Annotated in this window: 51 protein-coding genes and 5 tRNA genes (2 of these 56 cut by a window edge); 38 read left to right on the top strand and 18 right to left on the bottom strand. The window is 73.9% G+C overall.

Translation table 11 applies throughout. The features are described 5' to 3' along the window. The 3 genes in view from O2W17_RS00545 to O2W17_RS00535 are tightly spaced (at most 3 nt apart) and all read left to right on the top strand, a layout consistent with a single transcriptional unit that may run on beyond the window. Positions 1–198 carry the 3' portion of a hypothetical protein gene (locus O2W17_RS00545; protein WP_269190440.1) on the top strand. Its footprint begins 192 nt before the window's first position, so 198 of the gene's 390 nt are visible here — the last part of the coding sequence; the start codon falls outside the window, past its left edge; it ends in the stop codon at positions 196–198. Between the two features lie 3 nt (positions 199–201). Further along, the gene (locus O2W17_RS00540) at positions 202–1,785 is read left to right on the top strand and encodes a sensor histidine kinase (RefSeq protein WP_269190439.1); all 1,584 of its coding nucleotides are present in this window, start codon (positions 202–204) and stop codon (positions 1,783–1,785) included. After that, positions 1,782–2,450, top strand: coding sequence for a response regulator transcription factor (locus O2W17_RS00535; RefSeq protein WP_269190438.1), 669 nt, complete (start codon positions 1,782–1,784; stop codon positions 2,448–2,450). Before O2W17_RS00540 ends, O2W17_RS00535 begins: the two co-directional genes overlap by 4 nt. Here the strand turns inward: O2W17_RS00535 and O2W17_RS00530 are convergent. From O2W17_RS00530 to O2W17_RS00520, 3 genes are all read right to left on the bottom strand, one after another. Next, a complete protein-coding gene (locus tag O2W17_RS00530; protein ID WP_269190437.1) occupies positions 2,429–3,703 on the bottom strand; it encodes a phosphotransferase in 1,275 nt (424 codons plus the stop codon). The two genes, O2W17_RS00535 and O2W17_RS00530, sit on opposite strands and share 22 nt — an antisense overlap. Before the next feature lie 68 nt (positions 3,704–3,771). Further along, on the bottom strand, positions 3,772–4,371 hold the full coding sequence (locus tag O2W17_RS00525) for a nitroreductase family protein (protein WP_269190436.1): 600 nt from the start codon (positions 4,369–4,371) through the stop codon (positions 3,772–3,774). A 46-nt stretch (positions 4,372–4,417) separates the two neighbouring features. Next, a complete protein-coding gene (locus tag O2W17_RS00520) occupies positions 4,418–4,966 on the bottom strand; it encodes a TIGR03086 family metal-binding protein (protein ID WP_269190435.1) in 549 nt (182 codons plus the stop codon). 37 nt (positions 4,967–5,003) lie between these two features. On the opposite strand from O2W17_RS00520, the gene O2W17_RS00515 reads away from it, so the two are divergent. The 4 genes from O2W17_RS00515 to hisF all read left to right on the top strand — a co-directional run bounded on the left by O2W17_RS00515 (position 5,004) and on the right by hisF (position 7,888). Continuing rightward, complete coding sequence (locus O2W17_RS00515) at positions 5,004–5,852, top strand: helix-turn-helix domain-containing protein (protein ID WP_269190434.1); 849 nt, start codon at positions 5,004–5,006, stop codon at positions 5,850–5,852. Between the two features lie 38 nt (positions 5,853–5,890). Then, the gene (gene priA / locus O2W17_RS00510; RefSeq protein ID WP_269190433.1) at positions 5,891–6,622 is read left to right on the top strand and encodes a bifunctional 1-(5-phosphoribosyl)-5-((5-phosphoribosylamino)methylideneamino)imidazole-4-carboxamide isomerase/phosphoribosylanthranilate isomerase PriA; all 732 of its coding nucleotides are present in this window, start codon (positions 5,891–5,893) and stop codon (positions 6,620–6,622) included. Continuing rightward, on the top strand, positions 6,619–7,011 hold the full coding sequence (locus tag O2W17_RS00505) for a RidA family protein (protein WP_269190432.1): 393 nt from the start codon (positions 6,619–6,621) through the stop codon (positions 7,009–7,011). The genes priA and O2W17_RS00505 overlap by 4 nt, the downstream gene beginning before the upstream one ends. A gap of 79 nt (positions 7,012–7,090) precedes the next feature. Beyond that, positions 7,091–7,888, top strand: a complete 798-nt coding sequence (gene hisF, locus O2W17_RS00500) for an imidazole glycerol phosphate synthase subunit HisF (RefSeq protein ID WP_269190431.1) — start codon at positions 7,091–7,093, stop codon at positions 7,886–7,888. Here the strand turns inward: hisF and O2W17_RS00495 are convergent. Then, the gene (locus O2W17_RS00495; protein WP_269190430.1) at positions 7,885–8,715 is read right to left on the bottom strand and encodes a helix-turn-helix transcriptional regulator; all 831 of its coding nucleotides are present in this window, start codon (positions 8,713–8,715) and stop codon (positions 7,885–7,887) included. The two genes, hisF and O2W17_RS00495, sit on opposite strands and share 4 nt — an antisense overlap. Before the next feature lie 78 nt (positions 8,716–8,793). Between O2W17_RS00495 and ilvD the strand changes: the two genes are divergently transcribed. Further along, positions 8,794–10,632, top strand: a complete 1,839-nt coding sequence (gene ilvD / locus O2W17_RS00490; RefSeq protein ID WP_269190429.1) for a dihydroxy-acid dehydratase — start codon at positions 8,794–8,796, stop codon at positions 10,630–10,632. 133 nt (positions 10,633–10,765) lie between these two features. Beyond that, positions 10,766–11,488 (top strand): alpha/beta fold hydrolase, encoded by a 723-nt coding sequence (locus O2W17_RS00485; protein ID WP_269190428.1) that lies wholly within the window; start codon positions 10,766–10,768, stop codon positions 11,486–11,488. Between the two features lie 136 nt (positions 11,489–11,624). On the opposite strand, the gene O2W17_RS00480 is transcribed toward O2W17_RS00485, so the two are convergent. Further along, positions 11,625–12,242, bottom strand: coding sequence for a TIGR03085 family metal-binding protein (locus tag O2W17_RS00480; protein ID WP_269190427.1), 618 nt, complete (start codon positions 12,240–12,242; stop codon positions 11,625–11,627). Positions 12,243–12,364: 122 nt separating this feature from the next. On the opposite strand from O2W17_RS00480, the gene O2W17_RS00475 reads away from it, so the two are divergent. The 16 genes from O2W17_RS00475 (at position 12,365) to O2W17_RS00400 (ending at position 34,912) form a co-directional block, all read left to right on the top strand. Next, positions 12,365–14,140: an ABC transporter ATP-binding protein gene (locus tag O2W17_RS00475; RefSeq protein WP_269190426.1), complete on the top strand. Its 1,776-nt coding sequence runs from the start codon at positions 12,365–12,367 to the stop codon at positions 14,138–14,140. Further along, positions 14,137–15,960, top strand: a complete 1,824-nt coding sequence (locus O2W17_RS00470; RefSeq protein ID WP_269190425.1) for an ABC transporter ATP-binding protein — start codon at positions 14,137–14,139, stop codon at positions 15,958–15,960. The genes O2W17_RS00475 and O2W17_RS00470 overlap by 4 nt, the downstream gene beginning before the upstream one ends. Positions 15,961–16,036: 76 nt before the next feature. Next, positions 16,037–16,600 (top strand): dihydrofolate reductase family protein, encoded by a 564-nt coding sequence (locus O2W17_RS00465; protein WP_269190424.1) that lies wholly within the window; start codon positions 16,037–16,039, stop codon positions 16,598–16,600. 118 nt (positions 16,601–16,718) lie between these two features. Next, on the top strand, positions 16,719–18,389 hold the full coding sequence (locus O2W17_RS00460) for an FAD-binding dehydrogenase (protein WP_269190423.1): 1,671 nt from the start codon (positions 16,719–16,721) through the stop codon (positions 18,387–18,389). 34 nt (positions 18,390–18,423) lie between these two features. Continuing rightward, positions 18,424–19,119 carry a hypothetical protein gene (locus tag O2W17_RS00455; RefSeq protein ID WP_269190422.1) on the top strand — a complete coding sequence of 232 codons (696 nt, stop codon included), beginning with the start codon at positions 18,424–18,426 and terminating at the stop codon, positions 19,117–19,119. Positions 19,120–19,145: 26 nt separating this feature from the next. Continuing rightward, positions 19,146–19,523 carry a phosphoribosyl-AMP cyclohydrolase gene (gene hisI / locus O2W17_RS00450; protein ID WP_269190421.1) on the top strand — a complete coding sequence of 126 codons (378 nt, stop codon included), beginning with the start codon at positions 19,146–19,148 and terminating at the stop codon, positions 19,521–19,523. Beyond that, positions 19,520–21,043 carry an anthranilate synthase component I gene (locus O2W17_RS00445; protein ID WP_269190420.1) on the top strand — a complete coding sequence of 508 codons (1,524 nt, stop codon included), beginning with the start codon at positions 19,520–19,522 and terminating at the stop codon, positions 21,041–21,043. The genes hisI and O2W17_RS00445 overlap by 4 nt, the downstream gene beginning before the upstream one ends. Next, positions 21,040–21,687, top strand: coding sequence for a Trp biosynthesis-associated membrane protein (locus tag O2W17_RS00440; RefSeq protein ID WP_269190419.1), 648 nt, complete (start codon positions 21,040–21,042; stop codon positions 21,685–21,687). Before O2W17_RS00445 ends, O2W17_RS00440 begins: the two co-directional genes overlap by 4 nt. A 151-nt stretch (positions 21,688–21,838) precedes the next feature. Beyond that, positions 21,839–22,648, top strand: coding sequence for an indole-3-glycerol phosphate synthase TrpC (gene trpC, locus O2W17_RS00435; protein ID WP_269190418.1), 810 nt, complete (start codon positions 21,839–21,841; stop codon positions 22,646–22,648). A gap of 43 nt (positions 22,649–22,691) precedes the next feature. Next, positions 22,692–24,068, top strand: a complete 1,377-nt coding sequence (gene trpB, locus O2W17_RS00430) for a tryptophan synthase subunit beta (RefSeq protein WP_269190417.1) — start codon at positions 22,692–22,694, stop codon at positions 24,066–24,068. Continuing rightward, positions 24,065–24,850, top strand: coding sequence for a tryptophan synthase subunit alpha (trpA, locus tag O2W17_RS00425; RefSeq protein WP_269190416.1), 786 nt, complete (start codon positions 24,065–24,067; stop codon positions 24,848–24,850). Before trpB ends, trpA begins: the two co-directional genes overlap by 4 nt. Further along, a complete protein-coding gene (gene lgt, locus O2W17_RS00420; protein WP_269190415.1) occupies positions 24,847–25,809 on the top strand; it encodes a prolipoprotein diacylglyceryl transferase in 963 nt (320 codons plus the stop codon). Before trpA ends, lgt begins: the two co-directional genes overlap by 4 nt. Positions 25,810–26,164: 355 nt before the next feature. After that, positions 26,165–30,814: a glutamate synthase large subunit gene (gltB, locus tag O2W17_RS00415; RefSeq protein WP_269190414.1), complete on the top strand. Its 4,650-nt coding sequence runs from the start codon at positions 26,165–26,167 to the stop codon at positions 30,812–30,814. 110 nt (positions 30,815–30,924) lie between these two features. Next, positions 30,925–32,415 carry a glutamate synthase subunit beta gene (locus tag O2W17_RS00410; RefSeq protein WP_269190413.1) on the top strand — a complete coding sequence of 497 codons (1,491 nt, stop codon included), beginning with the start codon at positions 30,925–30,927 and terminating at the stop codon, positions 32,413–32,415. A gap of 191 nt (positions 32,416–32,606) precedes the next feature. Then, positions 32,607–34,022 carry a pyruvate kinase gene (gene pyk, locus O2W17_RS00405; protein WP_269190412.1) on the top strand — a complete coding sequence of 472 codons (1,416 nt, stop codon included), beginning with the start codon at positions 32,607–32,609 and terminating at the stop codon, positions 34,020–34,022. Then, positions 34,019–34,912, top strand: coding sequence for an acyl-CoA thioesterase (locus O2W17_RS00400; protein ID WP_269190411.1), 894 nt, complete (start codon positions 34,019–34,021; stop codon positions 34,910–34,912). Before pyk ends, O2W17_RS00400 begins: the two co-directional genes overlap by 4 nt. Positions 34,913–34,930: 18 nt before the next feature. On the opposite strand, the gene O2W17_RS00395 is transcribed toward O2W17_RS00400, so the two are convergent. Together O2W17_RS00395 and O2W17_RS00390 are read right to left on the bottom strand one after the other, a co-directional pair. Beyond that, complete coding sequence (locus O2W17_RS00395; protein WP_269190410.1) at positions 34,931–36,601, bottom strand: aminotransferase class I/II-fold pyridoxal phosphate-dependent enzyme; 1,671 nt, start codon at positions 36,599–36,601, stop codon at positions 34,931–34,933. 214 nt (positions 36,602–36,815) lie between these two features. Continuing rightward, positions 36,816–36,889: transfer RNA gene (locus O2W17_RS00390), tRNA-Leu, on the bottom strand. Positions 36,890–36,965: 76 nt separating this feature from the next. Here O2W17_RS00390 and O2W17_RS00385 point away from each other — a divergent pair. Both O2W17_RS00385 and O2W17_RS00380 read left to right on the top strand, forming a co-directional pair. Continuing rightward, positions 36,966–37,565: an ANTAR domain-containing response regulator gene (locus O2W17_RS00385; protein WP_269190409.1), complete on the top strand. Its 600-nt coding sequence runs from the start codon at positions 36,966–36,968 to the stop codon at positions 37,563–37,565. A 279-nt stretch (positions 37,566–37,844) separates the two neighbouring features. Continuing rightward, positions 37,845–39,185, top strand: coding sequence for an ABC transporter substrate-binding protein (locus O2W17_RS00380; protein WP_269190408.1), 1,341 nt, complete (start codon positions 37,845–37,847; stop codon positions 39,183–39,185). Positions 39,186–39,644: 459 nt separating this feature from the next. Here O2W17_RS00380 and O2W17_RS00375 read toward each other — a convergent pair whose 3' ends face one another. From O2W17_RS00375 to O2W17_RS00355, 5 genes are all read right to left on the bottom strand, one after another. After that, entirely contained in the window at positions 39,645–40,562 is a 918-nt protein-coding gene (locus tag O2W17_RS00375; RefSeq protein ID WP_269190407.1) for an ABC transporter ATP-binding protein, read from the bottom strand. Further along, positions 40,559–41,569 carry an ABC transporter ATP-binding protein gene (locus O2W17_RS00370; RefSeq protein ID WP_269190406.1) on the bottom strand — a complete coding sequence of 337 codons (1,011 nt, stop codon included), beginning with the start codon at positions 41,567–41,569 and terminating at the stop codon, positions 40,559–40,561. The genes O2W17_RS00375 and O2W17_RS00370 overlap by 4 nt, the downstream gene beginning before the upstream one ends. Beyond that, on the bottom strand, positions 41,559–42,557 hold the full coding sequence (locus O2W17_RS00365) for a branched-chain amino acid ABC transporter permease (protein ID WP_269190405.1): 999 nt from the start codon (positions 42,555–42,557) through the stop codon (positions 41,559–41,561). Before O2W17_RS00365 ends, O2W17_RS00370 begins: the two co-directional genes overlap by 11 nt. Before the next feature lie 3 nt (positions 42,558–42,560). Then, positions 42,561–43,823: a branched-chain amino acid ABC transporter permease gene (locus O2W17_RS00360; RefSeq protein ID WP_269190404.1), complete on the bottom strand. Its 1,263-nt coding sequence runs from the start codon at positions 43,821–43,823 to the stop codon at positions 42,561–42,563. A 300-nt stretch (positions 43,824–44,123) separates the two neighbouring features. After that, positions 44,124–44,540, bottom strand: coding sequence for a PaaI family thioesterase (locus O2W17_RS00355; RefSeq protein WP_269190403.1), 417 nt, complete (start codon positions 44,538–44,540; stop codon positions 44,124–44,126). A gap of 66 nt (positions 44,541–44,606) precedes the next feature. Between O2W17_RS00355 and polA the strand changes: the two genes are divergently transcribed. Next, complete coding sequence (polA, locus tag O2W17_RS00350; RefSeq protein ID WP_269190402.1) at positions 44,607–47,354, top strand: DNA polymerase I; 2,748 nt, start codon at positions 44,607–44,609, stop codon at positions 47,352–47,354. A 76-nt stretch (positions 47,355–47,430) separates the two neighbouring features. Next, positions 47,431–48,495 carry an AI-2E family transporter gene (locus tag O2W17_RS00345; protein WP_269190401.1) on the top strand — a complete coding sequence of 355 codons (1,065 nt, stop codon included), beginning with the start codon at positions 47,431–47,433 and terminating at the stop codon, positions 48,493–48,495. An 11-nt stretch (positions 48,496–48,506) separates the two neighbouring features. Here O2W17_RS00345 and O2W17_RS00340 read toward each other — a convergent pair whose 3' ends face one another. Continuing rightward, positions 48,507–49,352 carry a class I SAM-dependent methyltransferase gene (locus O2W17_RS00340; RefSeq protein WP_269190400.1) on the bottom strand — a complete coding sequence of 282 codons (846 nt, stop codon included), beginning with the start codon at positions 49,350–49,352 and terminating at the stop codon, positions 48,507–48,509. Positions 49,353–49,571: 219 nt separating this feature from the next. Here O2W17_RS00340 and rpsA point away from each other — a divergent pair, with 219 nt between their 5' ends. Beyond that, positions 49,572–51,041: a 30S ribosomal protein S1 gene (gene rpsA, locus O2W17_RS00335; RefSeq protein ID WP_269190399.1), complete on the top strand. Its 1,470-nt coding sequence runs from the start codon at positions 49,572–49,574 to the stop codon at positions 51,039–51,041. Between the two features lie 314 nt (positions 51,042–51,355). Here the strand turns inward: rpsA and O2W17_RS00330 are convergent, their stop codons facing one another. Then, positions 51,356–51,616 (bottom strand): hypothetical protein, encoded by a 261-nt coding sequence (locus tag O2W17_RS00330; protein WP_269190398.1) that lies wholly within the window; start codon positions 51,614–51,616, stop codon positions 51,356–51,358. Positions 51,617–51,762: 146 nt separating this feature from the next. Between O2W17_RS00330 and coaE the strand changes: the two genes are divergently transcribed. Then, positions 51,763–52,359, top strand: coding sequence for a dephospho-CoA kinase (gene coaE, locus O2W17_RS00325; RefSeq protein WP_269190397.1), 597 nt, complete (start codon positions 51,763–51,765; stop codon positions 52,357–52,359). A gap of 112 nt (positions 52,360–52,471) precedes the next feature. Here coaE and O2W17_RS00320 read toward each other — a convergent pair. From O2W17_RS00320 to O2W17_RS00305, 4 genes are all read right to left on the bottom strand, one after another. After that, a tRNA-Val gene (locus tag O2W17_RS00320) sits at positions 52,472–52,546 on the bottom strand. A gap of 54 nt (positions 52,547–52,600) precedes the next feature. Continuing rightward, positions 52,601–52,671: transfer RNA gene (locus O2W17_RS00315), tRNA-Cys, on the bottom strand. A gap of 41 nt (positions 52,672–52,712) precedes the next feature. After that, positions 52,713–52,784, bottom strand: a tRNA-Gly gene (locus O2W17_RS00310). Positions 52,785–52,877: 93 nt separating this feature from the next. Beyond that, on the bottom strand, positions 52,878–53,342 hold the full coding sequence (locus O2W17_RS00305) for an SsgA family sporulation/cell division regulator (RefSeq protein ID WP_269190396.1): 465 nt from the start codon (positions 53,340–53,342) through the stop codon (positions 52,878–52,880). Positions 53,343–53,468: 126 nt separating this feature from the next. On the opposite strand from O2W17_RS00305, the gene O2W17_RS00300 reads away from it, so the two are divergent. The 7 genes from O2W17_RS00300 to thrS all read left to right on the top strand — a co-directional run. Beyond that, the gene (locus O2W17_RS00300) at positions 53,469–54,119 is read left to right on the top strand and encodes a sigma-70 family RNA polymerase sigma factor (RefSeq protein WP_269190395.1); all 651 of its coding nucleotides are present in this window, start codon (positions 53,469–53,471) and stop codon (positions 54,117–54,119) included. Next, the gene (locus O2W17_RS00295) at positions 54,116–54,931 is read left to right on the top strand and encodes an anti-sigma factor domain-containing protein (protein ID WP_269190394.1); all 816 of its coding nucleotides are present in this window, start codon (positions 54,116–54,118) and stop codon (positions 54,929–54,931) included. Before O2W17_RS00300 ends, O2W17_RS00295 begins: the two co-directional genes overlap by 4 nt. A gap of 23 nt (positions 54,932–54,954) precedes the next feature. Further along, a complete protein-coding gene (locus O2W17_RS00290) occupies positions 54,955–55,413 on the top strand; it encodes a PGPGW domain-containing protein (protein ID WP_269190393.1) in 459 nt (152 codons plus the stop codon). 26 nt (positions 55,414–55,439) lie between these two features. Further along, a tRNA-Val gene (locus tag O2W17_RS00285) sits at positions 55,440–55,511 on the top strand. An 87-nt stretch (positions 55,512–55,598) separates the two neighbouring features. Then, complete coding sequence (locus O2W17_RS00280; protein WP_269190392.1) at positions 55,599–55,982, top strand: HNH endonuclease; 384 nt, start codon at positions 55,599–55,601, stop codon at positions 55,980–55,982. Between the two features lie 10 nt (positions 55,983–55,992). Then, positions 55,993–56,550 (top strand): MOSC N-terminal beta barrel domain-containing protein, encoded by a 558-nt coding sequence (locus O2W17_RS00275; protein WP_269190391.1) that lies wholly within the window; start codon positions 55,993–55,995, stop codon positions 56,548–56,550. A gap of 251 nt (positions 56,551–56,801) precedes the next feature. Then, positions 56,802–57,671: the beginning of a threonine--tRNA ligase gene (gene thrS, locus O2W17_RS00270; RefSeq protein WP_269190390.1), read on the top strand. 1,116 nt of this gene lie beyond the right edge of the window; the window shows 870 of its 1,986 coding nt (coding positions 1–870); its start codon is at positions 56,802–56,804; its stop codon lies off the right edge, out of view.

The raw sequence follows: 57,671 nt of genomic DNA, 5'->3' as shown, positions 1-57,671 counted from the left end.
ACCGACGTGCCGGCGCCCGGCGTGCCGGCCCCGGAGGTCCCGGCTGATCCGGGAGCGCCGGCGCCCGGCGGCACGGGCGGTCCGCCGCCGGCGCCCGCACCGGCTCCCGACGTCGTCCCGCCGCCGCCCCTGCCCGACGACGACGATGACGACGGCCCCGACGATGATGACGACGACGACGATGACGACGACGACTGACCGGTGAGCGACGAACCGCGCACGACGACCGGGTGGCCCGACCGCATCCGGCGCCGCCTCGTGCCCCGATCCGCCCGGACCCGCATCATCGGCTGGGTCCTCCTCCTGGTGCTCCTCGCCCTGGCGCTGGTCACGCTGGTCACCTGGCGGCTGCTCATCCGGGAGACCGACCAGCGGATGGACGTCGCGCTGGCGGCGGAGGTCACGGAGTTCTCCCAGATCGTCGCCTCGGGCAACGACCCGGAGACCGGGGAGCCGTTCGGCACGGTCGGCGACGTCCTGCAGACCGTGATCACCTACAACCTCGCCCGGCCCAACGAGAAGTTCCTCGGCTACGTCGACGGCCGGTACCGCTTCCAGAGCCGCATCGAGGCGCCGGTGCTGCTGAGCGAGGACGCCGCCTTCACCGAGCTGGTCGGCTCCGTCGCGGAGCCCACGGCCGGCCGCTACGACAGCGGGGCGGGGGAGGTCCGCTACCTCGCCGTGCCGGTGACGCTGGAGGGCGACCCCGCCCGCGGGGTGGCCGTCGTCGCCTACTTCGCCGACCAGGAACGGCAGGCCGCCGACGACACCGCCCAGCTGATGCTGGGCGTCGGCGCGCTCACCGTGCTGCTGGCCGCCGCCGGGGCGTGGGTCGTCGCCGGTCGCGTCCTGGCCCCGGTGCGCGCGGTCGCGACCACCGCGCAGGGCATCACCGAGACCGACCTCTCCGGCCGCATCCCGGTGGAGGGTCGGCCGGCCGACGAGCTCGCCGAGCTGGCGGTCGCGGTCAACGCGATGCTCGACCGGGTGGAGGGGGGCGTCGCCGCCCAGCGCCGGTTCCTCGACGACGCCGGCCACGAGCTGCGCACCCCGATCACCATCGTCCGCGGCCACCTCGAGGTGCTCGACCCGGCCGATCCCGACGACGTCCGCCAGACCGTCGCCCTGGTCGACGACGAGCTGGACCGGATGAACCGCATGGTGTCCGAGCTCCTGCTGCTCGCCCGCGCCGAGCAGCCGGAGTTCGTCCGCGTGCAGCCGGCCGACGTCGCGGAGCTGACCACCGAGGTGTTCGGCAAGGTGCAGCGGCTCGGCGACCGGGAGTGGCAGCTCGGCGCCGTCGCCCGCACCGACCTGCTGCTGGACCCGCAGCGGCTCACCCAGGCCGTCGTCGCCCTGGCCGACAACGCCGTCCAGCACACCGAGCCCGGGGACCGCATCGTGCTGGGCAGCCGGCTCAGCGGCGACCAACTGCTGGTCTGGGTGGACGACACCGGACCGGGGGTGCCGCTCGCCGACCAGCAGCGGGTCTTCGAGCGGTTCGCCCGGGGGAGCTCCGGTGCCCGGCGCAGCGACGGTGCGGGTCTCGGCCTGTCCATCGTCCAGGCGATCGCGGCGGCCCACGGCGGCTTCGTCGAGCTGCACAGCCGTCCGGGTGAGGGCGCCACCTTCACCCTCGTCCTGCCCGCCCGCCCGGCGCCGCCGCGCGACGCCGGGCCGGCCGACCTGCCCGCCGGTACCGGTGGCACCGTCGACGACTCGCTCGCGACGCCGCCCCTGGGAGCCGGCGTCCCGTCCGCACCGACCGAGGGAGGACCCCGGTGAGCCGGGTGCTGATCGCCGAGGACGAGCCGCGGATCGCGGCGTTCGTCGAGAAGGGCCTGCGGGCCAACGGCTTCGTCACGGCCGTCGTCGGCGACGGGCTGTCCGCGCTGGACCGCGCCCGCAGCGGCGAGTTCGACCTCGTGGTCCTCGACATCGGGTTGCCGGTGCTGGACGGGTTCGCCGTCCTGCGCGCGCTGCGCGCGGAGCGCTGCACCGTCCCGGTGATCGTCCTGACCGCGCGGGACAGCGTGCAGGACACCGTCGCCGGGCTCGAGGGCGGCGCGGACGACTACATGCCCAAGCCCTTCCGCTTCGAGGAGCTGCTCGCGCGGGTGCGCCTGCGGCTGGCCGGCGCCCGTGAGAGCGAGGGCGAGGTCACCGTGCTGACCGTCGGGGGGCTCTCGCTGGACCTGCGCACCCGGCGGGCCAGCGTGGACGGGCGCACCGTCGACCTCTCCGCGCGGGAGTTCGCCCTCACCGAGACCTTCCTGCGCCACCCGGGTCAGGTGCTGGCGCGCGAACAGCTGCTCAGCCACGTGTGGGGGTACGACTTCGACCCCGGCTCCAACGTCGTCGACGTCTACGTGCGCTACCTCCGCAAGAAGCTCGGCGCCGGCCGCATCGAGACGGTGCGCGGGATGGGCTACCGCCTCCCCGCGGCCTGACCGCGACGGCCGGCGGCCGCGGCGGACCGCGGCGGGCCGGCCCACTCCTCGGCGAGGGCGACCCGGGCCTCGGTCGCCGCGGCCCAGCCCGGCTGCTGCACCCGGAACGGTCCGGTGGCCAGCCCCACGAGCACCCCGGCCACCCGTGCCGCCAGCTGGCCCTCGGGCCAGCGTCCGGAGAGCAGGCCGGTCACCCGGTCCCGGTAGGCGGCGAGCGGCGCCGGGTGGGCGACCAGGTGCTCGAGCAGCACCAGGTGCCCCAGCAGCGTGGCCCAGTCGTCGATCCGGGCGCCCGGGCCGGCGGTGTCCACGTCGAGCAACCCGACCACGGCTCCGGCGTCGACGAGCAACTGCGCCTCGTAGAAGTCGCCGTGCACCGGGACCACGGGGTGCTCGCCCGCGGCCGCACCCACCGCGGCGGTGAGCCGGTCCAGCCGGGCGACCAGGGACGGGCAGAGCGTCCCGAGCACCGCCGCGTGCGCCCGCAGCGAGGGGAGCGGGTCGCCCGGGGTCCTCCGTCGCGCCCGGGCGGGCACCGCCGGGAGCCGGTCGAGCAGGGCGTCGAGGGATCCGGGCTCGGGCAGCCCGGCCGGGTCACCGGTCAGCGCCGCCCGCAGCGGCGTGCCCGGGAGACCGGGCAGCACGACGACGCCGTCACCGGTGCTCGCCAGCACGGGCGGCACCGGGACCGCCGCCCCGAGCGCGGCGTGCCGGGCCACCAGGTCCGCGACCGCGGCCGGCTGCACCACCTTGAGGAACCAGCGGCCGGCCGGCGAGGTCACCTCCACGACCGCGCGCCGGCCCGGCCGGTAGGTGCGCAGCCGCAGCCGCGGGCGGCCGACGTCGACACCGAGCGCACCCAGCCGCCCGGCGACCCCGGCCGCCGAGGTCGCCCACGCCAGCCCGGGCAGCGCCGGGTCCAGCGGCCAGCGCCAGACCCCCACGGGCAGCGGTCCGCCCCCGGCCGTGCCCTCGACGACGGTGGCTCCCGGCGGGATAGCCGTCCCGGTCGCCGCCGCGAGGTGTTCCCGCGTGGACCGCCCGTCGGCCCAGTCGACGACGGCGGTGTGGCGGACGGTCGCCGCGCCGTCCGGGCGCAGCGTCACCGCCGCCGGCGTGAGGCTGCGGAGCCGGCCGGACAGCGGTCCGAGCACGGCGGACCAGAGCTCCGCGGCCGGCTCGCCGAGGAGGAGCTGCAGGGCGGGCGGCCACACGGACGGCACCCGGGCCGGGCCGGGGGCGGCGGTGTGCACCCCGCCAGTCTGGGCGGCGGGCGTGAGCGGGGCGTGAGAGCCGGATGAGGGGGCCCCTCCGCGCGGTCTCACCAGCGGCCGCGGTGCACGACCTCGTCGACGCCCCGGCGGCCCCGCCGCAGCGAGGGCGACCGGCGGTCGTCCGCGCCCGGGTAGCCGACCGAGACGCAGCCGACCGGGCGGTACTCCGCCGGGACGCCGAACGCCGCGCGGAAGGCGTCCACCCGCTCGCCCGGGACGCCGAAGAAGCAGGCGCCCAGCCCCTCGTCGACCGCGGTGAGCAGCATGAGCAACGACGCCATGCCCGCGTCGACGTCCCAGTACGGCACCGGCCAGCGGGCCTCGTCCCGGTCGGTCCAGCCCTTGTCCGGCTCGGCGTAGCGGTCGAGGTAGGCGCTCTTGTTCGCCAGCGGCACGACCAGCAGCGGCGCCCGGCGCATGCGGGTGAGCCAGCGGTCGGGCGCCCCCTCCCCGGTGGTGGCCGACCAGAAGCGGTCCCGGTCCTCGTCGGTCTCGAGCACCAGGAACGCCCAGCCCTGGCTGAAACCGGCCGACGGCGCCCGGAGAGCGTGCTCGAGCAGCCGGTCCCGGACCTCGGCCGGCACCGGGCGGTCGGGGTCGTAGTCGCGCACCATGCGGCGGCGGCGGACGACGTCAGCGAACTCCACGGCGGCACTCCACGGCTGCAGCCTTCCGCACGGCCGCCGCGGGCGGTCAGGCGCTCCGGCCGAGCCGGGCCAGCGCGCGCGTCGCCCGGTCGGCGTCCGCGGGCGCGTCCAGGGCCGGGCGGCAGATGCCGTCCATGTGCAGGGCGGGACCGAAGCTGTCCGCGCCGGCCTCGATCCGGTCCAGCTCCTCGTCGGTGAGGCCGGCGTCGGCGCCGACGGCGCGGGCGACGTCCCAGCGGTGCACGACCATGTCCCACACGTAGAACTGCTCGAAGGCCGCGCCCACCGTGGTCGGCCCGAAGAAGCCGTCGAACTCCCGGGCGGCCACGGCGTCGTCCGACACGGCCCGGGCCACCCGCTGCGCGTGCGCGCGCCAGGCGGCGGCCGGGTCGGCGGCGACGTCGGGTGCCTCGCCCAGGTCGACGCCGTGCGTGGTGAGGAACTGCCGCTGGGTCTCGACCAGGTGGCCGACGACGTCGGCGGCGGTCCAGCCCTCGCACGGCGAGGGGCCGGCCCAACCGGCCGGGGGCACGGCGTCGAGGAGCGCGGTGAGGGGACGGTCGGCGGACGCGTAGCTCGTGGCGGTCGGTGTCATGCCCGGAACGTAGGAGCGTGCGGCAGGCTCGGTCTTGATGAAACCCGACAGCTCCCGGGCGCCGGCCGCGATGGACCACATCGAGCGCGCGCACCTCAAGGACCCCCACGACGCCTCGCACGTCATGCACCGGTACGCCGCCGAGCCGGAGTTCGACGGGCTGCTGCAGCGGTTCTGGATCCCGGTGTGGTCGGTGCCGCCCGGCCGGGAGGCGCCGCAGCGCGTCCTGCAGTACCCGGTCGCGCTGCTGGTCGTCGCCGCCGACTACGCCCGGTTCTACGGCGTGGTCCCCGGCCTGTCGACGACGACGCTGACCGGCACCGGCTGGGCGGTCGGGGTGATGTGCGCGCCGGCGGCGGGGGCGCTGATCGCCGGCGGCCCGATGAGCGGTTACACCGACCGGCACGTCGACGTCGCCGAGGTCCTGGGAGCCGAGGGGGAGCGGCTGACCGCCCGGGTCCGCGCCGCCATCGCGCGCGACCCGCACGCCCCGGAGGCGCACGGCGCGGCGATGGCCGCCTTCGGCGATGCGCTGCGGCCGTTCCTCCCGGTCGACGACGACGGCCGCCTGGTGAACGAGGTGGTCGCCTTCGTCGAGGGCGACCGGGAGGTCGTCCGCGTCGCGCAGGTGTGCGAGCGCTTCGGCCTGTCCGAGCGGGCGCTGCAGCGGCTGGTGCACCGCCGCCTGGGGCTGACCCCGAAGTGGCTGATCCAGCGCCGGAGGCTGCAGGAGGCGGCCGAGCGGCTGCGCGGCAACCCCGGCAGCATCGGCGAGGTGGCGGCGGTGCTCGGCTACGCCGACCAGGCCCACTTCACCCGTGACTTCGCCCGCGTGACCGCCATGACGCCCGGCCGGTTCGCCGCCCGGCACGCGAGCGGGAGCTGACGCCCGGTCCCGGATCGCCGGTCCCTAGGCTGCATCCCGTGCCGAAGCTGCAGCTGCTCCCCGCCGTCGACGTCGCCGACGGCCAGGCCGTCCGTCTCGTGCAGGGGGAGGCCGGGAGCGAGACCTCCTACGGCGACCCGCTCGACGCCGCGATGCAGTGGCAGCGCGACGGCGCCGAGTGGGTGCACCTGGTCGACCTCGACGCCGCCTTCGGCCGCGGTTCCAACCGCGAGCTGCTGGCCCGCGTGGTCGGCGAGCTGGACGTCGACGTGGAGCTCTCCGGCGGCATCCGGGACGACGAGTCGCTGGCCGCGGCCCTGGCCACCGGCTGCCGCCGGGTGAACCTGGGCACCGCGGCCCTGGAGTCCCCGGAGTGGTGCGCCCGGGCCATCGCCGAGCACGGGGACCGGATCGCCGTCGGCCTCGACGTGCGCGGTACCCGGCTGGCCGCCCGCGGTTGGACCAGGGAGGGCGGCGAGCTCTACGAGACCCTCGCCCGCCTAGACGCCGAAGGGTGCGCCCGCTACGTGGTCACCGACATCACCAAGGACGGCACGCTGCGCGGGCCCAACCTGGAGCTGCTGCGCGAGGTCTGCGCCGCCACGTCGCGCCCGGTCATCGCCTCCGGCGGCGTCAGCTCGCTGGACGACATCCGCGCGCTGGCCGGGCTGGCCGCGATCGGCGTCGAGGGTGCCATCGTCGGCAAGGCGCTCTACGCCGGCCAGTTCACCCTGCCCGAGGCGCTGCGGGTGACCGAGGAGCTCGCGTGAGCGTGCTGCGCTTCGGCTCCGGGGCGCCGTGGGAGGCGGTCGTCGGCTACAGCCGGGTCGTCGTCCGCGGCGACGCCGCCTGGGTGAGCGGGACGACGTCGACCGTCGACGGCGCCGTCGCCCACCCCGGGGACGCCGCCGCGCAGACCCGCCAGGCGCTGGCCACGATCGGGCAGTCGCTGGAGCGCGCCGGGTTCACCCTCGCCGACGTCGTCCGCACCCGGATGTTCGTCACCGACATCTCCCGGTGGGAGGAGGTCGGCCGGGCCCACGGCGAGGTCTTCGGCGACCTCCGGCCGGCCACCACGATGGTGCAGGTCGCCGCTCTCATCGATCCCGCGATGCTGGTGGAGATCGAGGCCGACGCGGTGCGCGGGGCCGGGGCATGACGAGCGAGCGTGCGAGCTCGTCCGGGGACGGAGCCCGTCCGAGGCGAGCGGCGTCGACGAGCGTGAGCGAGGAGACGTCGTGAGCCTCGCGGTCCGCGTGATCCCCTGCCTGGACGTCGACGCCGGCCGGGTCGTGAAGGGCGTCAACTTCGTCGACCTGCGCGACGCCGGCGACCCGGTGGAGATGGCCCGGGTCTACGACGCCGAGGGCGCCGACGAGCTCACCTTCCTCGACATCACCGCGAGCTCCGGCGACCGGGCCACGACCTACGACGTGGTCAGCCGGACGGCGGAGAGCGTCTTCATCCCGCTGACCGTCGGCGGCGGGGTGCGCAGCCCGGAGGACGTGAACCGGCTGCTGCGGGCGGGGGCGGACAAGGTCGCGGTGAACACCGCTGCGGTCGCCCGGCCGGAGCTGATCGCCGAGATCGCCGACCGGTTCGGCAACCAGGTGCTGGTGCTGTCGCTGGACGCCCGGCGCTGCTGGGACGGCGCGCGGACGGAGTCCGGTTTCGAGATCACCACGCACGGCGGGCGACGCGGCACCGGGCAGGACGCCGTCGAGTGGTGCATCCGCGCCGCGCAGCTGGGCGCGGGGGAGATCCTGCTCAACTCGATGGACGCCGACGGCACCCGGGCCGGGTTCGACACCGACCTGATCTCGCAGGTGCGGCGCGAGGTCTCCGTGCCGCTCATCGCCAGCGGGGGAGCGGGCGCGGCCGAGCACTTCCCGCCGGCGGTCGAGGCTGGCGCCGACGCGGTGCTGGCCGCGAGCGTCTTCCACTTCGGGGTGCTGCGGATCGGCGACGTGAAGGGCGCCCTCGCCGCCGCGGGCGTGCCGGTGCGGCACGAGGTCGACCACCCGCTCGTCGACTAGGCCGGGAGGCCGGCGAACCAGTCAGCGGTGTGGCTGCCCGGATCCGGCACGTAGGCCACCACGTGCAGGTCCGGGTGGTCGGCGGGAGCCAGCCGGTGCTGCTCGAACTCGAGCCGTCCCGCCGCGGGGTGCACGAACGTGCGCCGGCGGGAGGTGAACCCCTCGACGGGGAGGTCGCCCCACAGCTCCCGGAACTCGGGGCTGGCCCCGGACAGGCGGGTGATGAGCGCCGAGTGGCGGGGGGAGCCGAGCCGCCGGCCGGACTCGGCCCGGAACTCGGCGACGAAGTGCCGGCTGTCCTCCGCCCAGTCGGGCAGCATCTCGCGCAGGTGCGGGTCGGTGAACACCACCCACAGCAGGTTCCGGTCGGCGGGCGCGAGGCCGTCGATCCGGGCGTAGAGGGCGGCGTAGGCCGCGTTCCAGCCGACGATCGTCCAGTCCGCGGCGACGGCGAAGGCGGGGAACCGGAGGCTGTCCAGGAACCGCTGCGTGGCCTGGGGAGCGGCGTCCGGGACGGGCCCGTCGCCGTCGGGTACGCCGGGGGCGAAGTCCCCGAGGGAGAGCAGGTAGTGCAGCTCGGAGGTGGTCAGCCGCAGCACCCGGCCGAGGGCCTCGAGCACCTGGCGCGAGGGATGGATGTCCCGCCCCTGCTCCAACCACGTGTACCAGGTGACGCTCACCCCGGCGAAGGCCGAGACCTCCTCCCGACGCAGGCCGGGGCTGCGCCGGCGCGGCGGGTCCGGCAGGCCGAGGTCCGCCCGGGAGAGCGCCTGCCGCCGGCTGCGGAGGAAGGTGCCGAGCTCCCGGCGGCGCGCCTCCTGGGTCACGCCGCGAACCTAGTACCGGCACTGCTAGCACCGGCAGCGTCTACCCGGTCGCCGGCGCCGGGTGGCTGACTGGCGGGCATGGCAGAGCTGCGATCCCGGACCGTCACCCACGGCCGCAACATGGCCGGAGCCCGCGCGCTGCTGCGCGCGGCCGGCGTCGACGGGGGCGACATCGGCAAGCCGATCGTCGCCGTCGCCAACAGCTTCACCGAGTTCGTCCCCGGTCACACCCACCTGCAGCCGGTCGGCCGGATCGTCTCCGACGCCGTCTCCGCCGCCGGCGGCGTGCCGCGGGAGTTCAACACGATCGCGGTCGACGACGGCATCGCCATGGGCCACGGCGGGATGCTGTACTCGCTGCCCTCCCGGGACCTGATCGCCGACTCGGTCGAGTACATGGTCACCGCGCACTGCGCCGACGCCCTGGTCTGCATCTCCAACTGCGACAAGATCACCCCGGGCATGCTAATGGCCGCCCTGCGCCTGGACATCCCGACCGTCTTCGTCTCCGGCGGCCCGATGGAGGGCGGCACGGCGACGCTGGTGGACGGCACGGTCCGCACCGGCCTGAACCTCGTCTCGGCGATCGCCGACTCGGTCAGCCCGTCGGTGTCCGACGCCGACCTCGGCCGGATCGAGGAGAACGCCTGCCCGACCTGCGGTTCGTGCTCGGGCATGTTCACCGCCAACTCGATGAACTGCCTGACCGAGGCGCTCGGCCTCGCGCTGCCGGGCAACGGGACGACGCTGGCCACCCACACCGCCCGGCGCGAGCTGTACGAGGCGGCCGGAACCACGGTCATGGAGCTGGTCCGGGCCCACTACGACCGCGACGACGCCTCGGTGCTGCCGCGCGCGATCGCCGGCCGCGCGGCGTTCGAGAACGCGATGGCCCTGGACATCGCCATGGGCGGCTCGTCGAACACGATCCTGCACCTGCTGGCCGCGGCCGCCGAGGCTGAGCTGGACTTCACCCTCGACGACGTCGACCGGATCTCCCGCAGGACACCGTGCCTGGCGAAGGTGGCACCCAACGGGGTCCACCTGGTCGAGGACGTGCACCGCGCCGGGGGCGTGCCCGCCATCCTGGGCGAGCTGGACCGCGCCGGGCTGCTGCGCGCCGACGTCCGATCGGTGCACAGCCCGGACCTGCGCGGCTGGCTCGACGACTCAGACGTCCGGGGCGGCCGGGCGACGCCGGAGGCGGTCGAGCTCTTCCACGCCGCACCCGGGTGCCGGCGCTCGGCGACGGCGTTCTCGCAGTCGGAGCGGTGGGAGAGCCTGGACCTCGACGCCGAGGCCGGCTGCATCCGGTCGGTGACGCACGCCTACACCGCCGACGGGGGGCTCGCCGTCCTGCGCGGCAACCTGGCGCCCGACGGCTGCGTGGTGAAGACGGCCGGCGTGGACGAGTCGATCATGCGCTTCCGCGGCCCGGCCGTGGTCGTGGAGTCCCAGGAGGACGCCGTCGAGGCGATCCTGGCCGGCCGGGTGCGCGCCGGTGACGTCGTCGTCGTCCGCTACGAGGGGCCGCGGGGCGGACCGGGCATGCAGGAGATGCTGTACCCCACCGCGTTCCTGAAGGGCCGGGGCCTCGGCGCGGCCTGCGCGCTGGTCACCGACGGCCGGTTCTCGGGCGGGACGTCCGGGCTGTCCATCGGGCACGTCTCCCCGGAGGCGGCGGCGGGCGGGGTCATCGCCCTGGTGCGGGACGGCGATGCGGTCGACATCGACATCCCGGGACGGAGCATCCGGCTGGAGGTCGGCGAGGCGGAGCTCGCGTCCCGGCGGGCGGCGCTGGAGGCCGCCGGGGGCTACCGCCCGCGGGACCGGCACCGGCCGGTGTCCGCCGCGCTGCGCGCCTACGCCGCCTTCGCCCAGTCCGCCGACAGAGGCGCCGTCCGCCTCGTCCCGTGACCCGCGGGCCGGAACCGGTGCCGCGCCCGGCGGTTCGCCCTGAAGGCGGCTTCAGGGGCAGTGGCGACACCGGTCGGCACCGACAGCGCGGCAGCCCTTGTCGACGCGACGCCGGCGGGAGGACCCTCCCCTCATGACCAGCTTCGTGTTGATCCACGGTGCCTTCTGCCGCAGTTGGATCTGGGACGACACGGCAACGTCCCTGGCAGCGAAGGGCCACCGGGTCGAGGTTGTCGACCTGCCCAGCGCAGGCTCCGATCACGCCGGTGGGGGCGGGCTGGCGGGCGACGTGCGGACGGTCCAGGGGGTGGTCGACGGCTGCGGTACGGGCGTGATCCTCGTGGGCCACTCCGGCGGCGGGATGGTTCTCGCCGAGTTGGCCGACCATCCTGGGGTCGGGCACAGCGTGTACCTGGCAGCCCTGCGTCCCGAGAAGGGCCAGTCAGTCGCGGATCTGCTCGGCGGCCAGATTCCGGAGTGGATGGTGGTAGACCCACAGGAGGGCCTGGTCCGGGTCAGCGACAGCCCGGATGTGGTCCGACAGGCGCTGTGCGCCGATGTCGAGGAGAAACGCTTCCTACGCGAGGTCTACCCCCGCTATGTCCCGACGTCGTTGCAGCTCCTGGCGGAAGCGAGTTCAGCTCCCCCTGCCGGCCACGAGACCACGTATGTCATCTGCGACCAGGACCAGGCAGTTCCGGTTGCAGCTCAAGAGGCCATGTCCGCCCGGGCCGATCGTGTCGACCGGCTGCAGTCGTCCCACACGCCTCAGTTGAGCATGCCGGAGCGGCTCGCCGAGGTTCTGGATGCCGCGGCCAGGGCTACTGCAGGGCGGGCTGCCCTCGCCGGTCCCTGAACGGCGAAACAGCGCGGAACGGGCCGGGCTGCCCGACCCCCTGACGTAGCCAGCGGTGTTTCGAAGTGGGCCGCTCCAGAGACAGGCGGAAGGTCGCCCGGCTGCGCCGGCAGGGCGAGGATGGGCCGTCGAGCTGCTACCCGATCGTCACCCGGGCGACGTCGCGCCGGCCCGCCGCCCACAGCATCAGCTCCAGCGGCTCGCCGGTGACCGTGCGCCCGCCCTCGCCCAGGCGCTTCTCCGCGCCGGGCACGTCGCTGCGGCGGAGCACCAGGCCGCGGCGGCCGGAGGCGCGGCGTGCGTAGAGCCCGAGGCCGGCCCACAGCTGGTCCTGCTCCTCGCGGGAGAGGACCCGCGGTTCCCAGCCGGGCCGGGCGCGACGGACGTCCTCGTGGTGGATGGCGAACTCCGAGACGTTGAACGCCTTCGCGGCGGCCGGCAGGGCCATCGGCGACCACGACGGCGGGCCGCTGCGGACCTGGTCGACCACCTCGGCGTACGGCGTGGACCCGCGCAGCCGGTCCTCCAGCCGGTGCGACCACCAGGCCAGGCGCGCGCCGCCGGGCAGCATCTCCAGGCCGTAGCCCGGGAGGGCGTCGGGACGCCGGTCGCGCACGGCCAGGTGCGCGGCGAGGTGGGCGGTGGTCCACCCCTCGCAGCAGGTCGGCGCGTCGGGGCCGAGCTCGTCGAGCAGGTCGGCGAGCGCCGCGCGCTCGCGGTCCGGGAGAGGGAGGGGGAGGGAAGAGGCGCTCACCTCGCGAAGTTACCGAGGAAGCCCGAGGGGCGAAACCCGACCGGGCGGACCAGCCGCGGGCGTTTAGCCCTCCTAACGACCGCGTGGCATGCTGGTCGCAGCTACGACCCCCGAGGAGCTCCGTGTCCCGCCGCCGAGACGCCGTCGTGCGCCGCGGGCTCCGCCACATCGGCCGGGCCGTCCGCGAGCAGCCGCGCATGTTCAGCCTGGCGCTGCTGGCCAGCAGCCTCTACGGCGCGATGACGGTGGCCAGCGCGTACGTCATCGGCGAGATCACCGACCGGGTGCTGCTGCCCGCCTTCGACGAGGGCGCCACCACCGCGACCGCGCTCACCCTCGCCGCCGTCGCCATCCTCGGGGTCGCCCTGCTGAAGATCGTCGGCATCCTCGGCCGCCGGCTGTTCGCCGGCGTGATGAGCTACCGGCTGCAGGCGGAGTACCGCCGCCGCGTCACCGGCCAGTACCTCCGGCTCCCGCTGTCCTGGCACCAGCGCCACCCCACCGGGCAGCTGCTGTCCAACGCCAACTCCGACGTCGAGTCGGCCTGGTTCTTCGTCGCGCCGCTGCCCTTCGCCTGCGGCGCGCTGGTGATGATCGCGATCACCAGCGTGGCGCTCGTGCTCACCGACCCGCTGCTCGCCGTCGTCGGCCTGGTCGTCTTCCCGCTGGTCTTCGCGGCGAACATCGTCTACTCGCAGGTGATGAGCCCCCGGATGCAGCGGGCGCAGCAGCTGCGGGCCGAGGTCAGCGAGATCGCGCACGAGAGCTTCGACGCCGCGCTCGTCGTCAAGACGCTCGGCCGCGAGGACACCGAGACCGAGCGCTTCACCGCCCGGGCCGAGGAGCTGCGCGACGGGCTGATCGCCGTCGGCCGGGTGCGCGGGCTGTTCGACCCGTTGATGGAGGCGCTGCCCAACCTGGGCACGCTCGCCGTCCTGCTCATCGGCGCGAACCGGGTCGCCGACGGCGCCGCCGACGCCGGCGACCTGGTCTCCATCGCCTACCTGTTCACCCTGCTCGCGCTGCCGATCCGCGCCATCGGCTGGGTGCTGGCCGACCTGCCGCGCGCCCTGGCCGGCTTCGACCGGGTCACCCCGGTGCTCGAGGCGACCGGTGAGACCCCGTACGGGCCGGACGCCGCCACCGCGGCTGCCGGCGGGGCCGGGATCGGCGTCCGCGACGTCGGCTTCACCTTCGACGGGGTGTCCCGCCCGACGCTGCGCGAGGTCACCTTCGACGTCGCCGCCGGGAGCACCGTGGCCGTGGTCGGGCCGACCGGCTCGGGCAAGTCGACGCTGGCCGGTCTCCTGGTGCGCCTGGTGGACCCGGCCGGCGGCGGCGTGCTGCTCGACGGCGTCGACCTGCGCCGGCTGCGCGAGGGCGAGCTGAGCGCCTCGGCGGCCTTCGTCGCGCAGAGCGCGTTCCTCTTCGACGACACCGTCCGCGGCAACGTCACCCTGGGCGCCCCGTTCTCCGACGACGACGTCATGGCGGCGCTGCGCGTGGCTGCCGCCGACGAGTTCGTCACGGCGCTGCCCGAGGGTCTCGACACCCGGGTGGGGGAGCGCGGCGCCTCGCTGTCCGGCGGTCAGCGGCAGCGGCTGGCCCTGGCCCGCGCCGTGGTCCGCCGTCCCCGGCTGCTCGTCCTGGACGACGCCACGAGCGCCGTCGACCCCGCCGTCGAGGCCCGCATCCTCGACGCCCTGCGCGGCAGCGAGACGCCGACCACGGTCGTGGTCGTGGCCTACCGGCAGGCGACGATCGCGCTCGCCGACGAGGTGGTGTGGCTGGCCGACGGGCGCGCCGTCGCCCGGGGCACGCACGCGGAGCTGATCGACCGGGTGCCCGGCTACGCGGCCCTGGTGCGCGCCTACTCCCAGGCGGAGGTGGCCGCGTGACCGGGCCGGCGCAGCGCACCGAGGGGGCGATGGCCACCCTGCGCCGCGGGCTGCGGATGATGCCGGAGTTCCGGCGCGGGCTGCCGGTCACCTTCGCCCTGGCGCTGGTCGCCACCGCGGGCCGGGTGGTCGTGCCCGTCGCCGTCCAGCAGGTCATCGACCGCGGGCTGGCCGCCCCCGACGGTGCGGACCTCGGGCTGGTCACCTGGCTGATCGCCGGCTGCGCGGTGGTCGTCGTGCTCACCGCCGTGGCGGTCTACCGGATGAACGTCCGGCTGTTCCGGACGACGGAGACGGCGCTGGCCAACCTGCGCGCCCGCGCGTTCCGGCACGTGCACGACCTGTCGGTGCTGCACCAGCAGGGCGAGCGCCGCGGCTCGCTGGTGTCCCGGGTGACCAGCGACGTCGACCAGCTGTCGGTGTTCATGCAGTGGGGCGGCGTCCTCGGACTGGTCAGCGTGGGGCAGCTGCTCGTCGCCACCGTGGTCATGTTCGTCTACTCCTGGCAGCTGACCCTGCTGGTCCTCGTCTGCTTCGTGCCGCTGGTCTTCGCCGTCCGCTGGTTCGCCCAGCGGCTGGTGCGGGTCTACGGCGTGGTCCGCGAGCGGGTCGGCGACGTGCTCGCCGCCGTCGCCGAGTCGGTGGTCGGGGCCCCCACCGTGCGCGCCTACGGCGTGCGCGGCCGCACCGCCGCCCGGCTGGACGCCGCCATCGACCGGCACTACCGCGCCCAGGTGGAGGCGCAGAAGGTGACCGCCGCCGTCTTCGTCAGCGGCGAGTTCGTCGCGGCGCTGGCCAACGCCGCCGTGGTGGTCGTCGGGGTGCTGCTCGGCCTGGCCGGCGACATCTCCGCCGGCACCCTGGTCGCGTTCCTCTTCCTGGTCACCCTCTTCGTCGCCCCGGTGCAGACCGCCAGCGAGGTGCTCAACGAGGCCCAGAACGCCGTCGCCGGTTTCCGCCGGGTGCTGGACGTCGTCGACACCGAGCCCGACGTCCGGGATCCCGCCGTCGCCGCCCCCGACCGGGTGCGCGCTCTCCCCGGGGGACCGCTCGGCGTCCGCTTCGACGCCGTCACGTTCCGCTACGCGCCGGGTGCGCGGGCCGCGCTGGACGGCGTCGACCTCACCATCGCCCCGCGCACCCGGGTGGCGATCGTGGGGGAGACCGGCTCGGGGAAGACGACGTTCGCCAAGCTGGTCACCCGGCTCATGGACCCGGTCGCCGGCCGGGTGCTGCTCGGCTCCGACGCGGGCGGGTGGGTGCCGCTGGCCGACGTCGCGTTCGCCTCGCTGCGCGCGCGGGTGGTCATGGTGCCGCAGGACGGCTTCCTGTTCGACGCGACCGTCGCCGAGAACGTGCGCTACGGCCGGCCCGGCATGACCGACGCCGACGTCGTCGCCGCGTTCGACGACCTGGGGCTCGGCGGCTGGCTCGCCGGGCTGCCCGACGGCGTCACGACGGCGGTGGGCCAGCGCGGGGAGTCCCTGTCGGCCGGCGAGCGGCAGCTGGTCGCCGTCGCCCGGGCCTACGTCGCCGACCCCGACCTGCTCGTCCTCGACGAGGCGACCAGCGCCGTCGACCCCGCCACCGAGCAGCGGCTGACCCGGGCGCTGGACACCCTCACCGCAGGCCGCACCACGCTCACCATCGCGCACCGGCTCTCCACCGCCGAGCGGGCCGACGAGGTGCTGGTGGTCGACGCCGGGCACGTCGTGCAGCGCGGCACGCACGCGGAGCTGGTCGACGCCGAGGGCCCCTACGCCCGGCTGCACGCCTCGTGGCGCCGCTCCTCGGCGGGCGAGCCCGAGCCGGTCGGCTGAGGCACCCGGCCGACCGGTGAGTTCTCCGCGCCGTGTCGGTCTGCACGCCGAACACCGACTCACCGGAGGCGACGCCATGCGGAGACTGACCTACGGCATGAACCTGAGCCTGGACGGCTACATCGCCGCGCCCGGCGACGACCTCGGCTGGAGCGTGCCGAGCGACGAGCTGTTCCAGTGGTGGTCCGACCGGGTGGGGGCCACGGGCCTGGCGCTGTACGGGCGCAGGCTGTGGGAGACGATGAGCGCCCACTGGCCGACCGCCGACCAGCAGCCCGGGGCCACACCGGCGCACATCGAGTACGCCCGCCGCTGGCGGGACATGCCGAAGGTGGTGTTCTCCTCGACGACCAGCACGGTCGACTGGAACGCCCGCCTGGTCACCGGCGACGCCGTCACCGAGATCACCCGGCTCAAGACCGAGGACGGCGGTCCCATGGACGTCGCCGGCGCCACCCTCGCCGCGGCGGCCATGCGGGCCGGGCTGATCGACGAGTACGCCATCGTCACCCATCCGGTCCTGCTGGGCGGGGGCACGCCCTTCTTCACGGCACTGGACGACTGGGTGGACCTGACCCTGGTGGAGACCCGGACGTTTCCCGACGGCGTGGTCCTCACCAGGTACGAGACCAGGCACTGAGCTCCGTCGGGACCAGCGCGGACCACGACCCCGTGGCCTGCCACCTCCCGCAGCCGGACGGCGCGTCGCTCACCGGGGGGACGGCGCAGGTCCGGCCGGGCCCGCTAGCGTCCCCGGTGTGAGCGCGCGCACCGACAGCTTCGAGGCCGACGTCGTCGTGGTGGGGGCGGGGCTGGCCGGCCTGGTCGCCACCGCCGAGCTGGCCGACGCCGGCAAGCGGGTGGTCCTGGTCGACCAGGAGCCCGAGGCGTCCCTGGGCGGGCAGGCGTGGTGGTCCTTCGGCGGGCTGTTCCTCGTCGACTCGCCCGAGCAGCGGCGGCTGCGGGTGCACGACTCGCTGGAGCTGGCCCGGCAGGACTGGTTCGGCACCGCCGGGTTCGACCGCGACACCGACCACTGGCCGCGGCAGTGGGCCGAGGCCTACCTGCAGTTCGCCGCCGGTGAGAAGCGCGCCTGGCTCAAGGAGCAGGGCATCGGGTTCTTCCCGGTGGTCGGCTGGGCCGAGCGCGGCGGCTACACCGCCACCGGCCACGGCAACTCGGTGCCGCGGTTCCACATCGTGTGGGGCACCGGGCCGGGGATCGTCGCGCCGTTCGAGCGCCGGGTCCGGGCCGCCGTCGAGGCGGGCCTGGTGCAGCTGCGGTTCCGGCACCGGGTGTCGGAGCTGGTGGTGAGCGACGGGGCCGTGACCGGCGTGCGGGGCGCCGTCCTGGAGCCGAGCGACGTCGCCCGCGGCGAGGCGAGCTCCCGCGCCGAGGTCGGGGAGTTCGAGGTCGCCGCGCAGGCCGTCGTGGTCACCTCCGGGGGGATCGGCGGCAACCACGACCTGGTCCGCGAGAACTGGCCGGCCCGGCTGGGGCCCGCGCCGCAGCGGCTGCTCTCCGGCGTCCCGGCGCACGTCGACGGGCTGATGCAGCAGGCCACCGTGGCCGCCGGCGCCAGCCTGGTCAACGGCGACCGGATGTGGCACTACACCGAGGGCATCGCCAACCACTCCCCGGTGTGGGCGCGGCACGGCATCCGGATCCTGCCCGGGCCGTCGTCGCTGTGGCTCGACGCCACCGGGCAGCGGCTGCCCGTCCCGCTCTTCCCCGGCTTCGACACCCTCGGGACGCTGGCCCACATCGGGCAGACCGGGTACGAGCACACCTGGTTCGTCGCCACGCACAAGATCGTGGAGAAGGAGTTCGCCCTCTCGGGCTCCGAGCAGAACCCCGACCTCACCGGCAAGGACGTGAAGCTCCTGCTCAACCGGGTCAAGGCCGGGGTCTCCGGTCCGGTCCAGGCGTTCCTGGACCGGGGGGAGGACTTCGTCGTCGCCCGCACCCTGCCGGAGCTCGTCGCCGGGATGAACCGCGTCACCGGCGGCACGCCGGAGCTGGACCTCGCCCGGGTGGAGCGGGAGATCGTGGCCCGCGACCGGGAGATCGCCCACCCGTTCACCAAGGACCTGCAGGTCACCGCCATCCGCGGGGCCCGCAACTACCTCGGCGACAAGCTCATCCGCGTCGCGCCGCCGCACCGCATCCTCGACCCCGAGGCCGGGCCGCTCATCGCCGTCCGGCTCAACCTGATCACCCGGAAGAGCCTCGGCGGCCTGGAGACCGACCTGTCCGGCCGGGTGCTGCACCCCGGGGGCGAGGTCTTCCCCGGGCTGTACGCCGCCGGTGAGGTCGCCGGGTTCGGCGGCGGTGGCGTGCACGGCTACCGGTCGCTGGAGGGCACGTTCCTCGGCGGCTGCCTCTTCTCCGGCCGGGTCGCCGGCCGGGCGCTCGCGGCCGCTCTGTGACGGGGCGGGTCCGGGTGAGCGGGCAGGGGGCACGGTGAGCGCACCGCGCGACCCGTGGTCGGACCCGACGACGCCGACCGAGCCGGGACCGGCCTACAGCGGGCCGCCGCCCACCACGCCGCCGTACGGCTACGGGGCGCCGGCGTACGGCCCGCCCCCGCCCTGGGGGTACGGCCCCCCGCCGCCCTACGGCTACCCGGCGCCCTACCCGGGGGCGCCCTACCCGGGGGCGCCGTACCCGGGTGGGCCCCGACCGGACCGCCGGCCGGGCCAGGTGGTCGGCGCGGCGGTGCTGACCTTCGTCCAGGCGCTGCTGGTGCTGATCGCCTCGCTGTACGTGTGGTTCTTCGCCTCCCTCGCCGAGCTGGCGATCGAGGAGAGCCCGACCGGGGCGCCCACCCAGGCCTACGAGTTCGCCCGCGAGGGCAACCTGCTGTCGATCGTCCAGCTGGTGTCGGTGGTGCTGCTCGTGGGCGCAGGCATCCTGGCGCTCGTGCGGCGGACCCGGGTCGCCTGGCTGGTGCTGCTCGCCGCGCACGGCGGGCAGCTCCTGCTGACCGTCTACTGGTGGGCCCAGCTGGGCGACCTGCTGGGTCCGGCGGCGGCCGGCGAGGGCCTCGGCGGGGTGGTGGCGGCGTTCAGCCTCTTCTTCGCGGCTGCTCCGCTGGTCGCCCTCGGCCTGGTCCTGTTCGGTGCCGGGCGGCACTGGTTCACCGCCCCGCAGGGCTGACCGCAGCGCACGGCACACTTGCGGGCATGTCCGCCAGGAAGCCGTCTCCTCCCGCGCTGGCCCCCGAGGTCGCCGCGCTGCTGCGCCGCGACCCGGCCGGGCTGGTCGCTGCCGTCGTCCAGCAGCACGACACCCGCGAGGTGCTGATGCTGGCCTGGATGGACGACGAGGCGCTGCACCGCACCCTGACCTCCGGCCGCGCGACGTACTGGTCGCGCAGCCGGGAGGAGTACTGGGTCAAGGGCGAGACCTCGGGCCACCGCCAGTGGGTGCGTGACGTGCGCGTCGACTGCGACGGTGACGCGCTGCTGGTGCTGGTCGACCAGGAGGGCGCCGCCTGCCACACCGGCGAGCGCAGCTGCTTCCACCGGGGGCTGCCCGCCGTGCAGGGGGCCGCCTCGTGAGGTTCGGCGCGACCTCGCCCTCGCGGGAGGAGTTCGCGGCGCTGGGCGCGGCGGTCGTCCCGGTCACCCGGCGGCTGCTGGCCGACGGCGAGACCGCCGTCGGCGTCTACCGGAAGCTGGCCGGCAACCGCCCCGGGACGGTGCTCCTGGAGTCGGCCGAGCAGGGCAAGCGGTGGGCGCGGTACAGCTTCGTGGGGGTCCGCAGCGCGGGCGTGCTCACCGAGCAGGGCGGCTGCACGCAGTGGCTGGGCGAGCAGGTCCCCGGGCTCACCGACGACCTCCCGGACGACCCGCTGGAGGCGGTCCGGGTCCTGGCGCGGCGGCTGCGGTCCCCCCGCGCCCCAGGCCTGCCCCCGCTGACCGGTGGCCTGGTGGGTTACCTCGGCTACGACGTGGTGCGCCGCCTGGAGCGGCTGCCGGAGACCAGCACCGACGACCTGGGCATGCCGGAGCTGGCGATGATGCTGGTCACCGACCTGGCCGTGCTCGACCACAGCGACGGGTCCGTGCTGCTGATCGCCAACGCCCTGCGGGGTGCCGGCGGGGGAGCGGGCGGGTACGACGACGCGGTCGCCCGGCTGGACGAGATGGCCGCCGCGCTGGTCCGGCCGGCCGCACCGGCGGTGGCCGTGTTCGAGCCCGCGGACGTGTCGCCGTCGGTGCGCAGCAACCTGGCCCCCGGGGTGTACCAGGACGGCGTGGAGCAGGTGCGCGAGCACATCCGGGCCGGGAACGCCTTCCAGGTGGTGCTCGCCCAGCGGTTCGAGGTGGCCACCGACGTCGAGGCGCTGGACCTGTACCGGGTGCTGCGCGCCACGAACCCGTCGCCGTACATGTACCTCCTGCGCTTCGCCGGCCGGGAGACCCCCTTCGACGTCGTCGGCTCGTCGCCGGAGGCGCTGGTGACGGTGACCGGGTCGTCGGCGGTCGTGCACCCGCCGGCCGGCACCCGGCCGCGCGGCGCGACCCCGGAGGAGGACGTGCGCCTGGCCGAAGGCCTGCTCGCCGACCCCAAGGAGCGGGCCGAGCACGTCATGCTCGTCGACCTCGCGCGCAACGACCTCGGACGCGTCTGCGTGCCGGGCAGCGTGGAGGTGCCCGACTTCATGCGCGTGGAGCACTACAGCCACGTCATGCACCTGGTGTCGACCGTCGCCGGCGAGGTCAGCCCCGGCTGCGACGCCCTCGACGTCTTCGACGCCACGTTCCCCGCGGGCACCGTCTCCGGCGCGCCCAAGCCGAGCGCGATGACGATCATCGAGTCCCTCGAGCCGACCCGGCGGGCGCTGTACGCCGGCACCGTCGGCTACGTCGACGCCAGCGGCGACATGGACATGGCGATCGCCATCCGCACCGCGGTCCTGCACCAGGGGCGGGCCTACGTGCAGGCCGGGGCCGGGATCGTGGCCGACAGCGACGCCGCCACCGAGGAGGCGGAGACCCGGCACAAGGCCCGTGCGGTGCTCTCGGCCATCGCGACGGCCGAAGGGCTGCGGGAGCTGCCCGCGGAGACCGGGTGAGCGCGCCCGATGGCGCGGCCGCCCCGGACGGCCGGGCCCGCCGGGAGCTCGCGTCCGTCGTCGGGGGAGCGGTCCTGGCCGGCGCGCTCGCGCTGTCGGCCACCGGCCAGCGGTGGGCCGACGTGACCGCCCAGCGCCGGGCGCCGCTGCCGCCGGTGACCGGGACGCTGACCGGTGGCGACGCCGCGCCGCTCGTGGCCGCGGCCGGCCTGGTCCTGCTGGCCGCCGCCGTGGCGCTGCTGGCGGTGCGCGGCGCGGGCCGCGCGGTCGTCGGGCTGCTGATGGCGGTCGCGGGCGGCGCCCTGCTGTGGTCGGGCGTCCGGGTCCTCACCGGCGGCGTGGCCGACGCCGCCGCGGACCTGCCCGGCGTGGGCGGCACAGGCGTCACCGGCACGACCGTCGACGTCGCGGCGGCCTGGCCGGTGCTCGCCGTCGTCGCCGGCCTGCTGGCGGTCGCCGCCGGGCTGCTGGCGGCCGTGCGCGGCAGCTCCTGGCCGGCGATGGGCCGGCGCTACGAGCGCACCCCCGGGACGGCGCCGGCCCGTTCGGCCGAGCAGCGCGCCGACGACGCCTGGAAGGCGCTCGACCGCGGGGAGGACCCGACCGAGCCCCCGCCGGCGCCCCGGACCGGGCCCGGCCGGTAGCGGAACCGGCCGGACCCGTCTTCCCGGCCCCCGGGCCGGAAGGCATCCGGGCCGCCTCTAGAGTGGGTCAACCCGACCGCTCGGGACCGACGTAGGAGGCAGTGGCGCCGATGAGCAACGACCTGACCTCGGCCGAGGCTGCGACCACGCCGTGAACGTGCTCGACGAGATCATCGCCGGCGTCCGCGCCGACCTCGCCGTCCGCGAGGCGGCCAGGCCGCTGGACGAGGTGAAGGCCGCCGCGCGGGCGGCCCGGCCGGCACTCGACGCGCTGGCCGCCCTCAAGGCCCCCGGTGTGGGCGTCATCGCCGAGGTGAAGCGGCGCAGCCCGAGCAAGGGCGACCTCGCCGACATCGCCGACCCCGCCCGGCTGGCCCAGCAGTACGCCGCCGGTGGCGCCCGGGTCATCTCCGTGCTCACCGAACGGCGCAAGTTCCTCGGCTCGCAGGCCGACCTGGACGCCGTGCGCGCGGTCGTCGACGTCCCGGTGCTGTGCAAGGACTTCGTCGTCAGCAGCTACCAGGTGCACGAGGCCCGCGCCCACGGCGCGGACGTCGTCCTGCTGATCGTGGCCGCCCTGGAGCAGAACGTCCTCGTGGGGCTGCTCGAGCGGGTGGAGTCGCTCGGCATGACGGCGCTGGTCGAGGTGCACACCGAGGCCGAGGCCGACCGCGCGATGGCCGCCGGGGCGTCGGTCATCGGGGTCAACGCCCGCGACCTCACCACGCTGCAGGTCGACCGGTCCACGTTCGAGAAGATCGCCCCGGGGCTGCCGTCGGAGGTGGTCAAGGTCGCCGAGTCCGGCGTCCGCGGCCCGCACGACCTGATCGGCTACGCCGGCGCCGGGGCCGATGCCGTCCTCGTGGGAGAAGGCCTGGTCACCGCCGGCGACCCGCGCCAGGCGGTCGCCGACCTGGTCACGGCCGGCTCGCACCCGGCCACCCCGCGCACCTCCCGCTGACCCCCTCCACCGGCAACCGGTTCGGGCGCGGGACACTGGACGCATGACGACGACCAGCCCGCCGCAGCCCGGAGAACTCTCCCTCCCGGCGCGCCCGGGCTGGCCGGACCGGACGGGCCACTTCGGGGTGTTCGGCGGCCGCTTCGTCCCCGAGGCGCTCATCGCCGCCCTCGACGAGCTGACCGAGGCCTACGAGGCCATGCGCGTCGACCCGGCCTTCCTCGCCGAGTTCGCCCGGCTCCAGCGGGACTACACCGGCCGGCCCAGCCCGGTCACCGAGGTGCCCAAGTTCGCCGAGCACTGCGGCGGCGCCCGTGTCCTGCTCAAGCGGGAGGACCTCAACCACACCGGCTCGCACAAGATCAACAATGTGCTGGGCCAGGCGCTGCTGACCAAGCGGATCGGCAAGCAGCGGGTCATCGCCGAGACCGGCGCCGGTCAGCACGGCGTGGCGACGGCGACCGCCGCCGCGCTGATGGGGTTGTCCTGCACGGTCTACATGGGCGAGGAGGACACCCGGCGCCAGGCGCTGAACGTCGCGCGCATGCGGCTGCTCGGCGCCGAGGTCGTCCCGGTCACCACCGGCTCGCGCACCCTCAAGGACGCGATCAACGAGGCCTTCCGCGACTGGGTGACCAACGTCGAGACGACCAACTACGTCTTCGGCACCGTCGCCGGCCCGCACCCGTTCCCGGCGATGGTCCGCGACTTCCAGCGGGTCATCGGCGACGAGGCGCGCGGCCAGGTGCTCGAGCGGGAGGGGCGGCTGCCCGACGCCGTCCTGGCCTGCGTGGGCGGCGGCTCCAACGCGATCGGCATCTTCACCGCCTTCGTCCCCGACGACGGCGTCCGGCTGATCGGCCTGGAGGCCGGCGGCGACGGCGTGGACACCGGCCGGCACGCGGCCACCATCACCGGCGGCACCCCCGGCGTGCTGCACGGCGCCCGCTCGTACCTGCTGCAGGACGACAACGGCCAGACGGTCGAGTCGCACTCGATCAGCGCCGGCCTGGACTACCCCGGCGTCGGACCCGAGCACTCCTACCTGCACGACATCGGGCGAGCCGAGTACCGCGCGATCACCGACGCCGAGGCCATGGAGGCCTTCGCCCTGCTCTGCCGCACCGAGGGCATCATCCCGGCGATCGAGTCGGCGCACGCCCTGGCCGGTGTGATGAAGCTGGGCCGGGAGGTCGGTGGCCGGGGGGCCGGCGGGCGGGGGGATGAGCCGGCGCTGCTGCTGGTGAACCTCTCCGGCCGCGGCGACAAGGACGTGGAGACCGCCTCGCGGTGGTTCGGGCTGGGCGACCGCGAGGAGGTCGACCCGGGCCCGGGGCTCGACACCGACCAGAACCCGACGGAGGGGGCCGTGAGCAACGACGAGGCGGTCGCCGGTCCCGACGCGGGGGAGGAGCTGTGAGCGCCCTCGGGAACCGCATCGCCGCCGCCCGGGCGCAGGACCGCGCCGCGCTGATCGCCTACCTCCCGGTCGGCTACCCGACGGTCGACGAGTCGATCGCCGCGATGGTGGCCGCGGTCGAAGGTGGCGCCGACGTCATCGAGATCGGCATCCCCTACAGCGACCCGGGCATGGACGGGCCGGTCATCCAGGAGGCGGTGGACGCCGCGGTCCGGGCCGGGGTGGGCATGCGCGACGTGCTGCGGGCCGTCGCCGCGGTCGCCGCGGCCGGCGCCGTGCCGGTCGTCATGAGCTACTGGAACCCGATCGAGCGCTACGGCGTCGAACGGTTCGCCGCCGACCTCGCCGCGGCCGGGGGAGCGGGCGCGATCACCCCCGACCTGATCCCCGACGAGGCGGCCGGCTGGCTGGCGGCGGCCGAGGAGCATGACCTCGACCGGGTCTTCCTCGTCGCGCCGTCCTCCACCGACGCCCGGCTGCGCTCCACCACCGCTGCCTGCCGCGGCTTCGTCTACGCCGCGTCCACCATGGGCGTCACCGGCACCCGGGCGACCGTCGGCGACGCGGCGGAGGCGCTGGTGGTCCGGACCCGGGAGGCGGCGCCGGGGCTGGCCGTGTGCGTCGGGCTCGGCGTCTCGAACGGCAGCCAGGCCGCCGAGGTGGCCGGCTTCGCCGACGGCGTCATCGTCGGCTCGGCCTACGTCCGCGAGATGCTGGAGGGCCGCGGCGCCGACGGCGTGCGCGCGCTGTCCGAGGACCTGGCGAAGGGTGTCCGGGCATGACCGGCGTCGCCGACACCCTGGCCGCCATCCCGAGCCCCACGCAGGGGGTCTGGGAGCTGGGCCCCTTCCCGGTGCGCGCGTACGCGCTGTGCATCGTCGCCGGGATCATCGTCGCCGTCGTCCTGACCCAGAAGCGGTGGGTGGCCCGGGGAGGCGCGGCCGAGGACGTCCTCGACATCGCGGTCTGGGCGGTGCCCTTCGGCATCGTCGGCGGCCGGCTCTACCACGTGATCTCCAGCCCCCGGCCGTACTTCGGCGAGGACGGCGACCCGCTCCGGGCGTTCGCCATCTGGGAGGGCGGGCTGGGCATCTGGGGCGCCATCGCGCTCGGGGGAGTGGGTGCCTGGATCGCCTGCCGGCGCCGGGGCATCCCGCTGCCGGCCTTCGGCGACGCGCTGGCCCCCGGCCTGCTGGTCGCCCAGGCGATCGGCCGGCTGGGCAACTGGTTCAACAACGAGCTCTACGGCGGTCCCACCGACCTGCCGTGGGCGCTGACGATCTACGAGTGGAGCGGTGGGCGGGCGGTCACCGGGGCCGACGGCGAGCCGGTGGTGCTGGGCACCTTCCACCCGACGTTCCTCTACGAGATGTTGTGGAACCTGGCCGCGGCCGCGCTGGTCATCTGGGCCGACCGCCGGTTCCGGCTGGGGCACGGTCGCGCGTTCGCGCTGTACGTCGCCGCCTACTGCGCCGGCCGGCTGTGGATCGAGCTGCTCCGCACGGACCCGGCCGAGACGTTCTTCGGCGTCCGGATCAACGTGTTCACCTCGATCGTCGTCGGGCTGCTGGCTGTGGCCTACTTCATCTGGCAGCGTGGCCGGCCGCGCGAGGTCATCACCCGTGGTGACCGCGATACCGCGGATGGCGAGAAGCCGCTGGTGGGGGAGCCGGACGAGCCCCGGACGGCGGCCGGGGAGCGGGTGCGTGAGGACGATCACCGGCCGCCGTCCACCGCCTGAGGAACCCGGGAACCGCGCAGGTCCGGCCAGGGTTCACCGATATCTCGCCGTCGCGTCACGGATCGGCTCCGGCGGTGTCAGGCCGGTGTTACAGCTGTGTACGCTTCGGGCTGACCCGCCGGCGATCCCGAGCGGGTCGTAGTGTCGGACCGGGCCAGCGCTGCCCCGCGGACGACGGCTCACCGGCACCAACCGGTGGGCTCGCGCGCCACCGACGGTCGGGGCACCTGTGTCCGCCCGCACCGCGCGCTCCGCACGTGCCGCCAGCTCCGCCGCCCTTGACCTCCGGCCCGGGCTCCAGCCCCCGTCCACCCCTCGCCCGAGGGCACGACGGTGCGCCGACGACGGGAGTGACATGACCGACCTTCCCGCCCCCGCCACCACGGCAGTCCCCTTCTCGGCCGTGCCCCCGGCCCGGGGCCTGTACGACCCGGCGAACGACAAGGACGCCTGCGGCGTGGCCTTCGTGGCCGACGCCCGCGGCCGGCGCAGCCGCCGCATCGTGCAGGCCGGTCTCACCGCCCTGCACAACCTCGACCACCGGGGTGCCGCGGGCTCCGAGCCGAACTCCGGCGACGGTGCCGGCATCCTCACCCAGATCCCCGACGCGCTGCTGCGCGCCGGCGTCGACTTCGACCTGCCGCCGCTGGGCGAGTACTCGGTCGGCATCGCCTTCATGCCGGCCGACGGGGCGGAGCGGGCCGCCCGCGTCGAGGACGTCGCCCGGCTCGCCGAGGAGGAGGGCCTCACCGTCCTCGGCTGGCGCGACGTCCCCGTCGACCCCGACGGTGCCGACCTCGGGCCCACGGCGCGCGCGGTCATGCCGCACTTCGCCCAGCTCTTCGTCGCCGAGACGATGGCCGGCCGCGCCGACGCCACCGCCTTCGGCGGGACCGTGGTGTGCAACGGGGTCACCCGCCTCGAGCGGCGCTCCTTCGTGCTCCGCAAGCGGGCCGAGCGGGCCGCCGTGGACGCCGGGAGCTCGCTGTACATCACCTCGCTGTCGTCGCGGACGATCACCTACAAGGGCATGCTGACCACCGACCAGCTGCCGCTGTTCTTCCCCGACCTGCGCGACGAGCGCTACGAGTCGGCGATCGCGCTGGTGCACAGCCGGTTCTCGACCAACACCTTCCCGAGCTGGCCGCTGGCCCACCCCTTCCGCTTCATCGCGCACAACGGCGAGATCAACACCATCAAGGGCAACCGCAACCGCATGCGGGCCCGCGAGGCCAAGCTGGCCACCGAGCTGTTCGACGGCCCCGCCGGCCCGGCGTCGGAGCTGGGGCTGGACCGGATCTTCCCGGTCACCGCCAGCGACTTCAGCGACTCGGCCACCTTCGACGAGGTGCTGGAGCTGCTGCACCTGTCCGGCCGCTCGCTGCCGCACGCGGTGCTCATGATGATCCCGGAGGCGTGGGAGAACCACGACGAGATGGACCCGGCCCGCCGGGCCTTCTACCGGTTCCACTCCTCGATCATGGAGCCGTGGGACGGGCCGGCCGCGGTCTGCTTCACCGACGGCACGCTGATCGGCGCGGTCCTCGACCGCAACGGCCTGCGCCCGGGCCGCTGGTGGCAGACCAAGGACGACCTGGTCGTCATGGCCAGCGAGGTCGGCGTGCTCGACATCCCGGCCGCCGACGTCGTCGCCAAGGGCCGGCTGCAGCCGGGCCGGATGTTCCTCGTCGACACCGCCTCCGGGCGGATCGTCTCCGACGAGGAGGTCAAGGGCGCCCTGGCCGCGGCCCAGCCGTACGAGGACTGGCTGCACGCCGGCCTGGTGCACCTGCCCGCGCTGCCCGAGCGCCGGCGGTCGCGGCCCAGCCACGAGTCGGTCGTCCGCCGGCAGATGCTCTTCGGCTACACCGAGGAGGACCTGCGCCTGCTGGTCACCCCGATGGCCGCCAGCGGCGCGGAGCCGATCGGGTCGATGGGCACCGACACGCCGATCGCCCCGCTGTCGGACCGCTCCCGGCTGCTCTACGACTACTTCGGGCAGCTGTTCGCCCAGGTGACCAACCCGCCGCTGGACGCCATCCGCGAGGAGCTGGTGACCAGCCTCGGCCGGACCTTCGGGCCCGAGCAGAACCTGCTCGCCGCCTCCCCGGCGTCCTGCCGGCAGGTGCACCTGCCGTTCCCGGTCATCGACAACGACGAGCTGGCCAAGATCCTGCACATCGACGACGACGGCGACCTGCCCGGTTACGCCGCCGTCCGGATCACCGGTCACTTCGACGTCAACGGCGGCGGGACGGCGCTGGCCGAGTCGATCGAGCAGCTGCGCACCAAGGTGAGCAAGGCGATCTCCGCCGGCGCCCGCATCATCGTGCTCTCCGACCGGGACTGCGACGAGAAGCGGGCACCGATCCCGTCGTTGCTGATGACCGCCGCCGTGCACCACCACCTGGTGCGGGAGAAGACCCGCATGGAGGTCGGTCTCGTCGTCGAGTCCGGCGACTGCCGCGAGGTCCACCACGTGGCCCTGCTGCTCGGCTACGGCGCCGCCGCGGTCAACCCGTACCTGGCGTTCGAGTCGATCGAGGACCTCATCCGCGACGGCGTCCTGACCGGCGTCGAGCCCGCCCAGGCGGTGCGCAACGTGGTCAAGGCGCTCGGCAAGGGCGTCCTGAAGGTCATGAGCAAGATGGGCATCAGCACCGTCGGCTCGTACACGATGGCGCAGATCTTCGAGGCCGTCGGGCTGTCCCAGGACCTGGTCGACGAGTACTTCACCGGCACCTCCGCCCCCCTGGGCGGCGTCGGCATCGACGTGCTGGCCGAGGAGGTGGCCATGCGCCACCGCCGCGCCTACCCGGAGAACCCCACCGAGCGGGCGCACCGCCGGCTGGAGACCGGTGGCGAGTACCAGTGGCGCCGCGAGGGCGAGGTGCACCTGTTCAACCCCGAGACGGTGTTCCTGCTGCAGCACGCCACCCGGTCGCGGCAGTACGACGTCTTCGAGAAGTACACGCAGGCGGTCGACCAGATGTCCGAGGACGCCGCCACGCTGCGCGGGCTGTTCACCCTGCGGACCGGCGTGCGGCCGCCCGTGCCGCTGGACGAGGTGGAGCCCGTCAGCGCGATCGTCAAGCGCTTCAACACCGGCGCGATGAGCTACGGCTCCATCTCGCAGGAGGCGCACGAGACCCTCGCCATCGCCATGAACCGCCTCGGCGGGCGCTCGAACACCGGTGAGGGCGGGGAAGACCCCGACCGGTTCTCCCCGGACCCGAACGGCGACCTGCGCCGCTCGGCGATCAAGCAGGTGGCCTCGGGCCGGTTCGGCGTCACCAGCGAGTACCTGGTCAACGCCGACGACATCCAGATCAAGATGGCCCAGGGCGCCAAGCCCGGCGAGGGCGGCCAGCTGCCCGGCGCCAAGGTCTACCCGTGGGTGGCCCGCACCCGGCACTCGACGCCGGGCGTCGGCCTGATCAGCCCGCCGCCGCACCACGACATCTACTCGATCGAAGACCTCAAGCAGCTGATCCACGACCTGAAGAACGCCAACGACACGGCCCGGGTCCACGTCAAGCTGGTCGCCGAGGTAGGGGTCGGGACGGTCGCGGCCGGCGTCAGCAAGGCGCACGCCGACGTGGTGCTGATCTCCGGGTTCGACGGCGGCACCGGTGCCGCGCCGCTGACCTCGCTGAAGCACGCGGGCTCCCCGTGGGAGCTGGGCCTGGCCGAGACGCAGCAGACGCTGCTGGCCAACGGCCTGCGCGACCGGATCGTGGTGCAGGTCGACGGCCAGATGAAGACCGGCCGCGACGTCATCGTGGCCGCGCTGCTGGGCGCCGAGGAGTTCGGCTTCGCGACGGCGCCGCTGGTGGTCTCCGGGTGCGTGATGATGCGGGTCTGCCACCTGGACACCTGCCCGGTCGGCGTGGCCACGCAGAACCCGGAGCTGCGCAAGCGGTTCACCGGGCGGCCGGAGTTCGTGGTCACCTTCTTCGAGTTCCTCGCCGAGCAGGTGCGCTCCTACCTGGCCGAGCTGGGCTTCCGCTCGATCGACGAGGCCATCGGGCACGCCGAGCTGCTCGACACCCGCAAGGCGGTCGGTCACTGGAAGGCCGCGGGCCTGGACCTCTCGCCGGTGCTCGCCGTCCCGGAGCTGCCCGAGGGCGCCCCGCGCCGCGCGGTCCGCACCCAGGACCACGGGCTGGACGTCGCCCTGGACCAGACCCTGATCCAGCTGTGCGAGGGCGCGCTGCTCGACGCGCGGCCGGTCACGCTCGAGCTGCCGGTGCGCAACGTCAACCGCACCGTCGGCACGATGCTGGGGTCGATGGTCACCCGCCGCTTCGGCGGTGAGGGCCTGCCCGACGGCACGATCGACCTCACCTTCGGCGGGTCGGCCGGGCAGTCGTTCGGCGCCTTCGTGCCGCGCGGGATCACCATGCGGCTGTTCGGTGACGCCAACGACTACGTCGGCAAGGGCCTCTCGGGCGGGCGGATCGTCGTCCGGCCGTCCCGCGAGGCGTCGTTCGCCGCCGAGGACAACGTCATCGCCGGCAACGTGATCGGCTACGGCGCGACCAGCGGGGAGATCTTCCTGCGCGGCCGGGTCGGCGAGCGGTTCTGCGTCCGCAACTCCGGCGCGCTCGCCGTCGTCGAGGGCGTGGGCGACCACGCGCTGGAGTACATGACCGGCGGCCGCGCGGTGATCCTCGGGCCGACCGGCCGCAACATCGCGGCCGGCATGTCCGGCGGCGTCGGCTACGTCCTGGACCTCGCCCGGCACCGGGTGAACAGCGAGATGGTCGACGTCGAGCCGCTGGACGGCGAGGCCGCGCAGTGGCTGCGCGACGTGCTGGTGCGCTACGCCGCCGACACCGAGTCGCCCGTGGCCGGCGCGCTGCTGGCCGACTGGGGTCGCTGGTCGGAGCAGTTCAGCGTGATCATGCCGCGCGACTACCGGCGGGCCCTGGAGGCCCGCCGCGCCGCCGAGGCCGCCGGCGTCGACGTCGACCGGGCCGTCATGGAGGCCGCTCGTGGCTGAGACGCCCATCTCACACCGCCCCGGCGGAACCGAGGCGCGGGGTCAGCGGCGGCACGTGGCTGAGACGCGCTCCGACATCATCGGTACGACTGCGAAGGGGGAGACGGTTCGTGGCTGACCAGACCGGTTTCCTGAAGTACGAGCGCGGCCTCCCGCCGCGGCGTCCCGTCGAGCTCCGGATCATGGACTGGAAGGACGTCTACACCCGGCGGCAGAACGGCGAGGACCCGCTCTTCCCGACGGCGGAGGTGCGCAAGCAGGCGGCCCGCTGCATGGACTGCGGGATCCCGTTCTGCCACCACGCCTGCCCGGTGGCCAACCTGATCCCGGAGTGGAACGACCTGGCCCGCCGCGACGACTGGCAGGACGCCATCGAGCGGCTGCACGCGACGAACAACTTCCCGGAGTTCACCGGGAAGCTCTGCCCGGCGCCGTGCGAGGGCTCCTGCGTGCTGAACCTGCAGGAGTCGCCGGTCACCATCAAGCAGATCGAGTGGGAGATCATCGACCGGGCGTGGGACGAGGGCTGGGTCAGCCCCCAGACCCCCGCCGAGCGGTCCGGCAGGAAGGTCGCCGTCATCGGGTCCGGTCCCGCCGGGCTGGCCGCCGCCCAGCAGCTCACCCGCGCCGGGCACGACGTGACCGTCTACGAGCGGGCCGACAAGGTCGGCGGGCTGCTCCGCTACGGCATCCCCGAGTTCAAGATGGAGAAGTCGGTCCTGGACCGGCGGCTGGACCAGATGCGCGCCGAGGGCACCCGGTTCGTCACCGGGGTCGACGTGGGCGGCAGCGGCGAGGGCGACCTGTCGATCGAGCAGCTGCGCGCGGACTTCGAGGCCGTCGTCCTGGCCGGTGGCGCGACCGTCGGCCGTGACCTGCCCGCACCCGGGCGCGAGCTGGCCGGCATCCACCTGGCCATGGAGTACCTGCCCTACGGCAACCGCCAGGCGCTCGGGGAGCTCGACGACCCGCCGATCAACGCGCACGGCAAGCACGTCGTGATCATCGGTGGCGGTGACACCGGGGCGGACTGCCTCGGCACCGCGCACCGGCAGGGGGCGGCGTCGGTCGCCCAGCTGGAGATCATGCCGGCGCCGCCGGACCGCCGGGACATGAGCGCCAACCCGTGGCCCACGTACCCGATGATCATGCGCGTCTCCAGCGCGCACGAGGAGGGCGGCGAGCGGCTGTACTCGGTCAACACCGAGCGCTTCGTCGGCGACGAGCACGGCAACGTGCGGGCGCTGCTGATCCACGAGGTCGAGCGGGTCGACGGCCGGTTCCAGAAGATCGAGGGCAGCGAGCGCGAGCTCCCGGCCGACCTGGTGTTCCTCGCGATGGGCTTCACCGGGGCGCAGCGCGAGGGCCTGGTCGACTCCCTCGGCGTGGAGGTCGACGGGCGCGGCAACGTGGTCCGTGACGACGCGTTCATGTCCACCGTGCCCGGCGTCTTCGTGGCCGGTGACATGGGCCGCGGCCAGTCGCTCATCGTGTGGGCGATCGCGGAGGGCCGCGCCGCGGCCGCCGCTGCCGACACGTGGCTGACCGGCGAGTCCCAGCTGCCCCGTCCGGTGTCCCCGACGGCGGCCGCGCTGCGCTAGGACACTGCGCTCCTCCGGACCGCACCGCGGCCAGTGGCCGTACCCCGGTCCGGAGGAGCGTCGGCGTCCCGCCTGCGCGGGGCCCTCCGGGCCCCACTCGGCGCGACACCCTCCCCGTGGAGAGCTGACGGGCGACACGCGGCGGTGGGCCGCGGGCGCCTTCAGTTCGGTGGAGCACTAGCGTTATCGCCATGTCGCGCCGCGCCAAGATCGTCTGCACCCTGGGTCCGGCCACGAGCTCCGCCGAACAGGTCACCGCCCTGGTCGAGTCGGGGATGGACGTGGCCCGCCTCAACTTCAGCCACGGGTCGCACGAGGACCACGCGTCGGCCTACGCGCTGGTGCGCGAAGCATCCGACCGCGTCGGTCACGCGGTGGCCATCCTCGCCGACCTGCAGGGCCCCAAGATCCGGCTCGGCACCTTCGCCGACGGGCCGGTGCGCTGGGAGACCGGCAGCCAGATCTGCATCACCGTCGAGGACGTCGAAGGCACCGCGGAGCGGGTGTCGACCACGTACAAGAACCTGGCCAACGACGTGCGCGTCGGCGACCGGCTGCTGGTCGACGACGGCAACCTCTCGCTCAGCGTGGTGGGCGTCGAGGGCCCCGACGTCTTCTGCCTCGTCGTCGAGGGGGGTCAGGTCTCCAACAACAAGGGCCTCTCGCTGCCCGGCGTCGCGGTGAGCGTGCCCCCGCTGTCGGACAAGGACGAACGCGATCTCCGTTTCGCCCTGCACCTGGGCGTGGACTTCATCGCGCTGTCCTTCGTGCGCTCGCCGACGGACGTCGCCCTGGTCCGCGACATCATGCGGCAGGAGGACATCTACGTCCCCGTCATAGCCAAGCTGGAGAAGCCGGAGGCGGTGCGCAACCTCGACGCGATCGTCGAGGCCTTCGACGGGATCATGGTCGCCCGCGGCGACCTGGGCGTGGAACTGGCCCTCGAGCAGGTGCCGCTGGTGCAGAAGCGCGCCATCCAGGCCGCCCGCGAGCGGAACAAGCCGGTCATCGTCGCCACCCAGATGCTCGAGTCGATGATCACCAACTCCCGGCCGACCCGCGCCGAGGCCTCCGACGTGGCCAACGCCGTGCTGGACGGCACCGACGCGGTGATGCTGTCGGGGGAGACGTCGGTCGGTGCCTACCCGATCGGCGCCGTGCGGACGATGGACCGCATCATCGCCGCCGTCGAGGGCGACCACATGCCGGTGCCGGAGATCCTGCGACGCTCGCGGTCCCGTTCGGGCGCCATCGTGCGGGCGGCCAAGGACATCGGTGAATCGCTCGACGTGAAGGCGCTCGCCACGTTCACGCAGACGGGGGAGACGACCCGCCGGCTGGCGTCGCTGCACCCGCGGATGCCGCTGCTGGCCTTCACCGTCGACCCCCGCGTGCGCAGCCGGCTGGCGCTCTCCTGGGGCGTGGAGACGTTCCTGGTCCCCTCGGTCGAGCACACCGACGACATGGTCGCCCAGGTGGACTTCTCGCTGCTGTCGATCGGCCGGCTCCAGGTCGGCGACCGGGTGGTCGTGGTCGCCGGCAGCCCGCCCAACACCGTCGGCTCCACCAACCTGATCCGGGTGCACGAGGTGGGGACCGACTCGTGAGCGAGCCCGCCAGCGGGGTGACCGCCGACAGCCAGGCAGCGTCGCTCATGACGGTGCTGGACCTGGAGCAGCGGGGCACCGACGTCTACGTCGGGCAGACGCCCCGCAGCCCGCTCCAGCGGATCTTCGGCGGTCAGGTGGCCGGCCAGGCGCTCATGGCGGCGACCCGCACCCTGCCCGAGGGCCGCGCGGTGCACTCGCTGCACTCCTACTTCCTGCGGCCCGGCGACCCGCACGAGGAGATCCGCTACTCGGTCGACCGGATCCGGGACGGGCGGAGCTTCACCACCCGCCGGGTCGTCGCCCGCCAGCGGCGCAACGGCGAGGACGTCGCGATCTTCTCCCTGACCGCGGACGCCTCGGCGCCGCAGCCGTCGGTGGCCGAGCACGCCCGGCCGATGCCGGACGTCCCGGCGCCGGAGGGGCTGCCCACCCTGGCCGAACTGGTGGCGCCGTACGGCGAGCACGCATCGGCGGCGCTGGCCATCAGCCGGGCCGTCGAGCAGCGGCTGATGGAGGACCCTTTCGCCAGGGCACCGAAGGTGCCGCCGCACACGAAGACCTACGCCTGGATGCGGGTGGCCGGCCGGCTGCCCGAGGACGCGTCCGTGCACGCCGCCGCGCTGACCTTCGTCAGCGACCTCACCCTGCTGTCCGCGGGCCTGGCCCGCCTGGGCGGCGGGTGGGGTGGCCGGTACGTGGGGGCGAGCCTGGACCACGCCGTCTGGTTCCACCAGCCGGTCCGGGCCGACCAGTGGTTCCTCTACGAGACCGACAGCCCGGCGGCCTCGGCCGGCCGGGCGCTGTGCTTCGGCGAGATCTGGGCCGTCGACGGCACGCACGTCGCCACGGTGGCCCAGCAGGGCCTCATCCGCTCCCTGGAGCGCTGAGGCCCCGCTCCGCCCCGTTCAGGCGGGGGCGCCGGCGCCCTCGGTGTCCTCGGTCGGGCGCTCGTCGGGTGCGACGGCGGGCTCGTCCTGCTCGGCCCCGTCCTGCTCGACCTCGGTCTGCTCCGACTGCTCGGACTGCTCGCGCGCGGCCTGCTCCCGCTCGATCCGCTCCTGCTCGGCCCGCCGGCGTTCGGCGGCCCGTGCGGCTGCCTGCTCGGCGGCCTGGGCGGCGAAGTCGGCGGCGAGCCAGTCGTGGCCCTCGACGAGCAGCGCCCACATCCGCTCGACGTGCGCCCGCGTGGTCGCCGGGGAGCCGATCGCCACCCGCAGCACCGGCTGCCGCTGCACGGTGGTGTGGGTGAGGAAGACCTCGCCGCCGTCGTTGAGCCGGTCCAGCAGGGTCATGGTCGCGACGTCGGCGTCCACGCCCTCGGGCCACCGCGGCCTCAGGCAGACCAGCGACAGCGGGTGCGGCGACACCACGTCGAAGCGTTCGTCGGCCGCTGCCCACCCGGCCAGCTCCTGGGCCAGGGAGACGTGCTCGCGGATGTGGGCCCGCAGCCCTTCGGCCCCGTACCAGCGCACGACGAACCAGAGCTTGAGCGCCCGGAACCGGCGGCCCAGCGGGATCTGCCAGTCCCGGAGGTCGACCACCGCGCCGGTGTCGGTGGCGGCGTTGCGGAGGTAGTCGGGGAGGATCGCCAGCGCGCCGGTGAGGGCGGCGCGGTCGGCGACCCAGAAGAGGGTGGCGTCGAAGCCGGTGAGCAGCCACTTGTGCGCATCGGTGGTGTAGCTGTCGGCCCACTCGACGCCGGCCTGCAGGGAGCGCAGCTCCGGCGCGACGGCGCTCACGCCGGCGTAGGCGGCGTCGACGTGCAGCCAGACGCCGTGCTCCTGGCAGATCGGCCCGATGTCGGCCAGCGGGTCGACGGCGGTGGTGGACGTGGTGCCGACGGTGGCGCACACCAGCACCGGGCGGTAGCCACGGGCGACGTCGCGCTCCAGCCGGGCGGCGAGCGCGCCGGGGTTCATGCCGAGGTCGCCGTCGACCTCCACGATGCGCACGGCGTCGGTGCCCAGCCCGGCGATGCGCACCGCCTTCTCCATCGAGGAGTGGGTCTCGCTGGAGACGTAGACGGTGGCCCGCTCGGGCTGCACCCCCTGGCGCACCGTGGCCCCGCCGCTCGCGCGGTGCAGGGCGGCGAGGAGCGCGACCAGGTTGGCACCGGAGCTCGAGTCCTGGACGACTCCGCCGCCGCTGCCGGTGGAGCGGAAGGACTCCGGCAGGCCCAGGAGCTCGGCGAACCAGTCCATGACGTGCTGCTCGAGCTCGGTGGCGGCCGGGCTGGTCACCCAGGACATGCCCTGCACGCCCAGCCCCGAGGAGACGAGGTCGCCCAGCACCGACGGGCCCGAGGTGTTCGCCGGGAAGTAGCCGAAGAAGCCGGGGTGCTGCCAGTGCGTGATGCCGGGCATGACGACCCGGTCGAGGTCGGCCAGGACGGCGGCGAACGGCTCGCCCTGTTCGGGGGCGGAAGCCGGGAGATCGGCGCGGACGTCGCCGGGGGAGACCTGCGAGCGCACCGGGAAGGAGCCGATCCGCGCCCAGTAGTCCGCGATCCAGTCGACGACCTCGTGGCCGTGGCGCCGGAACTGCTCAGGAGTCATGTGCGGTGCAGGCTCGGTCACCGCACCACCGTATTCGCCGGGCGGAGCGGGGCCCGGAGGGTCCCCGAGGCGCGGCGAGCCGCAAGCCGAAGACGCTGGAACGGAAGCCGCCCCGCGAGGCGCGCTACCGAGCGGGGGCCGGAGGCTCCCCGAGGGAGCACGGACACCGGCTCAGTGCAGCAGGGGAACGGCACTTGGCCGCGTCCGTCGTCCGGAGGACGACAGATCAACACAGTGCCCCCGGTGCGACTCGAACGCACACTGCGCGGGTTTTGAATCCGCTCCCTCTGCCGATTGGGGTACGGGGGCGCGCCGGGGTGCCCCGGTCGCCCGAGCAGCCTATCCGGGCGGTGCTCCGGCTCCGACGCCGCTAGGCTCTGGCGCCGTGACCAGTGAGCCGATCCGCGTCCTGATCGCCGAGGACGAGGCACTGATCCGCCTCGACCTCAAGGAGATGCTCGAGGAGGAGGGGTACAGCGTCGTCGCCGAGGTCGGTGACGGGCAGCAGGCGGTCGAGCGGGCCGAGGAGCTGCGGCCCGACCTGGTCATCCTGGACATCCAGATGCCGGTGCTCGACGGCCTCTCCGCCGCCGAGCGGATCGCCTCGTCGCGGATCGCGCCGGTCATCGTGCTCACCGCCTTCAGCCAGCGGGAGCTGGTGGAGCGGGCGCGGGACGCGGGGGCGATGGCCTACCTGGTGAAGCCCTTCTCGAAGAACGACCTGGTGCCGGCGATCGAGGTCGCGCGCGGCCGGTTCGCCGAGATGACCGCGCTGGACGGCGAGGTGAAGGGCCTCGAGGAGCGGCTGGAGACCCGCAAGGTCGTCGAGCGGGCGAAGGGCCGGCTGATGGCCGACCAGGGCATGACCGAGGCCGAGGCCTTCCGGTGGATCCAGCGCACCGCGATGAACCAGCGGACGAGCATGAAGGCGCTCGCCGAGTCGCTCCTCGCGGCCGGCGCAGCGGACGGGGAGACCGCTTCCTGACTCCTCACGGGGCCGGGGCGACGGGCGGAGGGGCAGCCTCCGGACGCCTCATAGGGACGGCGTAGCGCGTCTGTCGCTGCGCAGCGTTTAATCACGGTGACTGTCCGTGCGATGTATTGCACGATACGGACCCCGAGGTCACGACCTCATCACGGTCGTTCCGCGGCCGGGTGCATCGCCCCGAGGGGCGGCTAGGTTCTGCGCACTGATCGGCGTCCGGTCGGCGGTAGCGCTCGTGCGCGCCGCGCCGGATGCACTGATGACACTGGGAGTTGCTTGATGCGCACTGGCTCTACTGCCCGCGGCATCGCCGTCACCGGTGCCGCCCTGCTCGCGCTGACCGCCTGCGGTGGCGGCGACGAGGGTGGCGGCACGTCGGCCGAAGGCGGCGGCGGCGAAGGCGAGAAGCAGGTCAACGTCTACGGCACCGACGGCAACATGGGCAACGCCCTCGGCGAGTCCTTCACGACCGAGGGTGCCCTGGCGGGGATGCGGGGCACCGCACCGCTGACGGACCTGTCGTCCGACTTCCGGGACCGGCTGAACGCCATCTACCCCGGCCTGCAGGACTACAACTACGCGGGTGAGACCTACGACGCGATCATCATCAGCGCGCTGGCCTCGCTCCTGGCGGGTAGCACCGAGCCCACGCAGTTCTCTCCCTACATCAACGGGGTGACCTTCGGCGGCGAGGCCTGCGCCAGCTTCACCGAGTGCAAGACGATCATCGACGAGGGCGGCAACCCCGATTACGAGGGCGTCTCCGGGCCGCTGGCCTTCACCGAGCCCGGTGAACCGGCGGTCGCCAGTTTCGGCATCCTGGAGTTCGGCCCGGACAACAGCCTCGACGACGAAGCCACCCAGTTCGAGCTCGCCGGTGACGCGGACAACGCGGCGAGCGACGAGGGACCGGCGCCGGCCGCTCCGGGCGCGACGTCCGACGACCCGCTGGTCATCGGCACCCTGCTGCCGCTCACCGGTAACCTCGCCTTCCTCGGCCCCCCGGAGGTCGCCGGCGCCCGGCTGGCCGTCCAGGAGATCAACGACGCCGGTGGCGTGCTCGGTCAGCCGGTGCAGCTCGTCGAGGGTGACTCGGGCGACGCCTCCACGGACACCGCCTCGCAGACGGTCAACCGCCTCCTGAACGAGAACGTCGACGTCATCGTCGGTGCGGCGTCCTCCGGGGTGAGCCTCACCGTCATCGACGCGATCACCCGGGCCGGTGTCGTCCAGATCTCCCCGGCCAACACGTCCGACCAGTTCACCACGTACAACGACAACGGGCTGTACTTCCGGACGGCTCCGCCGGACACGCTGCAGGCCCGGGCGCTGTCCGACCTGATCATCAACGACGGCAACAACACCGTCGGGATCATGGCGCTGAACGACCCGTACGGCACCGGCCTCATGGAGAACACGAGGGAGAACCTGATCTCCGCGGGCCTGTCGGAGGACAGCATCCAGACGCTGACCTACGACCCGCAGGCGGCGAACTTCGACTCCGAGATCCAGCAGATGGTGGAGTTCAACCCCGACGCCATCGTGGTCATCGGCTTCGAGGAGTCGGCACGCATCATCGAGGGCCTCAACGCCGAGGGCATCGGCCCGGCGCGCGACTGAGGTCGCCCCAGTCGCCCGCGTCACCACGGTGACACGGGACGGCTGACCGGTCGCAGTGGCCCGGCACCCCAGAGGTGCCGGGCCACTGCGCTGTCCGGGGTCGGCGGCAGCGCATGCGGCCGTGCCCGTCTCGCGGAGGCGAGGCACCGGCTCCCTGCGACCGCGCGGCTGCGCGCCGGTCCGGCAGCCGCGTGCCGGCGTCGCACGGTCGGGGCACGGCGGGTCGTCCGGGAGGCTCCTGTCCGCCCCGTCGATGGCCACCGTGCCGGGGTGGCCCTGCTCGGGGCCAGAGCCGTGCCGGCGGGCGCGGTGGCTCCGGCGGGTGCGCAGGGTGCCGGCCGGAGCGGGGTGCCGGCCGGAGCGGGGTGCCGGCGGGCCGGCTGTACGCCCGGAAGACGGGTCCGGCGCCGCCCCCGTCGTGGGGAACGGCGCCGGAGGGGCCGCGCGCGGGTGGACCGGTCAGTGGGCCTTGGCCAGCGTGCCCAGGTACAGCTCGATCACCTTGGGATCGTGCATGAGTGATTCGCCGGTCGCCGTGTAGGCGTTCCGGCCCTGGTCGAGCACGTAGCCGCGGTCGCAGATCTGCAGACAGCGGCGCGCGTTCTGCTCGACCATGATGATCGACACGCCGGTGGCGTTGATCCGCCGGCAGCGGATGAACACCTCGTCCTGGTAGACGGGGGAGAGGCCGGCCGAGGGCTCGTCGAGCAGGAGGACCGAGGGGTCCATCATCAGCGCCCGGCCCATCGCGACCATCTGGCGCTCGCCGCCGGACAGGGAACCTGCCTTGCCCTTGCGTCGCTCACCCAGCAGCGGGAACAGGTCGACGACGTAGTCGAAGCGCTCCCTGAACGACTTCGGGCGCAGGTAGGCACCCATCTGCATGTTCTCCTCGATGGTCAGCGAGGGGAACACGTTGTTGTTCTGCGGCACGTAGCCCACACCCAGTGACACCAGCCGGTGCGCGGGCGCCGAGGTGATGTTCTCCCCTCGCAGCGTCACCGAGCCCGACCGCACCGGGATGAGCCCGAACAGCGCCTTGAGCAACGTGGACTTCCCGGCACCGTTGGGGCCGATGATGCCGACGAGCTCCCCCTCGTTGAGGTAGAAGTCGCACTCGTTGAGGATGTTGACGCCTGGGAGGTAGCCGGCGACCAGCTCGTCGGCGCGGATCAGCGCATCGCCGGCCAGCCGGACGTGCTCCTCCCGGGTGGCCGCCTGCTCGGCGGGTGAGAGGTCGCCACCGGAGACGTCGGCGCGCGTCGGACCGCGCCCGGCGGCCTGCGCTCCGTCCCCCTGGTCGACCGGCCGGTCGAACTCGTACTCCGGGGCGGTGCTCTCCCGCGGATCCTTGCCCTGGCTCGGGTCGATGGTCATCGGTCGGTCCTCTTCTTGGTCCGGCGACCGGCCCGGGAGACGTCGTCGGTCTGCTCGCCGTGGGCGATCGTCGCCTCGGCCTCCGCGAGGACGCGGTCCTCGTCCTCGATGGTCAGCGGGGCGTCGTGGTGCGCACCGAGGTAGGCGTCGACCACCGCCTTGTTCTGGCTGATCGACTCGGGTGGGCCCTCGGCGATCACCTTGCCGGCGGCCATGACCACCACCCAGTCGCTGATGTCGCGGACGACGTCCATGTCGTGCTCGACGAAGACGACGGTCATCCCCTGCTCGCGGAGATCCTTGACGTGCCCGAGCAGGCTCTGCGTCAGGGCGGGGTTCACCCCGGCCATCGGCTCGTCGAGCATGACCACCTTGGGGTCGCTCATCAGCGCGCGCGCCATCTCGAGCAGCTTGCGCTGGCCACCCGAGAGGGTGCCGGCGAAGTCGTCCTTCTTGGCGTCCAGCTTGAACCGGCGCAGCAGGTCCATGGCCTTCTCGGTGTTGGCTTCCTCCTGCGCCCGCCAGATCCCGGGGACCAGGGCTCGGAAGAAGCCCTCACCCCGCTGCCCCTGGGCGCCGAGCAGCATGTTCTGCAGCACGGTGAGCCGGGACAGCGCCTTGGTCAGCTGGAAGGTGCGGACCACCCCGAGCCGGGCGACCTGGTGCGGCGACAGCTTCCCGAGGGGGCGGCCGTCGAACGACCAGCTACCGCCGTCGGGCTGGTCGAACCCGGTGAGCAGGTTGAACAACGTCGTCTTGCCGGCACCGTTCGGCCCGATGAGCCCGGTGATGCCGCCCCGCTGGATCTCCAGGTGGTCGACCGAGACGGCCGTGAGGCCGCCGAACGTCCGGACCACGCCGTCCACCACGATGGCGGGGTCCGGCTTGGCGACGCCGATCTCCCAGGGGAGGTCCCGCAGCGCGGCCTGGGCCAGTCGCCGCGGTGGCCCGCCCGCGCCGGTCGTGGACGAGGCGTGCGCCCCGGTGGGTGTCGGTTCAGCGGGCATCGAGCATCACCTCTCGTCGGTCCCCGAAGATGCCCTGCGGGCGGAAGATCAGCAGCAGGATCAGCCCGAGTCCGATGATCATGAATCGGATCTGCGCGACGTCGGTCGCGGACAGCAGGTCCTCCGGGATGACCCCGTTGCCGATCAAGGTACGCAGACCGGTGTCCGCGAACTGGATGATGAAGTACAGGAGCATCGCGCCGATCACCGGTCCGAGCACCCGGGCGGCACCACCGAGGATCAGCGCCGCGTAGGCCAGGAAGGTGTTGGCGTTCTGGTACTGGTCCGGGGTCGCCGACGCGGTGCCGACCGCGTAGACCATGCCGCCCAGCGCGCCGAGCACGCCACCGAGCACGAGCGCCTGCATCTTGTAGACGTAGACGTTCTTGCCCAGGGCACGCACGGCGTCCTCGTCCTCGCGGATCGACTTCACCACCCGGCCCCAGGGGCTGCGGACGAGCAGCCAGACGAGCAGGCAGGCGAGCGCGACGAGGATCCAGCCGACCAGGGTGACCCACAGGTCGGCGCCGCTCCAGCGGGTGCCCAGGAGGCTGTAGCGCCGCGCGGTGTCCCAGGGCGCGAGTGCCACGAACGGGTCGCTGAACCCGGACAGCCCCCGGGTGCCGGCGGTGATCGGCGTCGCCGACACCGACCGGAAGGTCAGCCGGAGCCCCTCGGCCGCGGCGATGGTGGCGATGGCCAGGTAGTCGGCGCGCAGTCGCAGCGTCGGGATGCCCAGCAGCAGGGCGAGCAGCACGGCGGCGGCGATGCCGATGAGCACGCCCACCCAGAAGGGGAGCCCCCACTGCGCCACGGAGATCGCGATGCCGTAGCCGCCGAGCATGGCGAAGGCGATCTGGCCGAAGTTCAGCAGGCCCGTGTAGGCGAACTGGATGTTGAGCCCGATGGCCAGCAGCGCGAAGAAGACGGCCTGGAAGCCGATCCCGGCCTTGAGTGCGACGGCGAGTGCGTCGAGGAGTTCAGCCATGGCTCAACCAATCCGGGCCCGGCTGCCGAGGATGCCCTGCGGCCGCACGATGAGGATGACGATCAGGAGCAGCAGACCGCCCACGTACTTCATGTCGTTGGGGATGACGAGCGTGGACATCTGCACGAAGACGCCGACCACGATGCTGCCGACGAGCGCGCCGTAGGCGGTTCCGAGGCCGCCCAGGGTCACGCCGGCGAACATGAGCAGCAGCAGCCGGAAGCCCATGTCCCACTGGACCTCGTCGGAGAGGCCCAGGAGCACACCGCCCAGAGCGGCGAGCGCCCCACCGACCATCCACACCACCAGGATCACCCGGTTGACGTCGATGCCGGAGGAGGCGGCGAGATCACGGTTGTCCGAGACGGCCCGCATGGCCTTGCCGATGGTGGTCCGCTGCAGCATGACGGCGACGAGGACGAGGACCACCAAGGCCACGACCATCGACGTGAGGTCCTTGTTGGTCATCGAGAAGGCGCCGTAGTCGACGGTGCGCTGGCCGCGGTAGTCGGCGTAGGCGTTGGAGCGGCCGCCGTAGACGACCTGGTAGAGGTACCGCAGCAGCAGCGACAGGGCGATCGAGATCACGAGCGCGGCCACCAGGCCGGTGCCCCGGCCACGCAGCGGCCGCCACAGACCCACCTCGTTCAGCGCGCCGATCCCGGCGCCGACCAGCATCGCCAGGAGCGCGGCGGCGATCAGCGGTACGCCGCCTCCCACGTTGATGAACCACGCCACGATCGCGCCGATGGTCACCAGCTCGCCGTGCGCGAAGTTGACCAGCCCCGTCGTGCCGAAGATGAGCGACAGTCCGATGGCAGCCATGGCGATCAGGAGACCGAACCGGAGGCCGGACACCAGCAGCTCGACCCAGCGGATCGTGCCTCCGCCCGCGTTCCGGCTGCCGTCGTCCAGACCGATGATGACGCCCTGGTTGCGGCCGGGGTCCACGGTGACCGTGCGGCTGTTGCCGGAGTTGAACTCCACCCCCTCGGGGAGGGAGTCCTCCGGGACCGTCACCGTGTACTCGCCGGGGCCCGGCAGGTCGACGACGAAGCGGCCGTTCTCGTCGGTCTCGGCCGTGCCCACCTCGTCGCCGTCCGGCGTGGTGACGACGACCTCGACCCCCTCGATGGGGCCGCTGAGGCTGGTCCGCAAGGTGCCGGAGACCTGCTCGGCCCCGCCCTCGGCCGAGGCGACGCCGGGGGACAGTGCGGCGAGACCGGCCGTGAAGAGGGCGACCAGCAGCAACCGCAGAGCGATCACACCTCTGCGTGGTGGTCCACCGGCGGGCTTCCGAGCCCCCGCGGGTGCGGGGCTGCTTCGTCGACCGTGCCGGCGGACACGGTCCGTCGGGTGCGTCACTCGACCTCCTCGGCGGATGAGTTGAGGACGGACCCTAACCCGGCCGGATGTCTTCGCCGTCTCCGCGCCATGACCTGTGACCTTTCCGCGACACGCCGCAGCGGTGACTCAGCGGGGTCGAATGGTATGTCCACGTGATAACCCCAGTTCAGCGGCGTGTTCGGCGGTCGTCTCCACGGACGAGCGCGCCGGACGCCGAGGTCAGGCCTTCGCCGACGCCGCGAGGGTCATGCAGGTCAGCCGCGCGGTGGCGGTCGGCCGCCCCTGGTCGTCGGTGACCTCGATGAGGAAGGTCGACAGGGTGCGACCGCGGCGCACGGGGGTGCAGACGGCGGTCACGGAACCGGAGGTCGCCGCCCGCAGGTAGCTGGCGTTGAGCTCGATGCCCACCACCTGCCTGTCCGGCCCGGCCCCCAGCGCCGCGGCGACCGAGCCGATCGTCTCGACGAGGGCGCAGGTGGCGCCGCCGTGCAGCAGCCCGAACGGCTGCTCGTTGCCGGCGACCGGCATCGTGGCGACCATCCGGTCGGGGTCGTAGTCGGTGATCCGCACACCGAGCTTGTCGTCGAGAGGGCTGCTCATGCCCTCGGGGAGCCAGGCCGGGGGAGGGGTGCTCACGCAGGCACCGTAGCCGCGCGGTCGCCCCCGCCGTCGTGTCGGTCAGCGGCCCTAGGATCGACGGCGATGTCCGCTCCGGTGAGTACCCCCAGCGCCCCGCCGTCCGCCGACCCCACCAGCACGGGGCCGCGCCCGCGGCTGCTCCTGCTCGACGGGCACTCCCTCGCCTACCGCGCCTTCTTCGCGCTGCCGGTCGAGAACTTCTCGACGACCACGGGGCAGCCCACCAACGCCGTCTACGGCTTCACGTCGATGCTGATCAACATCCTGCGCGACGAGCAGCCGACCCACCTCGCCGTGGCCTTCGACGTCGGCCGGAAGACCTTCCGCAGCGAGATCTACGCCGAGTACAAGGCGAACCGGGCCGAGAGCCCGACCGACTTCCGCGGCCAGGTCAGCCTCGTGCAGGAGGTGCTGGGGGCCCTGCGGGTCCCGGTCATCACGGCGGAGGGCTACGAGGCCGACGACGTCATCGCCACCCTCACCGTGCAGGCGGTCGAGCAGGGCATGGACGTGCTGATCGCCACCGGCGACCGCGACGCGCTCCAGCTTGTCGGCGAGCACGTCACCGTCCTCTACCCGCGCAAGGGCGTCTCGGACATGACCCGGTTCACCCCGGAGGAGGTCGAGACCAAGTACGGGCTGACGCCGCGGCAGTACCCCGACTTCGCCGCGCTGCGGGGCGACCCGAGCGACAACCTGCCGAGCATCCCGAGCGTGGGGGAGAAGACCGCCGCCAAGTGGGTGCGGGAGTACGGCTCGCTCGACGCGCTCGTCGACCAGGTCGACACCGTGAAGGGCAAGGTCGGCGAGAAGCTGCGCGAGCACCTGTCCTCGGTGCTGCAGAACCGGCGGCTGACCGAGCTCGACCGCGCGGTCGCCCTCGCCGTGGGGCCGCAGGACCTCGCCGTCCAGTCGTGGGACCGCAACGAGGTGCACACGCTCTTCGACAACCTGCAGTTCCGCGTGCTGCGCGACCGCCTCTTCGCCACCCTCACCAGCGCCGAGCCGGAGGTCGAGGGCGGCTTCGACGTCCAGGCCGACGAGGTACCGGCAGGCGGGCTGGGTGACTGGCTGCAGGCGCACGCCCGCACCGGGAGCACCGGCGTCATCCTCCGCGGCACGTGGGGCCGCGGCACCGGTGAGCTCACCGGCATCGCGCTCGCGGCCGGCGACGGGCACGCCACGTTCGTCGACGTGGGCCCCGATCTCGACGTCGCCGACGAGCAGGCGCTGGCCGCCTGGCTCGCCGACCCGGCGGCGGCGAAGGTCGTGCACGAGGTGAAGGGCCCGCTGCTGGCGATCTGGGCCCGGGGCTGGGAGCTGGAGGGGATCGTCAGCGACACGGCGCTGGCCGCCTACCTGGCGCTGCCGGGGCAGCGGTCGTTCGACCTGGGCGACCTCGCCGTCCGCTACCTCCGGCGCGAGCTGAAGGACGCCGCCGAGCCCGAGGGGCAGCTCACCCTCGACGGGCTGGGGCCCAGCGAGGAGGACGTCGCCCGCGAGGCGGCGCACGCCGACGTGCTCAAGGCCGTCGCGGTCAACGACCTCTCCGAGGCGCTGGACACCGTCCTCGGCCAGCGCGGGGGCGCCCACCTGCTCGGCGAGATCGAGCTGCCGCTGACCCGGGTGCTGGGCGCCATGGAGTACCGCGGCATCGCCGCGGACCTGGACTTCCTGCGCGAGCTGCAGCGGGAGTTCGCCGACGGCGTCGCCGCGGCGGCGGCGGAGTGCTACGCGGTGATCGGGCGCGAGGTGAATCTCGGGTCGCCCAAGCAGCTGCAGATCGTGCTCTTCGACGAGCTGGGCCTGCCCAAGACGAAGAAGAACAAGACCGGGTACACCACCGACGCCGACGCTCTGACGAACCTCTTGGCGCAGACCGGGCACCCGTTCCTCGAGCACCTGATGCGCCACCGCGACGTCACGCGGCTGCGCACGGTCATCGACGGGCTGATCCCGATGGTCGACGACGCCGGCCGCATCCACACGACCTTCCAGCAGACGATCGCCGCCACCGGCCGGCTGTCGTCCACCGACCCGAACCTGCAGAACATCCCCATCCGGACCGCGGAGGGCCGGCGCATCCGCCAGGCGTTCGTGGTCGGGGCCGGCTACGAGTCGCTGATGACGGCGGACTACAGCCAGATCGAGATGCGGATCATGGCGCACCTCTCCGGCGACGAGGGCCTGATCGAGGCGTTCACGTCGGGGGAGGACCTGCACTCCTTCGTCGCGTCCCGGGCCTTCGACATCCCGATCTCCGAGGTCGACCCCGAGATGCGCCGGCGGATCAAGGCGATGAGCTACGGGCTGGCCTACGGGCTCTCCGCCTACGGGCTGTCCGGTCAGCTGCGCATCTCCGTCGAGGAGGCGCGCGAGCAGATGCACGCCTACTTCGAGCGCTTCGGCGGCATCCGCGACTACCTGGACGGCGTCGTGGACGACGCCCGCCAGACCGGCTACACCGAGACCACGCTGGGCCGGCGGCGCTACCTGCCGGACCTCACCAGCGACAACGGGCAGCGCCGGCAGATGGCCGAGCGGATGGCGCTCAACGCCCCCATCCAGGGGTCGGCGGCCGACGTCATCAAGGTGGCGATGCTCAACGTCGAGAAGGCGATCGCCGCCGAGGGCCTGGCGTCGCGCATGCTCCTCCAGGTGCACGACGAACTGGTGCTCGAGGTCGCCCCGGGGGAGCAGGATGCCCTGGAGACGCTGGTCCGCCGCGAGATGGCGGGCGCCGCGCAGCTGTCGGTCCCGCTGGAGGTCTCGGTCGGCGTCGGGGCCAGCTGGGACGCCGCCGCCCACTGACCCTCACCCTCTTGTCGAGGGTCAGGGAGACCCCAGCGCATGTGTCAGTGCGGTACCGGTGGTCAACACCCCTCAGGTGACTGCTGAGCCACGTCCCGACCGGCCGACCCCGCAGGCACCCGACTGGCTGGTGCGTACCGCTGCGGTGGGTGGGCGGTTGCTGGTCCTCGTCGTCCTGGTCTGGCTGCTGGCCGGATTCGCCGTGAAGGTGACCGCCCTGCTGGTCGCCGTACTCGTCGGCTTGCTGATCGCCGGTGTGGTCGCGCCCGGGGTGGGGTGGGCCGGCCGGAAGGGCGTGCCCCGGTGGCTGGCCGCCGGCGGCGCGGTCCTGCTGATCCTCGGCGTGCTGGCCGGGGCCGCTGTCGGGCTCGGCGTCCGGATCGCCGGACAGCTGCCCCAGCTGCTCGACCAGCTCCGGTCGGCCGCCTCCGAGCTCTCCGGGACCTTCGGCGTCCAGCTGCCGGGGACCGGCTCGTCGTCCGGATCCGGCGGCCCCGGCGGCGGGCAGGGCGCCGGCCAGCTCCTCGGGCCGGCGCAGACCGTCGCCGAGGTGCTGGTCGCCGCCTTCCTCTCCTTCGCCCTGGCCTTCCTCTTCCTCGTGAGCGGCCCGGACATGTGGCGCTGGCTGCTCGGCAAGTTCGGCGGCCGGGTGCGGGAGGACGTCGACGCGGCGGGCCGGGCCGCGTGGACGACGGTGGGCGGCTACGTACGCGGGCTCACGATCGTCGCGGCGTTCGACGCGCTGGGCATCGGCATCGGTCTCGTCCTGCTCGGGATCCCGCTGGCTCTCACGCTGGCCGCGATGCAGTTCCTGGCGTCCTACATCCCGACGATCGGCGCCGTGGTCGCCGGCCTCGCGGCGGTGGTCGTCGCGTACGCCTCGGACGGCCTCGGCACGGCCGCGCTTGTGCTGGGCCTGGTCGTGGTCGTGCAGCAGATCGGCAACGACGTCATCGAGCCGTACGTGATGAAGAACCGGCTGCCGATCAACGCGGCGACGGTGCTGGTCGCGGTCACCGCCGGCGGCCTGCTGTGGGGCATCCCCGGGGCGCTGCTCTTCGTGCCCCTGACGGCGGCGATCACGGCCGGCGCGCACGAGGTGTGGGTCCGGCACGGTTCGCCGCCCGTGGCCGGCCGCTGAGCGCGGCTCCCTCAGCGCCGGCAGACGAGGACGAGGGTGCCGGGGACGAGGGCGCCGCGCTCGGGTGACCACTGGCCCCAGTGCTCCGTGCGGCCCGGCGTCCACTCCGGCTCGAGCAGGTCCTCCAGCACCAGCCCGGCGCCGACGACGGCCCGCACCCAGTCTCCGACCGTGCGGTGGTGCTCGACGTAGACCGTCCCGCCGGCGGCGTCGGTCTCCACGTACGGCGTGCGGTCGAAGTACGAGGAGACGATCCGCAGGTCCTCGGGGTCGGGGGAGTCGGGGAACGGCCAGCGCATCGGGTGGTTGACCGAGGCGACGAACCGGCCACCGGGCCGCAGCACCCGGGCGACCTCGCGCAGGGCGCCCTCGACGTCGGCGACGAAGGGCAGCCCGCCGAACGCCGAGCAGGCCAGGTCGACGCTGGCGTCGGCCAGGGGCAGCGCGCCGGCGTCGGCCTGCAGGAGCGGGACGGCGATGCCGGTGGACCGGTTGAGCTCCGCGGCACGGGCGAGCATCCCGGCGGAGAGGTCCAGCGCCACGACGTCGGCGCCCGCGGTGCGCAGCCAGCGGGCGCACGGAGCGGAGCCGCAGCCGATCTCCAGCACCCGCCGTCCGGCGACGTCACCCAGCAGGTGGGCGTCGGCCTCCCGCAGCCCCTCCGGGCACCACAGGAAGTCGGCGTCCCCGAGGTCGCGACCGTGCTCGGCCAGGTAGGCCGGCGCGGCCGCGTCCCACCAGCGCCGGTTGGCGCGCACCGACTCCTCGGCGCCCGCGGAGCGACGGGCCACCCCGCCGGCGGCCGGGTAGCCGTCGCTGCCGAGGGGGAGGGCCGGGCCGGGGACTGGTGCGCTCATGACACGCCGATCGTGACACGCCGCCGGCCGGGGATGACCGGTCCCACCCAGGTGGACCGGACGCGCCCGGCGTCCGTACGATGGAGAGGCGCCAGAGGTCTGTCGTGCCCTTCCCCTCCGGGAATGCCCGCGCCGGTTCTCCCCGCTGCACCTCCCCGCGGTCCGACGGCCGCGGGTCGTCCTGTCCCTACGCATAAACCGTCCGGAGCAACCAACCACATGACCTCCACTCAGGTCCGTCCTTCCAGCACTCCCCAGGTCGCCATCAACGACATCGGTACCGCCGAGGACTTCCTCGCGGCGATCGACCAGACGATCAAGTACTTCAACGATGGCGACATCGTCGAGGGCGTCATCGTCAAGGTGGACCGGGACGAGGTGCTGCTGGACATCGGCTACAAGACCGAGGGCGTCATCCCCTCGCGCGAGCTGTCCATCAAGCACGACGTCGACCCCAACGAGGTCGTCTCCGTCGGCGACGAGGTGGAAGCCCTGGTCCTCCAGAAGGAGGACAAGGAAGGGCGGCTGATCCTCTCCAAGAAGCGCGCGCAGTACGAGCGCGCCTGGGGCACGATCGAGGCCAAGAAGGAAGCCGACGAGGTCGTCACCGGCACCGTCATCGAGGTCGTCAAGGGTGGTCTCATCCTGGACATCGGCCTGCGCGGGTTCCTCCCGGCGTCGCTGGTCGAGATGCGTCGCGTCCGCGACCTGCAGCCCTACGTGGGCCGCGAGCTCGAGGCGAAGATCATCGAGCTGGACAAGAACCGCAACAACGTGGTCCTCTCCCGCCGCCAGTGGCTGGAGCAGACGCAGTCCGAGGTGCGCAGCGAGTTCCTCAACAAGCTCGCCAAGGGCCAGGTGCGGTCGGGTGTCGTCTCCTCGATCGTCAACTTCGGTGCGTTCGTGGATCTGGGTGGCGTCGACGGCCTGGTGCACGTCTCCGAGCTGTCCTGGAAGCACATCGACCACCCGTCCGAGGTCGTCGAGGTGGGCCAGGAGGTCACCGTCGAGGTCCTCGACGTCGACCTGGACCGCGAGCGGGTCTCCCTGTCGCTGAAGGCGACGCAGGAGGACCCGTGGCGTCAGTTCGCTCGCACGCACCAGATCGGGCAGGTCGTCCCCGGCAAGGTCACCAAGCTGGTCCCCTTCGGTGCGTTCGTGCGCGTCGACGAGGGCATCGAGGGCCTGGTGCACATCTCCGAGCTGGCCGAGCGCCACGTGGAGATCCCGGAGCAGGTCGTGCAGGTCGGCGACGAGATCCTGGTCAAGGTCATCGACATCGACCTGGACCGCCGCCGCATCTCGCTGTCGCTCAAGCAGGCCAACGAGGGCGTCGTCGGCGACGAGGAGCAGTTCGACCCGGCCGCCTACGGCATGGCCGCGTCCTACGACGAGCAGGGCAACTACATCTACCCCGAGGGCTTCGACCCGGAGACCGGCGAGTGGCTCGAGGGCTACGACGAGGCCCGCGAGACGTGGGAGCGGCAGTACGCCGAGGCCCAGGCCCGCTTCGAGGCGCACCGCAAGCAGATCGCGGCCGCCAAGGAGGCCGACGCCGAGGCGGCGGCCGGCGGCAGCTACTCCAGCGACGACGCTGCCGGCCCGGACGCCCCGGCCAGCACCGGCGGCACGCTGGCCAGCGACGAGGCGCTCGCCGCGCTCCGCGCCAAGCTGGCCGGCGGGGAGTGACCTGAGGGTCTGACCCGCTCGCTTCGCACGTCGGAGGCCCAGGACCGATCCGGTCCTGGGCCTCTGGCGTTCCCGGGGGTCGACGACCGGCGGCGTACCGCTGCCGGAGGAGCAGGCACGGCGAAGGGCCCGTGGACGAGGTCCACGGGCCCGTTCCGTCAGGTGTTCAGCAGCCGCGCCGCGGGATGCGGAGCACCGGGGCGGGAGCGGCGCCCGTCCGAGCCCGCGGACGCGAGGCGCCCAGCTGCGGGGAGGGGGGCCGACCCGGCTGCAGTGCCCGTCGCGACGACGTCATGGCGCGACGGGCGCTCGGCTCAGAGGCTGAGGATGATGGCGAACGCCGTGCGGGGGCGGCCGCCCGAGCCGGCCAGGAAGCTCCACGTGTGGCGACCGGTGGTCGGCGTCTGGAACATCCAGCGCAGCAGCGAGCTGCGGTGGGCGACGGCGGGCCGCTGGAACTGCATCCGCTCGCGGACCGCGGGGATGTCGGCGCAGCGCACGCCCGTGGCAGAGCCGAGCCGGTGCCGGCCGGCGGCGCGGGACGACGGGGATGCGGCGGGCGTGTGACGGGTCATGTTCTCGGTCTGCCTCTCTGGGCGGGGAAGATCGCCGGGGCAGACGTTAGCCGTGGTGCGCGTGTGACTCCTGCGACGCGCCGGGCGGGATGGGTCCGTGTTACCTCTCCGTGATGTCCGTGCCGAGTGGTCGCTACTGTCCGTGCATGCTGAGGATCGGACTGACCGGTGGGATCGGCTCGGGCAAGAGCACGGTGTCCAGGCTGCTGGCTGACCGGGGCGCCCTCGTCGTGGACGCCGACCGGATCGCGCGCGCGGTGCTCGAACCCGGCACCCCGGGGCTCGCCGCGGTCGCGGCCGAGTTCGGCGACGGCGTGCTCGCCGCCGACGGCTCGCTGGACCGGGCGGCGCTGGCCGCGGTGGTCTTCGCCGATGCGGGCGCCCGGCGACGGCTCGACGCGCTGGTGCACCCGCTGGTCCGGCAGCGCTCGGCCGAGCTGATCGCGGCAGCCCCGGCCGATGCCGTCGTCGTCAACGACGTGCCCCTGCTCGTGGAGACCGGTCAGGCCGGCTCCTACGACTTGGTACTGGTGGTGGAGACCGATGTGGAGACCCGGGTGGCGCGGCTGATCGAGCGCGGCCTCACCGAGGCCGACGCACGTGCCCGGATCGCGGCGCAGGCGACCGACGAGCAGCGACGGGCGGTCGCGGACGTCGTCCTCGACAACAGCGGGACGCAGGCAGAGCTGGCCGAGCAGCTCGACCGCCTCTGGACGGAACGGGTCGAGCCCGCTCGCGACTGACGCGGTCCCCCTCGTGCGACGGCGCCGGCGGGAGCCCGGTCGTCGCAGCCGGGTCGCCCGACCCGGGAACGAGAGAACCCCAGGCGCCTGTCCGGCGTCCTGGGGTTCCGCGTGGTGGGCGATACTGGGATCGAACCAGTGACCTCTTCCGTGTCAGGGAAGCGCGCTACCGCTGCGCCAATCGCCCGTCCCGGCCTCACGACCGGACCCTCCTCCGCGCTCGTGCTCCGCAGAGGAGACGAGGTGGAGACGGGATTTGAACCCGTGTAGACGGCTTTGCAGGCCGTTGCCTCGCCTCTCGGCCACTCCACCGCACGCGGGCACCAGTCTCTCGACCGGTGCCCGAGGTTCCGAGCGGATGACGGGATTCGAACCCGCGACCCTCACCTTGGCAAGGTGATGCTCTACCACTGAGCCACATCCGCGTACGAGAAGAACTTTAGCGGACGTCCCGAGGGGGGTTGAAGGGGGGGTCCCCCCGCTCCCTCCCAGGGCCGCCGCATCGGCGTCTTCCCAGGTCAGCGGCCCGGTGAGTCCGGTCCGCCGTTGGACAGCAGGGCGTCGAGCTCCTGGTCCAGGTGCAGCAGCCCGCTCTCCGAGCCCGACGGCACCAGGGTCTCGGTGTGCCGGAGGAAGGCGGCGACGGTCCCGCGGGAGAGCTCGAAGAGCGCCTCGCCGGACGGGGCCCGCAGGTGCAGGAAGAGCAGGTCGGCCGTCGCATGGGCCGGCCAGACGCGGACGTCGCCGTCGCCGGTCGGGTGCTCCAGGCCGGCCTGGAGGAGTTCACGGCTCACCAGCCACGAGATGCCGTCGTCGCCGTCGGCCGTCGCGTCGGGCTCGCCGGCGTCGCCGAAGGCGATGCGCACCGCGAACGGGTCGGCGGGGTCGTAGCAGAGCAGCGCCGGGACCTCGGTCCACGACTGCGGGCCGACCAGCTGAAGAGTGATGGGGGAGATGTGGCCGGGCATCCATCGGCTCGTCATGTCAGGTCAACGACCGGGGGAACGAGAGGTGACGTGCTTCCGGGGGTGGGATCACACCCGCATCATGCGTCACAGACGGGTGAGTCAAACCGGATGGGCGTGTCGGAACGAAAGCCCCGTGTGAGCATGGGAGCCGTGAGCCGACCGGTCCTCCGGCCGGAGGACGGCGTCGGGGACGTCGAGATCCTCCGCCGCATCCGCGCTGGTGACCGCAGTGCCGTCGACGATCTGTACGACCGCTTCCGGCGCCCCGCGTTCGCGCTGGCCCGCCGCATCGTGGCCGACGACGGGCTGGCCGAGGACGTCCTCCAGGACGTGTTCCTGATGGTGTGGCGGGACCCGAGCGCCTACGACGGCGCGCGGGGGAGTTTCGCGTCCTGGTTGCTCGCGGTGGTGCACCACAAGGCCGTCGACGCGGTCCGCCGGGAGGAGTCGCAGCGGCGCCGGCAGGCGCGGGCCGAGGACGAGGCCGTGCTCGAGGCCCCCGGAGCGGCCCGCGACGTCGAGGACGACGCGTGGTCCCGCGTGGTCGCCGAGCAGGTCCGCTCGGCCCTGGGCGAGCTGCCGGGACCGCAGAAGGAGGCCCTCACGCTGGCCTACTACGGCGGCTACACCCAGCGGGAGGTGGCCGCGCTGACCGGGACACCGCTCGGCACGGTGAAGACGCGGATGCTGGCCGGCATGCGGCGGCTCAGGTCGGAGCTGGGCGGGGTGTCCGGTCCGGGCGCCGGGGGAGCGCTGGGCGGGAGCACGCCGATGGACGGGACGGCGACATGAACGGAGAGCACGAGTACGACGAGCTCGCGGTGGGCTGGGCGCTGCACTCGCTGGAGCCGGCGGAGGAGGCCGACTTCGGCCGGCACCTCGCCACCTGCGAGCGCTGCGCCCGGACGGTCGCCGAGACGTCGGAGGTCATGGCCGCCATGGCACACGACCTGCCCGCGGCCGAGCCGTCCCCGGAGCTGCGGTCCCGGCTCCGCGCCGCCGTGGAGGAGACCGAGCAGCTGCCCCCGGCCGCCACGCCGCCCGCGGGCTCGTCGGCCGCCGTTCCCGTGAGCCCGGCCGAGCGCACCGGCCCCCGGCCCGTCCCCCGTCAGGAGCAGCCGGGGAGGCGGAGCCTCCTGCCCCGCGCCCTGGTCGCCGCCGGGGTCGCCGCGGTGGTCGGCCTCGGCCTGGGGGTCGTCGTCCTCGATCGCTCGCAGGAGGACCTGCGCTCGACCGTGGCCGCCCAGGAGCGGGTCGTGGACGAGCTCCTGCGACCGGGCCGGGCCGCGATCGCACCCCTCGCCGCCGACGAGCAGCAGGTGGCGACCGTTGTGGTCCGGGATGACGCGCTGCAGGTCATCACCGACGGGCTGGAACCCAACGACCGGACGTCGACGACGTACGTGGTGTGGGGACTCGGCGAGGGCGACCCCGTGGCGCTCGGCGAGTTCGACGTCGCACGGTCACAGATCGAGATCCATTCCGTAGGCTCCGGGGAGACCGGGATCGACGCGTTTCCCGAGTACGGCATCAGCATCGAGCCCGGTCGCCAGGCTCCGTCGGCCCCGACGGAGGTCGTCGCGACCGGGCAGGTGACCAGCTGAGCGGAACGAGGACGACGGCAGCGATGGGACACCCGCAGCCGGAGACGGCCGACGAGCGGCGCGAGCGGTACGACACCGACGAGGTGTACAGCCTGCGCGAGCGCGTGGCCGTGCTGCGCTGGCGGCGGCGGCTGGCGGTCCGCCGCAGCGTCAACCACGGCTACCGGGTCGGTGTCGGGATCGTCGGCGGGCTGGTCGTCGCCGTCGGGCTGCTCACCATCCCGCTGCCCGGCCCGGGGTGGCTCACCGTCATCGCCGGCCTCTTCGTCCTCGCCACCGAGTTCACCTGGGCCGAGCGCCTGCTCGAGTTCACCAAGCGTCACGTCAAGCGCTGGACCGACTGGGTCACCGCCAAGCCGGTGTGGGTGCGGCTGGTGCTCGGACTGGCGACCGCGGCCTTCGTGTACGGCATCCTGGTGGTCAGCCTGTACGTCATGGGCGTGCCCGACTGGATGCCGGGGTGGGTGCCGCTCTGGCGATGAGCGTCTGGCACAATCGGACGCGTACCGGGCGATTGGCTCAGTGGTAGAGCGCTTCGTTCACACCGAAGAGGTCACTGGTTCGAACCCAGTATCGCCCACCGGTACGAGAGGCCCGGTCCGCAGCAGCGGACCGGGCCTTCGTCGTCCCACGGCGCGATGCGCGCGGACGCGGGACCATGGGACGGGTGAGCGCCCAGCCCGATCGAGCGGCCCGGCTGGAGCTGATCCTCGACCGGGACGGGGCCACCTGCGTCTGGTGCGGGCGCGCGTTCTCCGCCCAGGTCCGCCCCACCACCGAGCACGTCGTGCCCCGGGTCAAGGGCGGGCCCTCCTGGCTGGAGAACGAGGTCGCCGCCTGCGGTGGGTGCAACGGCGCCCGCGGGCACCGCACCCCGGTGGAGTGGCTGGAGGAGTGCCGGCGCCGCGGCTGGCGGGCCGACGAGGACCGCCTGGCCCGGACGCTGGAGGCGCTGGTGCAGGCGATCGCCCGCACCGGCGGCCAACGGCGGGCGCGGCCCTACCTCGACGCCCAGCTCCGCCGCCTGCGGCGGGCCCGGGACGCGGCCTAGGGTCGGTTGCGTGACGACGGCCGGGCGCGTGGCGCAGATCTGGATATACCCGGTGAAGTCCCTCGGCGGGACCGCGCGCGACCGGGTGCGGCTGGCCCCCACCGGCCCGGAGGGGGACCGCACCTCCGCCGTCGTCGACGCGGCCACGGGCGAGGTGCTGCGCGGCCGGCACGCACCCGGGCTCGCGGCTCTCGCACCCACCGGGGACCCGGCCGCCGACGAGCGGGCGGTCGCCCAGGCCCTCGGCCGGGAGGTCCGCGTCCGGCCGGTCGACGGCGGGTCCGGTGCCGATGCCGCCGCCGTGCACCTGGTCTCCCGCCAGGCCGTCGAGCGGGCCGCCGGGGGCGACGTGCCCGAGGGCTGCTCGGCCGACGACCCGCGGGCCAACGTGCTGCTCGACATGCCCGACGACGACGAGCGCGGCTGGGTCGGCCGCACCGTGCGCATCGGGGAGGCGGAGCTCGCGATCACCCGGACGCCGAAGCACTGCCTGGGGGTCTACGCGGAGGTGCGCCGGCCCGGCGAGATCGCCATCGGCGACGTCGTGCTGCTCCAGCCGCGGCCGTGACGCACCGCTGCAGCGCCGCCGGGACCGCCCTGGCGGCCCGCTCACCGTCGAGCTGGGCGCGGACGCGGTGACGGTGCGCCCCGCCGGGCCGGCGCTCGCGCCGCGGTGAAAGGGCTGCGGGTCCGGCCGGGCCCGCGCACTAGGCTCGGGGCCGGTGACCGGCCCGGCCGGTCCGCCGCCGACGCCGCACCCGACCCCCTGGAGCCCCTGTGCCGACCCCGCCCTCGCCAACCGCAGTCGGACCGATCCGGGTGCCGGCCGGGACGACGGCGCAGCAGGCGCTGAAGGACGCCGGCGTCCCCCTCAAGGGCCCCGACGGCGCCGTCGTCGTGCGCGACCTCGCCACCGGCGACCTCAGGGACCTGGCCTGGACCCCGGACGCCGACGCCGAGGTGGACCCGGTCCCGGCCGCCAGCGCGGACGGCCGCGCGGTCATCCGGCACTCGGCCGCGCACGTGCTGGCGCAGGCGGTGCAGGACCTGTTCCCGGGCACCCGCCTGGGCATCGGCCCGCCGGTCGAGAACGGCTTCTACTACGACTTCGACCCCGAGCGGCCGTTCACCCCCGAGGACCTGCAGGCCCTCGAGAAGAAGATGACCGAGATCGTCCGCGCGGGGCAGCACTTCTCCCGGCGCGAGATCAGTGACGCCGACGCGCAGGCCGAGCTCGCGCACGAGCCGTACAAGCTCGAGCTGATCGGCCTCAAGGGCGGCGCCGGCGAGGCCGCCGAGGGAGCCGACGTCGAGGTGGGCGGCGCCCAGCTGACCATGTACGACAACCTCGACGCGCGCAGCGGCGACCGGGTGTGGACCGACCTCTGCCGCGGCCCGCACCTGCCGCGCACCTCGAACATCCCGGCGTTCTCCCTCACCCGCAGCGCCGCCGCCTACTGGCGCGGGAGCGAGAAGAACCCGCAGCTCCAGCGGGTGTACGGCACCGCGTGGGAGAGCAAGGACGCGCACAAGGCGTACCTGGAGCACCTCGCCGAGGCCGAGCGCCGCGACCACCGCCGGCTGGGCGTCGAGCTGGACCTGTTCAGCTTCCCCGACGAGATCGGCTCCGGCCTCCCCGTCTTCCACCCCAAGGGCGGGGTGATCAAGCGGGAGATGGAGGACTACGTC

Source organism: Blastococcus sp. VKM Ac-2987 (assembly GCF_026967805.1).
Lineage (GTDB): Bacteria > Actinomycetota > Actinomycetes > Mycobacteriales > Geodermatophilaceae > Blastococcus.
This window is presented reverse-complemented; position numbering and strand designations above follow the sequence as displayed.

Bases quoted from the DNA above. Each gene is read 5' to 3' on its own strand.
- O2W17_RS00520 (WP_269190435.1), bottom strand. From the start codon at position 4,966: ATGACACCGACCGCCACGAGCTACGCGTCCGCCGACCGTCCCCTCACC.
- O2W17_RS00515 (WP_269190434.1), top strand. From the start codon at position 5,004: ATGAAACCCGACAGCTCCCGGGCGCCGGCCGCGATGGACCACATCGAG.
- ilvD (WP_269190429.1), top strand. From the start codon at position 8,794: ATGGCAGAGCTGCGATCCCGGACCGTCACCCACGGCCGCAACATGGCC.
- O2W17_RS00485 (WP_269190428.1), top strand. From the start codon at position 10,766: ATGACCAGCTTCGTGTTGATCCACGGTGCCTTCTGCCGCAGTTGGATC.
- O2W17_RS00465 (WP_269190424.1), top strand. From the start codon at position 16,037: ATGCGGAGACTGACCTACGGCATGAACCTGAGCCTGGACGGCTACATC.
- hisI (WP_269190421.1), top strand. From the start codon at position 19,146: ATGTCCGCCAGGAAGCCGTCTCCTCCCGCGCTGGCCCCCGAGGTCGCC.
- trpB (WP_269190417.1), top strand. From the start codon at position 22,692: ATGACGACGACCAGCCCGCCGCAGCCCGGAGAACTCTCCCTCCCGGCG.
- lgt (WP_269190415.1), top strand. From the start codon at position 24,847: ATGACCGGCGTCGCCGACACCCTGGCCGCCATCCCGAGCCCCACGCAG.
- gltB (WP_269190414.1), top strand. From the start codon at position 26,165: ATGACCGACCTTCCCGCCCCCGCCACCACGGCAGTCCCCTTCTCGGCC.
- pyk (WP_269190412.1), top strand. From the start codon at position 32,607: ATGTCGCGCCGCGCCAAGATCGTCTGCACCCTGGGTCCGGCCACGAGC.
- O2W17_RS00380 (WP_269190408.1), top strand. From the start codon at position 37,845: ATGCGCACTGGCTCTACTGCCCGCGGCATCGCCGTCACCGGTGCCGCC.
- O2W17_RS00375 (WP_269190407.1), bottom strand. From the start codon at position 40,562: ATGACCATCGACCCGAGCCAGGGCAAGGATCCGCGGGAGAGCACCGCC.
- O2W17_RS00370 (WP_269190406.1), bottom strand. From the start codon at position 41,569: ATGCCCGCTGAACCGACACCCACCGGGGCGCACGCCTCGTCCACGACC.
- O2W17_RS00365 (WP_269190405.1), bottom strand. From the start codon at position 42,557: ATGGCTGAACTCCTCGACGCACTCGCCGTCGCACTCAAGGCCGGGATC.
- polA (WP_269190402.1), top strand. From the start codon at position 44,607: ATGTCCGCTCCGGTGAGTACCCCCAGCGCCCCGCCGTCCGCCGACCCC.
- O2W17_RS00340 (WP_269190400.1), bottom strand. From the start codon at position 49,352: ATGAGCGCACCAGTCCCCGGCCCGGCCCTCCCCCTCGGCAGCGACGGC.
- rpsA (WP_269190399.1), top strand. From the start codon at position 49,572: ATGACCTCCACTCAGGTCCGTCCTTCCAGCACTCCCCAGGTCGCCATC.
- O2W17_RS00330 (WP_269190398.1), bottom strand. From the start codon at position 51,616: ATGACCCGTCACACGCCCGCCGCATCCCCGTCGTCCCGCGCCGCCGGC.
- coaE (WP_269190397.1), top strand. From the start codon at position 51,763: ATGCTGAGGATCGGACTGACCGGTGGGATCGGCTCGGGCAAGAGCACG.
- O2W17_RS00305 (WP_269190396.1), bottom strand. From the start codon at position 53,342: ATGACGAGCCGATGGATGCCCGGCCACATCTCCCCCATCACTCTTCAG.
- O2W17_RS00300 (WP_269190395.1), top strand. From the start codon at position 53,469: ATGGGAGCCGTGAGCCGACCGGTCCTCCGGCCGGAGGACGGCGTCGGG.
- O2W17_RS00295 (WP_269190394.1), top strand. From the start codon at position 54,116: ATGAACGGAGAGCACGAGTACGACGAGCTCGCGGTGGGCTGGGCGCTG.
- O2W17_RS00290 (WP_269190393.1), top strand. From the start codon at position 54,955: ATGGGACACCCGCAGCCGGAGACGGCCGACGAGCGGCGCGAGCGGTAC.